Below are 56,872 nucleotides of genomic sequence, written 5' to 3'. Positions count from 1 at the left end.
TCTCGTTCAAATCCTAAACCTGCCGTTGTCCAACTGGACGATCATTGCGGCCCATGTTCTGATCTGTATGCCATTTAGCATCGCCATCTTGAACGGTGCGTTCTCAAACCTCGACAACAGCCTAGAAGAAGCGGCATTGGATTTGGGTGAAAGCCGGTTTGCGGCCTTCCGACTGGTGACGTTGCCACTGGTGATGCCGGGCATCATTTCATCACTTCTGATCTCCTTCACGATCAGCTTGGACGAATTCATCATCGCGTTTTTCTTGTCAGGGTCCGAGCCGACAATGCCAGTCTACATTTGGGGCCTTTTGCGGTTCCCACAGCGGCTACCGGCGGTGATGGCCTTAGGCACTATTCTGGTCATTCTTTCGATCGTTTTGCTGGTGATCGCTGAATATTTCCGCCGGCGCGGGCTGAAACGCGCTGGCCTCAAAGATACGGGTGGCTTTCTATGACCGCGCTGATTTCCCTGACGGGCATCAATAAATACTATGGCGACTATCACGCCCTGCGCGATGTCGATCTCGAGATTGCCGAGGGTGAATTTTTCTCGCTGTTGGGTCCGTCAGGATGTGGCAAGACGACCTTGCTTCGTACGATTGCAGGGTTCGAGGATGTGACAGACGGTGTCGTCTTGATCGACGGCGCTGACATGGCTGGGGTCGCTGCAAACCTACGCCCCACAAACATGGTGTTCCAATCCTATGCGATCTTTCCACATTTGACCGTGGCGCAGAACGTCGGCTTTGGCCTGCGCAAATCAGGCATGTCACGTTCGGACAAAGCACAAGCCGTCCAAGACGCGCTAGAGATGGTAGGCCTGGGCGGTTTTGGGGCAAGAGCGGCACATGCACTGTCTGGCGGGCAACGCCAGCGGGTCGCGTTGGCGCGCGCTTTGATCCTTAAGCCTAAGGTGTTGTTATTAGACGAACCCTTGTCGGCGTTGGACAAAAAGCTGCGCGAGCAGATGCAAACTGAACTGCGCCGCCTGCAGCGACAAGTCGGGATTACCTTTATTCTCGTAACTCATGATCAAGAAGAAGCGTTGATCATGTCAGATCGCGTCGCAGTCATGTTTGAAGGTAGGATCGCACAACTTGCCGACCCACAAACATTGTACCGCCGACCACTAACACGACAGGTTGGCGACTTCATCGGTGTAATGAACTTTCTTCCCGCTCAGTTCAAACCCGTTGGTGATCTAATAACTGCAGACATTGCGGGGCTCGGGCAGGCCGAGCTTGCGTCCGAGCAATGCCCTGCCGGACCAGTTACAGGGGGCGGTGCGGTTGGCATTCGGCCCGAAATCCTGTCGATCCTTTTTCAGGGCGAAACGACATCACAACGTGAAACGGTCGGTCAGGTGATTGAGCGCGCGTATTATGGCGACATGACCTATTATGACGTTCGGTTGGACGACGTGGATGCCCCCGTCACAATTTCGATGAAAAACCTCATCGATCGTCCGGTTCTGGAACGGGATGATCGTGCGCGTGTCTCGTGGGATCCAAGGGCGTTGGTTGGGTTTTCCGACTAGTTCGTGTCACTGGGGATCAACCCCAGACCGCGTAAATACACGCCGATCCCTGTCTCTAACAGGTCTTCGGGTGGAAACGGGCTCTTGGTTCCGGGACTGCCACGCGCGAAAAGCTCTACAACACCGTGGCTCATGGCCCAAATATGAGCTGAGAACATCTGTGGGGGCGGGCGGCGGTCTTCTGGAATGTGCTGGCTCAGCTCTGTCGCAGCTTTCTCCAACACGCCCATTGCGCGCGTGGCAACGGCGTTCAGTTCCGGTGTGCGTTGGATCGAGATCCCGCTTTCGAACATAGCCACGTAGTGTCCGGGATATTTGCGGGCAAAGGCCAAATAGGCGCGTCCTGTGGCCTCGAACGCGGCCATCGCCGAAGGCTGCCCCTTGCCGTAAGCATAGTCCATCAGATCTGCAAAAATCTCATACCCCTGACGGGCGGCCTCGGCGATCAGGTCTTCGCGTCCCTGAAAGTGACGGTATACAGCCGCTGGCGTCACACCCGCACGTTTCGCAGCCTCAGAAAGAGTAAAACCTGTTGGACCCTTTTCCTCGATCAACACCAGTGCGGAATCGACCAAAGCCGTCCGCAAATTGCCATGGTGATAGCCGCGTTTAGGCACCTGATGCGTCCGCCCACAGATCAGGACCACCAACGACCTTTGGATCTGGCGCGCTGACGATCTTGCCCTTTCTGGCATAGTCGATCTGGCTCAAGACAGCTTGGATCGCGCCGACACGTGCACGCCGTTTGTCATCCGAGCGCACAACGGTCCATGGGGCGGCGTCGGTGTGACTGCGTGCCAACGTCTCACCGATTGCTTGACTGTATGGATCCCAACGAGAAAGCCCTTTGACGTCGATGCCGCTGAGCTTCCACTGTTTCAATGGATCTTTTTCGCGGTCCCTAAAGCGGCGTAGCTGCTCAGCCCGACCAACGTTCAGCCAAATCTTGAACAGTTGCACGCCGTCTTCGACTAGCATCTGCTCGAACGGGTTTACTTGTTTGAAAAACAGCTCGCGTTCTTGCGGCTCACAAAAGCCGAACACATGTTCAACAACGCCGCGGTTGTACCAGCTTCGATCAAAGAATGTGATTTCACCCTCGGCAGGCAGTTCTTTGATGTAGCGTTGAAAATACCATTCACCCCGTTCACGATCTGTCGGTTTGGACAGGGCCACGACGCGTGCTGAGCGCGCGCTTAGGTTTTCGCGAAAGCGTTTGATCGTGCCACCTTTGCCAGCGGCGTCACGCCCTTCAAACACAATAGCAATGCGCGCACCGCTCTCTTTGACCCATGCTTGTAGCCGAACCAACTCGATCTGTAGCGCGGCCAAGGTGTCTTCGTATTCGCCTTTGTACCAACGGCTGTCATACGGATAATCAGGATTTAGAATGCGATTTTTCTTCGCGCTTTTGATCTGATCACGGACCCATTCTGGGGCTTCGTTGTCGTAGAACGCGCTGATGGCACCATCAAAAGGCAGGTCCATATGATCCAATCCTTGTTATATTTTGAAGCAGTATGGGGGTTTGATACCGCCCACGCAATCACCGGCGTGCAAACGCGCGATCAATAGCCGCGATCGTCGTTTGTGGATCCGCATGATGTGGCATGTGACCGACACCTTGCATAACAGTGAGATTGGCCGACGGGATGATTTTGACCAACCGTTCACTGTGGATGTCGATCGGCACAGTTGTGTCATCGGTGCCGTGCAAAATTTCGATCGGTAACGTCAATTCGGGATACCGTTTGGACAGCTCAACCACGTGAGGCCGCAAATAGGCAACCTGCCTCGTATTCGCTCGAAACGTATCTGGCCGCAGTGTCAGCCGTGCGCCGATATGTTCGGTGTAGCCCTCTGGTACGGGCTGCGGTTTAAACGTCGCAGTAATGCGGTCGGTCACAACACTCTCTGGTACAAATGCAGATAGAAACGGGACGGTAACAGCGCCACCAAAGGCGCTAGCGTTGACGGTATAATAGGCGCCCAATCCCCCCGGCCAAGGCAGGGCAACACCGGCAAGCGATACCACTGCACTGGCGGATGAGGGTGACGGGTCATCCATGTCCAACACGGCCCACGCATATCCCACGATACCACCAAAACTGTGACCTACAACAATTGGCGCTTCCAGCCCGAGAGCGGCCGACGCACTGCGCAACAGCTGTGCTTGTTGCAAGGGTGTTTCGGCAACTGTTGCGGTTGGGTGGGTGTCAATTCCTGGCGCACGACCGGTGTAGCCCAAACCAGGGCGATCAAAAGCGGTCACACGGTATCTACCTGTCAGCCGGTCCATCAGGTCGAATGTGAATTCTCGTAGATTGCCACCAGCGCCGTGGATCAAGACGAGATCGGGACCCGTCCCTTTGGTCAGGTAGTGGACCTGAGTGCCATCAACATCGACAAATTCGCCAATCGGGGGATAGTCATCTTCGGCACGATCTGTGCGAAACCTCGCACACCCAGACGTCAACAATGCCGCTGCTCCAAGAGCTGCGCTGCCGTATCCCAAAAATCTAAGCACCGATCTGCGTGATGTCATAAGGCGTCGTCTGATAAATCTCGTTTAACCAGTTACCATATAGGAGGTGCGCGTGGCTTCTCCACCGGTTCTGGGGTTTTAACGTTGGGTCATCATTCGGATAATAGTTGCTGGGAACATTGATGGACGTCCCAGCGTCGACATCGCGATCATACTCTTCTTTGAGTGTGCTGCTGTCATATTCAAAGTGGTTAAAGATATAGAGCGCACGGTGATCTGGATCTTCGACCAGAGCAGGGCCCGCCAATGGCGAGTTGATGAGCGTCTTCAAACCCTGTGCTGCTTCAATCTCGTTTTGGCGCATTTCTGTCCATCGGCTGACTGGGATGACGCAATCGTCAGAAAACCCGCGCAAAAATGGCGAAGCCGGAGCGAGATTATCATGCCGGAAACAGCCGAATACTTTGGCGTCTAGGATGTGTTTCTTCACGTCGTGAAAATAGTTGATCATGGCCATGCCACCCCAACAAACGCCAAACGTCGAATGCACATTCGTTTGAGTCCACTCAAAGACTTCGCACAACTCTTCCCAATAAGTCACTTCTTGGAATGGCAGATGTTCGATCGGGGCGCCCGTGATGATCAGACCATCAAACTTTTGGTCCTTCACCTCGGCAAAGCTCTTGTAGAACGCATCCATATGTTCGGCCGACGTATTTTTCGTCTGATGTTCCGACATGCGGACCAAGGTCAGCTCGATTTGCAGAGGCGTGGCACCGATCAGACGCGCAAACTGGGTCTCTGTTTGGATCTTTTTAGGCATCAGGTTCAAGAGTGCGATCCGCAAAGGCCGGATATCCTGACGGGATGCTTCGCGATCAGCCATAACCATGACACCCTCACGGTCAAGGATATCAAAAGCAGGCAATGAGGATGGTAATTTAATCGGCATAGATCAGCGTCCTTGGACTTGAGACAGGGTAGATAGAGGTCTCAGCCTCGCATCTCAAGAGTCGAGGCTATCAGCGCCTCAAAGGCACCTGCCGATTTAACTTGCGCTATATCGTGCGCCTGAACCGCCACGCCCCATTGCGCGATCTCACGATAGAGCGGTGCGCGATGCGCGAGCGCACGGCTATAGGTCCAACGAACAAAATCATCAGGATTAACGTCGCCTTCGGACACCTTGTTATTGTTGAGATATTCAGCCCACGCAGCTTCGAGGAATTCAGGCTGATAATACATCGGCTTGGGCGCCAGATCAAAACGTCTGGCAAGCTCGGCTGCATGTGCATCGGACCCTTCGATCCACACGATCAAAAGATCGTTGGAAAGCGTGTTCAAGACCTCGTCGTTCTTGTTCGACGGGTCAACGACTTCGCAAATGGATCCACCTGTATCGCAAACGAAATGATCATACCCGTAGATCGCCTGAGCACGGTCCATGAAATGAGGGGTGTCTAACAGCGCGCTGATTTCTGCGGCCCGATGTTGGTCCTGACGGCGTCTATATTCGTCGATCGACAGACCGCCCAATTCAGGATCACCCGGTTTGCCCAAGTACGCCGAAAGCGGTGCCAGATTTTCAAATGTGATGTTCGACGCGATGTAGATGCTATCACTCATTAGCATTTCGCGCAGGAACGGAACCTTCATCGCTTCGTGCTTGGCGTTGTCAGCGATCAGTTCGCCCATGTACCGCGTGCCAATCCGGTAGTCGACGCTGTAGTGGAACCAGTCCCCTTGGGCGCGCAGCATGTTGGACACATGTGTCTTTCCAAGGCCGGACATCCCCAACAAGAGGACACGTTTGTGGCGGCTTTTACGCCAATCATCTGCGGATTTATAGCTCATAGTCTGTTGCTAACGGGCAAAACGGTTCCGTTCTAGAGGAATCTTTTGATCAACCGTCCATCAAGGATAATCAAACCCATTCCGATCAACGCAAAACCGCCATACGCGCGCAGCGGAAGCTCTTCGCCAAGCACAACAGTGCCAAGAACAATCGCCACTGGCGCGATCAACAATGTGCAGAGCATAAGGTTTGCAGCACCGGCCATGTCTAGGACGCGGTAGAACAGCAAATAAGCACCAGCAGTGGCCACGACGGCATAAAAGGCGATTGCGGCCCATGTGGTCGGGCTTAGCGCGAGGGTCAGTGGCCCTTCGACGGTCCACGCAAGAGGTAGGGCAATCACGCTTGAGGCTGTGAGCATACCGCAAGCGGCCATAACAGGTGGAACACCTGCCAACATCTTGCGCGCCCAGACGCCTGCGAATGCATAGGAAATTGTCGAGGCGATCACTGCGAGCTGCCCCATCGAGCGCAAGTCAAACGACGCCAAAGCGCCAAACCCGATTGCCGTAATGACACCCGCAAACCCAAAGGCGACGCCGATTGCCTTGCGGCGGGTCAACCGTTCGTCAGCTAGGAAAATAGCAGCGACCAGAACACCAAACACCGCCGTACCAGCGTTCAAAATCGAGGTCAGGCCGCTTTCGATATAGAGCTGCCCCCAAGCCTGTAGTGAAAACGGGATGACATTGTTCAAGAGCCCCATTCCAACAAAGCCGATCCAAACCTTTGGCGACTGCGGTATCTGCACACGACCAACCAAGACGACAACCCAAAGCAAAAGGGCGGCCCAAGCCACGCGGTTAGCAACTGCCGTCAGCGGCCCAATCTCATCAAGAGCAATTCGGACTGACAGAAATATCCCGCCCCAAATCAAAGAGAGTAGGAGCAGTTCAGCCCATGCTTGGGTCGACATCTGTTTTTGAGTGTTCATGAAGGACGCTTAGCGCGGTTCCCCAGCAGTAGCGACCCGAAACCTGCGCAACATAAAACCCCGCCACAAAGGACGGGGTTTTCAGGCCTATTTATAATGGTTTAGAAGTTGTAGCCAACCTTGAAACCAACACCAACGACCGAGTTGTCTGCAAACTCAAAGCCGGCTCTCGTTGTCGCATCACCAACTCTTACAAAACGCACACCGCCCGAAAGCTCGACGCCGGTGTCCATTGTGTAGGCTGCGCCAATGGACAGGCTTGTGAAACCATCGGTCGGACCGAGGTTGCCAGTCAGCTCCCCAGTTGATTTCTCGTGACCAATGGACGCGGAAACCGCCAACTGCTCGGACAAGCGACGACCAACATCAATGTTATAAGTGATCACGTCGTCTGTGTAGGCAACCAGATCACCTTCATCACTATCGGTCAATGTTACGCCGTCCCAAGCAACATAACGGATGGAACCGAACAAGAGTGTGTCCGCCGCGATACCCGTTTGAAAATCAAGATTGATGCTTTCTGGCAAGTTTGCACTGAAATCGCCATTGCTCCCATCCAATTCGAAATCCATTGCGCTTGAATAGGTTACGGCAACCCACAGAGCGATGTCTGGAATTTCATACGCCGCACCCAAAACGTAGCCCGCGGCAGAACCGCTTGAGTAAACGGATTCGTAAGCGCCACCGGCCGTAGAGTATTCACCATTCGCACTAACAACGCGGGCACCACCGTGGATGCTGAAGTTATCGTTCAGTTTGTAGCGGGCAAGGGCAGTAATACCAGTCGATTCAACCAACCGTCGCGCCAGCTCCAGCAGCTGGAAATTCTGTGTATTCGACATTTGCGCCGTATGGTTGATCAATGATCAGGCCAAGCGGGAGCTGATCGTTAATGTCAGTTTTTACCGCGAAGCCGAGGCTGGTGTAATCTGGCGCGATATTGCCAAGATCAAACAAACCAACTTCACCGGACACCTCAGGCATAACCATGCCAAAGCTGAACTCAGCGTAGTCGCCGTCTTCGAAGATCGCTGTGATGCTCTGACCCGAGCGGTCGATGCCACCAGCATGAGCAATTGATGTGGTGAGCAAAAGCGCTGCACCTGTTGTCAAAAAGCGTGTCATTCCATATCCCTGTCACGTGAGTGGTCAATTCTTGTGCACTCAGCCGATGAAGAGTATAAGTTTTCAGGCAATTAATGACGCGACGTCAGAAAAATCTTGGACAGTCCAGCGTCACAGAATTGTCACGCACGTTTTGCGGCCGACCAGACGTTCAGATAGTTGGCCAGAAAGATCAAAATAGCACCTAACATCACTGCCCATTCTAGAGGCTCTGAATAGACCAGCAGCCCGATGATCGCGATAACGGGCAGCCGTGCAAAGTCGATCGGCATGACAACAGTTGCAGGCGCGAGCCCCAATGCCTTGGTAAGGCAAAAGTGGGCCGTCAGACCTGCACAGCCAATCAACAGGATCCACGGCAATGTGGCGGCGGTGGGTAGAGCGATGTCCCCATCATAGCCTGCACAGATCAGGCCAAAGACAGCTTGCATCACTGTAAGCCACAGCATGATGCATGTTATGCTCTGATCCCGGGTCAGCTTTCTGGTCAGGACAGCCGTCAGAGCAAAGAACACCGCGGCAAGGGCTGCAGCCCCAATGCCCCAGCTCAGTGTATCTGGATTGGGGCGGGTCACGACCAAAATACCAACAAAGCCAATGGCACCCGCCAGAATGTTTTGCCATGTAAGTCGTTCGGACAACAGCAATGGCGTAAAGACCATCACCCACAGCGGTCCAGTGAACTCGAGGGCAAAGACTTGGGCCAACGGGACGACAATGATTGCAAAGAACCACAGGTTTTGACCGATGAAATGCGCAAGGTTGCGAATAAAGTGCATCTGCAACCGGTCCTGTCGGACTTGTTTCAGAGTGCCTGCATAGGCGCCAATACATAGGACGATCACGATACCGGTCAGGCTGCGAAACAGCATGATCTCGAATGTATCAAGCTCGAAGCTCACGGCCCGACCAGCAACAGCCATCGATGTAAAGGCAAGGATCGCACCCAACATCCATAGAGCCGCTGCAAAGACCGGGTTCATTCAGCCAGAGTACAGCAACCGGTCAGAACCAGAGGTGTCTCGCCGCGTTGTGTCAAAAGGGTGATTTCAAATGGGTAGGATGTCACAAAGTGGCTCGAACAGAGGCGTTGGGTGACCAAGGAGATTGCCGTCTGTCTATTGCCCACGAGTGTTTGCACGATAGGCCATGGGCTATTCTCTGGGCGTGTTTCTTGTGCGACTTGCAACTCGAACACGTCTCCCAGAGTTAGCTGAGCCGCGGGGCCCACTATGGTCAACGTCCAGTTTCCCTCGCGCCCTTCACAGGCCAAGGGCGGCAAATCTTGCGCGGCAGCAGCTTGGACACCGCAGGCGAAGACGAGGGCGGATAGAAATTTCATAAGCATGGTTTACGAAAGAAATGAACGTATTGCCATGCCAACAGGCAAAGAGATTAGACCGAGAAAAAAATTAGGCCCGCCATAAAAGCGAACCAGACAAGAAAAAGAAGCGTCGCAGGATTTTGGTGCAAGAGCTTTGGTTGATAGCGATTGTTGCACCGCGTTCCCAAAAAACGCATCCGGTGCCCGCAAGCCGAACACTTAAATAGGCGCAATGTCATATTTAATGCCGAGGCTAGAAATGAATATCGGAAATCAATGAACAATCGTTAACAGGCAGTTCTATGCAAGCGCTCTCTGTTTCAGTCAATGTTTCGGAGGTATTTTCAACCCAGGCAGGAATTACTCCCACTCAATCGTCCCTGGAGGTTTAGAGGTGATGTCATAGGTCACTCTGTTAATGCCAGGGACTTCGTTGATGATTCTGGTTGCTGTTTCACCCAGAAATTCATGGCTGAACGGGTAGTAGTCCGCTGTCATGCCGTCCACCGACGTCACCGCGCGCAACGCACAGGCAAAATCGTATGTGCGGCCATCGCCCATCACGCCCACGGTCCTAACAGGCAAGATCGCAACAAAGGCCTGCCAGATTTCATCATAGAGACCATGTTTACGGATTTGGTCGATGTAGACCGCATCAGCTTCTCGCAGAATATCCAGCTTTTGGCGCGTAATCTCGCCCGGACAACGGATCGCAAGACCCGGACCAGGGAAGGGGTGCCGTCCAATAAAGGAGGCAGGCAGGCCCAGCTCTCGGCCCAACGCGCGCACCTCGTCTTTGAACAACTCACGCAGCGGCTCGACCAGCTTCAGACCCATCTTTTCAGGCAGGCCACCCACATTGTGGTGCGATTTGATCGTGGCGGACGGGCCACCGCTGAACGAGACACTCTCAATCACGTCTGGATACAACGTGCCTTGGGCCAGAAATTCAGCACCGTCAATTTCGTTGGCGTATTTTTGAAAAACATCAATGAAGAGCTTGCCGATGATTTTACGTTTGGTTTCTGGATCTGATTGTCCGTCCAACTCACCAAGGAACAAATCCTGCTCGTCAGCGTGGATGAGCTTCATGTTATAGTTGTCGCGGAACATTGTAACGACTTCGTCCGCTTCACCCTTGCGCAGCAAACCGTGATCCACGAAGACACAGGTCAACTGATCGCCAATCGCCTCGTGCAGCAGAACTGCGGCGACAGAACTGTCCACACCACCAGACAAACCACAAATAACTTGTTTGTTGCCAACCTGTTCGCGGATCGCATCAATGGCCTGTTCACGGTAGGCACCCATCGTCCAATCGCCAGTCAGACCGGCCAATTTGATAAAATTCTCGTAGAGTGCCGCACCGTTAGGGGTGTGGTGTACTTCGGGGTGGAACTGTACCGCATAGAAATTGCGCGACGTATCAGCTGTGATAGCAAAAGGCGCATTGGGCGATGTTCCGTAGACCTCGAACCCCGGCGCGATCGCAGCCACGTGATCGCCGTGGCTCATCCAGACTTGTTCTTTGTCCTCGAGGAACCACCCTTTGAGTAGGTCGACCTGATCATCCGTCGGCGTCACAAAGGCGCGACCAAATTCAGCTGTTCCATGCCCACGCTCAACCTTACCGCCCAAACATTCCATCATAACCTGTTGGCCATAACAGATGCCAAGGATCGGAACGCCTAAATCAAAGACAGATTCTGGCGGGCGAGGCGAACCTTCGTCGATCACAGAGGCGGGGCCACCCGAAAAAATAACCGCTTTGGGTGCGAAATCAGCCAGAAAGGCATCGGTCACATTTTGAAACGGGTGAATTTCGCAATAGACGTTCAATTCGCGCAAACGACGCGCAATGAGCTGCGTCACTTGGCTGCCAAAATCAATGATGAGAAGGCGTTCGAGAGAGGGCATATCCATGCGTCATCCTCCTAGTGGCAATAGATAGGGCTCGCAAGGGGGGTCCGAATAGGCATGACGGAAAATACGCTCTACAAGGGGCTTTTCGCGCTTCTTTGCGGCATATGTCGCATTTGCGTCCAGAATGGCGCAAACCACGCGCGGTGGTTTCGTGGCTTCGGTATGAAAATGAAACAGACTTTCATTCTTGGGGACTTGGGATATGGCCGAAGCAGGAACACGTCGCAGAGTACGCGGAGGCGGCGGTGCCGCACGTCGCGCAGAACGCACAGCCGTTAGCGTAGACACAGCCAAGTATATTGAACGCAATATCCCGCTGACCGAATATCTGTCGGACGAAGCGTTGGACATTATCGAGGCCAACGCCGACATCGTCCTAGAAGAAATCGGCGTGAACTTTATCGATTGCCCCGAAGCGCTAGAGCGCTGGCGTGCGGCTGGTGCGACGATTGACGGCGAACGGGTTCGCATCCCCAAGGGTCTGGCGCGCAAATTGTGCGAGACTGCACCTCGCAAATTTGTCCAGCATGCCCGTAATCCAGAGCGTAACGTCGAGATCGGTGGCAACACAATGGTTGCGGCACCTGTCTACGGCCCTCCGTTTGTTCGGGATGTCGAAGGTGGCCGTCGCTACGCCACGATGGCTGATTTTGAAAAATTCGTGAAACTTGGGTACATGTCCAAGTGGTTGCACCATTCCGGCGGAACAGTGTGCGAGCCGACAGATGTACCCGTGAACAAGCGTCACCTCGACATGTTGCTGGCGCATATGACGCTTTCTGACAAACCGTTCATGGGGTCAGTGACAGAACCAAGCCGCGCCCAAGACAGCGTCGAGATGTGCGAAATTCTTTTTGGCAAAGAGTTTGTCCAAGAGAACACTGTTATGACCTCGCTCATCAACATCAATTCGCCTCTGACGTTTGACAGCATTATGATGGGTGCTCTCGAGGTTTACGCCAAAAACAACCAAGCCTGTATCGTGTCGCCGTTTATAGTAGGCGGGGCAATGGCGCCGGTCTCTGTCATCGGAACACTGACCCAAGTTCTGGCAGAAGTTCTGGCAGGGATCGCTTATAGTCAGCTGATCCGCCCAGGTGCGCCGGTCATTATGGGCACGTTCGTGTCCTCCATCGACATGAACTCGGGCGCGCCGACATTCGGTACGCCCGAAGCGACACAGATCCTCTACGGGGCAGGACAACTCGCCCGCCGCTTGGGTCTTCCGTTCCGTTCTGGTGGGGGCCTGTGCGGCTCGAAACTGCCTGATGCGCAGGCGGCATACGAGTCCGCAAATACATTGAATGCGGCCCTCATGGGCGGTGTGAACTTTATGCTGCACTCTTGCGGTTGGCTCGAAGGTGGACTGGTCGCGTCATTCGAGAAATTTGTTCTCGATGCTGACCAACTGGGCACATTGCACTCTATCGCCAAAGGCGTCGAACACGACGTGAATGGTCAGGCCATGGACGCCATCCGCGAGGTCGGCCCGTCGGGCCACTATCTTGGATGCGACCACACCCAACGCAACTTTAAGGATGCATTCTGGCGGTCCGACGTCTTTGACTACAAACCGTTCGAGACGTGGGACGAAGAGGGCGCGCTTGACAGTCAGTCGCTCGCCTCGGCGCGGGTCAAATTCCAATTGGACAACTACCGTCAACCGACGCTCGACCCTGCAATCGAACAGGCGCTGCGTGACTATGTCGAGGCAAAGAAAGCATCGATGCCCGACGCCTTTATCTAGATGCTATAGGGTTTCAGGCAGGCGCGGTCGCTAGACGCTGGTTACAGCGCGCAGTAATCGCGCCTCACCCATGATTGCGATCAGAATATCGACATGGCGTGCGGTGGAATAGCCCGCTTCATTGGCCTTTCGCAGATCATTTAGCCGTTCTTCAAGATCCATGAGGCGCATCAAAGCGTCGCCAGACACCGGCAAATGGTGTACCCGCAGGATGCGGACCAAATGACGTTCGCGGTCATAATCATCGACGCCAAAACGGGCTGCACGGATCAGCAGCTTGGGGCGTTTGAGCTGTCGAATTACGCTCAGAATATCTTGCATTTCATTTATCCCAGATTGTCAAAACCTTGGATCAAAGTGCCATAGCTGTATGCCCGTTGCGCGGTGGCAGAACCCTGAGAACGGCCCCTCTCAACAACGTTTACGAATTTGAAACAAACTTTCCGGTCCCTCGTACCGCTAACTAATAGGTAACAATTCCAATTTTAAGTTGTGTGCATGATTCTGTGGATAACTATGCCGTGGGGACAGCAGTTCACGGAACCAGAAGGGACAAAGGCAATGACACACGCGACGGGTTCGCGCGGTATCTATGGGCTACCCGATTGGGTGCCCATGGCCGAACAACATTATCTGTTCCATACAGAGACAGGTTTCTCGATACGTGCACCAGCACGCATCGCAAACTGTCACGCTTCCACAATCTTGCGTCAGGTCCGCCGCTATGAGCAGCGCCGTGATGATCCGTTGATTGACGATGCCCTGCGCAAGCTGGACGCGGAGCATTTAGATCGTACGCGTATCGAAACACGAAGGGATGGAACACCGATGACAATCGAATTTAAGGCTGCCGAGTTAAAGACTGGACACAACAAATCACAGAAACCTTGCCCCGATATTATTGATAGACGAACGCTTGGACCACGACATGCTGCGTGTCCTCAAAAGGCTTTTGGAGACGGGCGCTGTTTTGGCCGTCGCCAGAGAAATGGACAAAGCTGTGGTGGTTCGGGATGGCCGATCGGGCCAGAGCACCCGAACCGCAATTGTCGATCGTGTGGTCGCCGAGACGCTCGCCCTGAAGGACTGGATCACCTGTCGGACGTTGGATGATCCAAACGCGCGCATATCGCGAGATAATATCACGTCTCAGGGGCGTGCAGCACTGAAAAAATTGATCAATAAAGACCGTGAAACAAACGGAATGGCCGAAGCGCCAGCAGTTTTTGACGGAAAGCCGGTTGGTCTGGTGTCATCACCTACGACAAAATCTGAGACCCGCCGGATGCGCTATAATCTTGGGGAGAGCCCACTGACTGGATTGTCTCGTCGTCGTGAAAAAGACGGCAGACCGTTCTTGCGCGACGAATTGGTGACAGCGGGCGAAAGGCTGCGCGAGGACTTTGAGCTTGCCCAAATGGGTAAGAATCAACCCGGCGACTGGGATCAATATCTGGTCGCGAGTGACGCGGACCGGATTGAGCCCGAACTAGGGGCTGCAGGCGCCCGCAATCGCGTTCGATTGGCGCTGGCGGACTTGGGGCCGGGGTTAGGCGACGTAATCCTACGCTGCTGTTGTTTTCTAGAATGGTTAGAAACCGCCGAACGCGAACTGGGATGGTCAGCTCGGTCTGGAAAAATTGTCCTTCGTATCGCTTTGGAACGTCTTAGACGCCATTTCGAGGAACGTTACGGCAAGCACGGACCACTAATCGGATGATATGATGCTGATGCATGGCGGGCATTTCTAGACTTTTGGGGAAGGGCGGCTTACCTATAGCCAAACACCCAAGAGGAGCCCGTCCATGGCGACCCGTGATCTGAAAATTCCAAGCCAGCGTCACCCCGAAAAGGCCAAGCGTCCGGATACTGTCCAGCCACGCAAGCCTGATTGGATTCGTGTAAAGGCACCGACTTCGGATGGGTACAAGCAGACCCGCGACATCATGCGCGAGAACAAGCTTGTCACCGTATGCGAAGAAGCCGGTTGTCCGAACGTCGGCGAATGCTGGTCGCAGGGTCACGCAACCATGATGATCATGGGCGAAGTCTGTACCCGTGCCTGTACGTTCTGCAACATCGCAACAGGTAAGCCGCCAGAATCATTGGATGTGTTCGAGCCAGGTCGTGTGGCCGATGCGGTCAAAAAGCTGGGACTGAACCACGTTGTGATTACGTCCGTTGACCGAGACGACGTCGAGGATGGCGGTGCGGAACACTTTGCCCAGACAATCCGCGCAGTGCGGCGCCAATCACCGACCACGACGATCGAAATTCTCACACCAGACTTTATCAAGTGCGCACCAGAAGCGCTCGAGGTGGTGGTGGCCGCCAAACCCGATGTCTTTAACCACAATCTTGAAACGGTGCCTGGCCTTTATCCAGAAGTGCGCCCTGGTGCGAGATACTTCCATTCATTGCGGCTGTTGCAACGTGTCAAAGAGCTTGATTCATCGATGTTCACCAAATCCGGCATCATGGTTGGCTTGGGCGAAGATCGTCAAGCTGTGATCCAAGTCATGGACGACATGCGCGCGGCGGATATCGATTTCCTAACAATCGGTCAGTACCTTCAACCAACACCAAAACACCACGTGCTCGACCGTTTTGTGACGCCTGACGAATTTGCCGCCTATGAAAAGGCGGCGTTCGGCAAAGGGTTCTTGATGGTTTCGGCAACACCACTGACCCGCTCGTCATACCATGCTGGAGACGATTTCGCCCGTTTGCGCGAGGCCCGTTTGAAAAAACTTGGTCAGGCTTAAAAGGTTTTGATCCGAGGGCCGCGTGGCTCGACCGACAGCGCGTCGGGCCAACCGATATAGCGTTCGATCACAAAGATGATCGCGCAAGCAATGATGATACCGACAATAAGTTTCAGCCGCCACATCGCCGGTGGATGTCGGGCCCATTTTGATATGCGCAGGAGATGGATGGGGTTAAACACCGCAATCAGCCATCTTCGTCGGTAAACCGGACTTTTCCGATATAGGGCAAGTTGCGATTGCGTTGGGCAAAATCGATGCCGTAGCCAACCACGAATTCGTCAGGAATTTCAAAACCAGTCCATGACGCACGATAATCAACTTCGCGGCGTGCCGGTTTGTCGAGCAACGCGATAGATTTCAAACACGCGGGGTGTTTCGTTTCCAAGTAGTCGTGGACATGTGCCAACGTGTGACCAGTGTCGATGATATCTTCGACCACCAGAACATCACGACCTTCAATGGCGCCGCGTAAGTCTTTGAAAATGCGGACTTCTCTACTGCTCTCCATGCCATCACCATAGGATGAAGCCTCTAGGAAATCGACCTCAACGGGTAAATCCAATTCGCGCACAAGATCTGCGATGAATACAAAGCTTCCTCGTAAGAGCCCAACAACGACGAGCTTGTCAGTGCCTTGAAACTCTTGTTCGATCTCGCGGGCGAGGTTTTCAATCTTCGCGGCAATGGACTTGGCCGAGATCATTTGGTCGATGATATAGGGACGGTGCGGCATGAGAACTCACTTGATTTTGCGGCCCCACTCTACGACATCTACACCGACTGTCACGACCAAAGGCACCGCTATGCCCAGCCATTCTGAAAAACGTGTCCTCCCTTACACGGCGGACCAAATGTATGACCTTGTGGCTGATGTCGCGAATTACCCCAAGTTCTTGCCTTGGACAGCGGCTGCGCGAATCAGGTCCACGACCGATGAGGGCGACAAGACGGTCATGCTGGCTGATCTGGTGATTTCCTTCAAAGTCTTTCGCGAGAAATTCGGAAGCCGCGTTGCCCTTTGGCCAGAAACAAAGCAGATCGATACCGAATATATCGACGGCCCTTTCTCCTATCTCGAGAGCCAGTGGAATTTTGCTGACGTCGACGGTGGGTGCGAAGTTCAATTTTCGGTCGATTTTGAATTCAAGAACAAGCTTCTTCAGGGCGCGGCCGGCATGTTCTTCAACGAGGCGATGCAGAGGGTCGTGCGTGCATTTGAACGGCGCGCGGCGGACCTCTATGGCGCGGTGGCATGACGATCACGCGAACTCTCGCGGAATTTGCACATGCGCCAGTTGTCGGCGCCTGTACTGCGCGCGAATTTTGTGAACTGTCTCTGTTTGATTGGGCAATTTGTGGTGTGGCCGGATGGCAGCATAGCGGTTTTCAAAATTGGGCTGCAGTGCAGTCAGGGCCGGGCGATCAGCCCACGTTTTCCGGTCAAGCACATGATCCTGCCACAGCTGCGCTGATCAATGGGACAATCGCACATGCGCTAGATTTTGACGACACGCATTTTGGTCACATCGGTCACCCTTCGGTCGCGGTCTGGTCTGCTGTCCACGCTGTCGCCAAAACACAAACATGGAGCGAGCGCGTCGATGCCGCCTTGGTTGGGATGGAGGCATCGGTTCGGGTCGGACTATGGTTCGGGCGCGAGCACTATGAAATCGGATACCACCAGACGGCCACTGCGGGTGCGTTCGGGGCAACGTTGGCAGTCGCGCGTCTGCTCGGCTTAACGTTGGATCAAACAATCGCTGCCATTGGTTTATGCGCGACCATGGCATCAGGGCTCAAAAGTCAATTTGGGACCATGGGAAAACCGCTCAACGCAGGTCTCGCCGCACGCACAGGCGTAGAGGCGGCGATGTGGGCAAAGGCAGGCCTGATGTCATGTGATGACGGATTGGCCGGAGCTTTGGGCTTTGGACCAACCCACCACGGGCAAGCAGATACGTCGGCCTTACGAGAGCTTGGATCCAATTGGCGCTTTGAAACAATCAACTACAAATTTCACGCCTGTTGCCACGGGCTGCATGCCATGCTCGAAGCGTTGAGCACCCTAGATGTTGCACAAGATTTTGATCGTCTAGAGATCGAAACTCACCCCAGATGGATGAGCGTCTGCAACATCGAGACACCGCGTACGGGGCTGGAATGCAAATTCAGCTATCGACAAACCGCCGCCATGGCGATCAACGGTGAGGATACTGGTGCAATCTCATCCTATACGGATGAATGTGCCGCCCAGTTTGCTGATATTCGGGGCCGGATCGACGTTACAGAGAACTCTGATCTGACCGAAATGCAGGCCACCGTAAGGGTTACCCGAGGCGGCGACGTGACTACTGCACGACACGACCTGTCCGCGGCCATACCGGCGAGCACAATCAAATCCAAGCTAGACCACAAAGCGACAGCTCTGGTCGGACGCTCGTTTGCCGAAGAATTGCGGGCTGCCTGTGACGCACAAGACATCATACTGTTCGAGACATTGATCGCGACAGAAAAACGGGGCCAGTAGGGCCCGCCAGACCACTGACAAACCCCGTCACATTCTGGCGGGGCTTTGCTTTGGGATCGCCATTTGGCGATGGGTTTTGGGCACGAGTGAGCTTCAGTCCTTAGACGGGACTGATTTTGCGTCTTCTGTCCATGATCGTTGCTATTTTCTTGATGTTCTGGGCAGTTGCGGCAAGCAGGCATTGGCATTTGACACCTGTGTGCCTTCGCACAATGGGCGTATCGAGGCCCGAAGAGTTGCTTGGCATCTGCGAATGAGCATTCAACCGTTTCCTTTCGTCGCGTATACAATCGCTTGCCCCAGTCTGTCTGTCGGTTAGCATCGGTGCGGTCCCGCGCATCGGCCCAGACGAGACGGCTGAGGGTCTTGAACAAAACCTCTGGCGCAATCGGCGGGCGGCCATGGTCGAGGCAGTAAAGCCCCTGATTCAGTTCACGGATGAAGCCAAAATCAATCACAGCATCAACCTTGCGCAGCAGGTGATCATTAGGAACCAGGCTCTCAAGCGTGACCATCTCAACCTCGCTCTGGTGGGGTGTGGGGCGTTTCGACACACCCAATTGAGTCAGCCCGAGCCTATAAAATCACGCAAAACAGCGAAGATGCACAATGGCGGCAAAGCGGACGAAGCTGACCTCGATGACATTCGGGCCGATGACCTTTTGCGGAAAACAGGGTGCCCGCGAGCACTCATTTGGATGTTGTCACAAACGGTCGTTTTTGGAAGGCGTTCAATGACGGCTCTGAGCCCAATCCAACCGATGCTGCGTAGTGCTCCAATGACCGCTTTGAGGGCCCTAAAAAGTGTGGTCGCCATTAAAGCGGCGTTTGCATGCCAATGATTTTTGACTACTCCGTCTGTCTATCAGAACATCACTAGCCTAGTTCAGTTGACAGATTCAAAAAATGTATACACTTTGTATACGATTCTTGGAGCTCCACATGGACCGATATACAAAACTTGCCTGTTTGACCGATTTGCGTCGGCGCATTTTGTCGACTGACCTTAAGCCGGGATATGATCTCGACGAAGCGGGCTTGTCTGAATACTACAGCATGTCGCGCACGCCACTTCGCGAGGTGCTGCAACGCCTTCAAGGCGAAGGTTATGTTGTGATGAGCGAGAACCGTGGCGCGAAGGTCGCGTCGATGGACATTGACGTCTTGCGCACCTTTTTCCAGACGGCCCCGATGGTTTACGCCAATATCGGGCGTCTGGCCTGTGAAAACCACACCGCCACCCAGTTGGATGACCTGAAACAGGCGCAGATGACTTTCTCCAAAGCGGCCAAGTCATCTGATGCGGCCGAGGCCGCGCTCGCCAATCACAAATTCCACGCGATTATCGGTGATATGGCCTCAAACACTTATTTATTGGCCTCGCTTGCGCGACTGCAAATCGATCACACCCGCATGAGCCAAACGTTTTATCGCCCCGCGGCACCCGCCGAGACGATGTTGGTTCTCAAAGCAATCGAACAGCACGACGCGATGATCGCGGCCATTGAGGCTGGCGAAGGCGCGCTCGCGATTGACCTCACACTCCAACATTGGGACCTAAGCCGTGACCGGATGGAGCGTTACGTGCGCCCCGATCCGTTGCCGGTTGATGTCATTTCTCTCAAGGACCACCGCAATGCAATTTGAAGGTATCTACACGCCGCTCGTCACGCCGTATCATGATGACTTTTCGCTGAACGAAGTGGCCTTGGCCGAAACGGTTGAGCATTTGATAACGGCAGGCGTTCACGGCATTGTCGTCGCGGGGTCCACGGGCGAATATTACGCGCAGACGACTGAAGAACGCCTTGAGATGATGACACGCTGCGCGGGTCTGATCAACGGGCGTGTGCCGATGGTGATAGGAACAGGCGCAATTCGGACCGAAGACAGCGTGATGTACGCCAAAGCCGCCAAGGCGGCAGGCGCGGATGCCTTGCTGGTGGCAACGCCGCCCTATGCTTACCCGACGGGGCGCGAAATTGCGTTGCATGCGCTGGCCGTGGACCGCGCCGCGAACTTGCCGGTGATGCTTTATAACTACCCTGGACGGATGTCGGTGGACATGGACGAAGATTGTCTGAACCGCTTGGGCCGCTCGCCCAATTTCTGCGGGATCAAGGAAAGCTCTGGCGACATCAATCGCTTGCACATGCTGGCGCGCGACTATCCACATATCGCATTGTCCTGCGGCATGGATGATCAAGCGCTGGAGTTCTTTGCATGGGGCGCGCGGTCTTGGGTCTGCGCTGGGTCAAACTTTGCACCAAAGGCGCACATCGCGTTGTACGAGGCTTGCGCCGTCGAGGGTGCTTTCACCAAAGGCCGTGCGATCATGTCTGCGATGTTGCCGCTGATGCGCGTCCTCGAACAGGGCGGCAAATTTGTGCAATGCATCAAATATGGGCTGACCTTGCGCGGCATTGACGCGGGCCCACCGCGCAAACCGCTACAACCACTGAACAAAGACGACAAACGCGAACTGGCCGAGGTGATCCGCACAATGGACACAGCCATTTCCAGCATCATGGGGGCGAACACATGACCGATCTGCTGACACACGCCGAATACGCGGCCATCGCTGACGCATTAGACCCACCGCGCAGCCCGTTCATCGACGGCAAGTACCAGCGCGGTAATGGCCCATTGATGGCAACAACCAACCCAGCAACACGGGCCGAGATCGCACAGATTTCCACGGCAGATGCCAAGGATGTCGACCTTGCCGTAACCAAAGCGCGCGAGGCATTTGATCAAGGTCGGTGGTCAAAGATCGACCCTGACGCCCGCAAGGATGTGCTGACCCGTCTGTGCAAATTGATCACGCGAAATCGCCGCGAACTGGCTGTGATGGAAAGTGTGGAATCGGGCAAGCCGATCCTTGATTGCGAAACGATTGACCTGCCCGAGACGATCCACTGCATTAAATGGCACGCTGAAGCTGCTGACAAAATCTACGATCAGACAGCACCGACAGGTGACGGCGCAATGGCGATGATCGTGCGTGAACCTGTGGGTGTTGTCGCAGCAATTCTGCCGTGGAATTTCCCGTTGATGATGTTGGCGTGGAAAATTGGGCCTGCGCTGGCGGCAGGCTGTTCTGTCATCGTGAAACCGGCTGAACAAACGAGCCTGACCGCGCTACGCGTCGCTGAACTGGCGCACGAGGCGGGTATCCCCCGCGGTGTCCTTCAGGTGCTTCCGGGCGACGGCCCATCGGTGGGCGAACCACTTGGACGCCATATGGATGTCGATATGGTCAGCTTTACTGGATCGACGGAAACCGGACGGCGGTTCTTGCGCTATGCGGCTGACAGCAACCTCAAAAAGGTGGTGTTGGAATGCGGCGGCAAGAACCCCGCTGTGGTGTTCGGCGACGCCGAGAACCTCGATCATGTGGCGGAACACGTGGTCAATGCAGCGTTCTGGAATGCGGGGCAAAATTGCTCTGCGACGTCGCGGTTGATCGTGCATGCGTCGGTGAAAGATGTGTTGCTAGAGAAGATTAATGCCCGCGTGCGCGATTGGAAAGTTGGCGATCCGCTTGATCCTACCAACCATATCGGCGCGTTAATTGATGCAGGTCATTGCACCAAAGTGCGCAGCTTTTTGGACGATAAGGGTGATGGCCCCTTCGTGGCCCCAACTATTCTTGAAGTTGAGGCTGATGACCCGCGCGCACGCGACGAAATCTTTGGCCCTGTGTTAAGCGTGATCACCGTGGCCAGCAATGACGAAGCCGTGCAGGTCGCCAATGACACTGACTATGGCCTTGCCGCGTCAGTGTTTTCTGCTGGAAGCCGCAGTGCCATTCGTGCGGCACGCGACATCAATGCAGGCACGGTGACGGTGAATTGTTACGGCGAAGGCAACATCGCCACACCGTTCGGCGGCTACAAACAATCGGGCTTCGGCGGACGCGACAATGGCCTGCACGCCCATGACCAATACACCGAGGTCAAAACAATTTGGATCGACCTCACCGATCCCGCTGATGGGAATAACGTCACATGAGTGTGGACGCAGTAGGCACTGTGCGCCGGGGGCGCGGCGCACGCAAAGCGCTGCGCCAGACCCGTGACATAAAGATGCTGCCTGCGCTCAAGCGCAAGCTGCCCCTGACCGACCCGATGACCCCCGATCAGATCGAAAAGATCGACGCGGCGTCTATGGATATCCTTGAAAATGTTGGCGTGCAATTCCGCGATGATATCGCCTTGGCTGATTGGAAACGTGCTGGCGCGAAGGTCGTCGGAGAGATGGTCTACCTTGATCGGCACCTCGTGCGCGAGCTGATCGCCAGTATTCCAGAAACATTCACCTACCACGCACGCAATGCGGCCAACTCTCTGCCCTTCGGCGGCGATCATGGCATGTTCATCCCAATGACGGGCGCGCCATTTCTGCGCGATCTCGATGACGTGCGGCGCAACCCAACGCTGGATGACTTGGCGAATTTCCACAAGCTCAGCCACATGTTACCGGCGATCCACTCGTCAGCGCACCATATCGTCGAACCCTATGATCATCCGATTAGCCAGCGGCATCTGCGTATCACCTATTCGTCGATGAAACACTCTGACAAGACGTTCATGGGTATGACCACCAGCCCCAAAAACGCCGAAGACGTGATGGACATGTGCGTGATCCTGTTTGGCGATGATTACATTGACACCCACCCGGTCGTGACGGGCAATTGCAACGGAAACTCGCCTTTGGTCTGGGACGAGACGATGCTGGGCGCACTGCGGGCATTCTGTAAACGCAATCAGCCGATCCTGTGTTCGCCCTTCGTTTTGGGCGGCGCAAATACCCCCGCAAGCGTGCCCGCAACCGTGGCGCAATTGAACGCCGAAGCGCTCAGCGCGCTGGCCTACACGCAGGTCGTGCGCAAAGGCTGCCCTGCGATCTATGGCCACTACCTCTCAACCGTCAGCATGAAATCGGGCGCGCCGATGGCTGGCACACCAGAGATCAGCCTGATGAACTTTATGATCGGTCAGATGGCGCGGTTCTACGGTGTGCCTTGGCGCACGTCGAACACGCTTGGTGGGGCCAAGACGTTCGATGCGCAGGCCGGTTATGAAAGTGCGATGACGATGAACGCGGTCTTGATGGCGGGCGCAAATTACATGTGGCACAGCGCGGGTTGGAATGAAGCGGGGATGCATTGTTCCACGGCGAAATTCATCGTCGATGCCGAGATGTGCGAAATGGGCTACCGCATGGCGCAAGGCGTGAATTGGGATGACTTTGATGCAGCTCTAGCAGCCGTGCCAGATGTTGGCCCCGGTGGTCACTATCTTGGCCATCCGCATACGTTGGAGCATTTTCAAAAGGCATTCTTCATGCCCGAGATGTTCGACAACAATTCAATCGAGCAATGGCAAGCCGAAGGCGGGATCGAGATCAACGAACGCGCCCTTAACAAAGCCCGCTCCATGTTGAACGAGTACGAAGAACCCAAGCTCGACGAGGGCGTGAACGAAGCGCTGCTGGATTACATCGCTAGGCGCGAACGCGAAATTCCGGCCGTCGACGCGCTTAATCAGGATTACTAACGTGGCTGTGACCCGTCTGCCCCGCGATCCCGGCCCAACCGGTTGGAATAAGTTGCTGGCAAACCCTCAACCAGCGACACCTTTGGCTGGCAAGATCACCGCCGATTGGTTGGTAATTGGCGCAGGTTTTGCAGGGTTGGCGGCGGCCCACCGCCTGTCCAAAAAGGCAAAAGGCGACAAGATCGTCGTGTTGGATGCTGTGCGCATTGGCGACGGACCGGCGGGGCGCAACTCGGGCTTTATGATCGATCTTCCGCACGATCTGACGTCGGCGGACTACGGCGGTGCGCTTGATGCTGACGTGGCGCAAACACAGGACAACCGGCTGGGAATTACCCATGCTCGTGAAATGTCAAATGAATATGGCCTTTCTGCGGAAGCATTTGTGATGTCAGGCAAGATCAATGGGGCGGCAACCACTAAGGGTCATGCGCACAACACCAGCTTTGCCAAACATTTGACCGCAATGGGTGAACCGCATGAGGTCTATGACGCAGCAGAGATGCGTGAAATTACGGGTTCGGATTATTATCAAAGTGGCCTGTTCACGCCGAGTACGGCCATGATTCAACCTGCAATGTACATCCGCGGCATCGCTGAAGGACTACGCAAAGACGGTGTTAAGATCCATGAAGACAGCCCCGTCACGGACCTGAAGCGTGAGGATGATTGGATCGCAACGACCCCAAACGGGCGAGTTACCGCGCCGCGCGTCATCCTCGCAGTAAACGGTCACCTGAACAGTTTCGGATACGCCAAATCGCGTTTGATGCATGTGTTCACCTACGCCTCGATGACACGGGCATTGTCACCGCAAGAGGTGGCCAAGCTGGGTGGTCACGCGATCTGGGGGCTAACGCCGGCAGATCCTGTTGGAACGACTGTGCGCCGCATCTGTGGTACGGGCGGCGATCGGTTGATCATTCGGAACAGGTTTACATTTGACCCCACGATGGAGGTAAGCGCGAAACGCATCGCAAAAGTAGGCAAAGATCACGACCGTTCTTTTATGCGCCGCTTTCCAAATCTGGGCGATGTCGCAATGGAATTCAGGTGGGGTGGGCGGCTTTGCCTCAGCCGCAATAACGTGCAGGTAATTAGCAAATTAGAACCCGGATTGTTTTCAGCCTGCTGTCAAAATGGCTTAGGCACTGCCAAAGGGACATTGGCGGGCGGTCTCGCGGCCGATCTCGCACTCGGTCAATCATCGCCGACGCTGTCACGCGCCTTAGCTGCTGACGCTCCAATGCGCTTGCCGCCAGAGCCGATCTCAAGGCTTGGTGCTAACTTATACCTACGCTGGCAGGAGGGTCGCGCATTCGGCGAACTTTAGCCCGAGGCGTTTTGCGAGACAGCGCGCCCCATCAATTCTGGCGCGCGACACAACATTGCTAAAGATGGAGAAGCAGCCGTTTATTCGCCAGATAGCAATGCCCGCTTTGTCCCGCACAACCGCCATTCATATGTGTTCCAAAAACGCTCGTTTTCGACATGGTCGCCAACCACCGGGATTTCTGCTGTAAAAAAACCTTTTCCCAACCCTACCAGTTGTTGAAGGTTTTTGGGAAGCTATTAATAGCAGCCATTCGTGCAAAATGCAGCATCAGTCACTTTTGGGCTCATTGCAACCATCCGACAAAATTTTTCGGATGATTTGATAAGCCGTGACAACCTTAACTTTGTCAGCAGCCTAACGGGTCCCGTAGGGCCCGCTAGCGCATTCGTCTTGATCGTATTTACGACGTCATGTCGTATGCACGTTCACCATGGACCGCGAGGTCCAGACCGTTGACTTCGGTCTCGTGATCTACGCGCAATGGTGTCACCGCACGACAGACAAAGATCAGCACGACTGTGACCACTGCGGTGAACACACCGACGATCGCGAGGCTGCCCAACTGAGTGGCCCAGCTTCCCAATCCGAAGACTGCGATCATGATCGTACCAAAGATGCCACCAACACCGTGGACCGCAAACACATCAAGCGTGTCGTCGATCTTAAAGACGTTGCGCACAAGAGTGACCGCTTCTTGGCACAAGACACCAGCGACGGCACCAATGATCAAGGCCTGCATCGGGTCGATGAAACCAGACGCCGGAGTGACCGAGGCGAGACCTGCGATTGTACCTGTGACCAAACCAACGAGGCTGGCTTTACCGAACTTGATCCGCTCCCACAGCGCCCATGTCAGGGATGCAGTGGCCGCCGAGATATGTGTCACGGTCAGTGCCATAGCCGCGCCACCGTCGGCCGCAAGTTGAGAGCCGCCGTTAAAGCCGAACCAACCGAGCCAAAGCATAGCAGCACCTATCATCACCATGCCAGGATTGTGTGGCGGTTTATTCTGATCACGACGTGGCCCAAGAAAGATCGCGAGGATCAAAGCCGCAAGACCGGCAGTTTCGTGAACAACAATGCCACCTGCAAAGTCCATCACGGCGACTTCAAAGATTGTGCCGTTTGCCAGAATGCCGCCACCCCAGACCCAATGGACGACCGGTGCGTAACACAACAGCATCCAAAGCGATGAGAACAACAGCACAAAGCCAAAGCCGACACGTTCGACATAGGCACCAACGATCAAAGCCGGTGTGATGATCGCAAAGGTCATCTGGAAGGCAAAGAACAAGACTTCGGGCAGGGTGCCAGCGAGCGTCTCGCTATTAATGCCACCAAGGAACATTTTGTCCAAGCCGCCCCAGTAGCCGGATGTCCCGCCACCAAATGCAATCGAGTACCCGATCACGAGCCAAAGGACGCTCATCACGCACGCAATTGCATAGCAGTGCATAAACACACTGAGCACGTTGCGTGCGCGTACAAGACCTCCGTAAAACAGGGCAAGCCCTGGCAAAGTCATAAACAAGACCAAGGCTGTCGCCACGATCATCCAGGCTGTATCCGCTCCGTTCATTGTCCCCTCCGACATTTATAAAACTGAGGTGGGTGGACAATATCGGGATCGGCGCGGAAAGAGGCGATTGTCGTTTCGGGTGGTTAAACGATAGGCAAATCACAAACCGGCGCAGGTTTATGCGCAATTTTTGGTATTTGACTAATTTTTACGCGCTTATGAATCGAGCGCTCCGAGCAGCAGATCCAAGGTATAGTCACATGCGGCCATTCGGACATTGGCACGACCCAATGATCCGAATTCGACCGTAGACGTTTGAATCTGGTCGCGTTGCGCGATCCCGAAACACACCCGACCTTCGGGTTTGTGATCCGATCCTCCGGGGCCAGCAATGCCGGTAATCGCAACTGCAAGGCTGGCGTCCGAGTGCGCAATCGCACCTTTCGCCATCTCGGCCGCGGTTTCTTCCGAAACGGCACCATAGGCAGCCAATGTTTCTGGAGAAACGCCCAGCATTTTGGTCTTGGCCCGATTGGTGTAGGTGACAAAGCCACGGTCAAAAATCGACGAGCTCCCCGCGATGTCGGTGATTGCGGCACTGACCATCCCGCCAGTGCAGCTTTCGGCTGTGGCGATCATGACTTCGGCAGCCAGCGCACGGGTCAATAGAGCCACTGCACGAGGGTTGTCGGTACTCATAGTAAATGAGCGAGCGCTGCGAGGATCATCACGCCGATGGCGGCAAAAACGCCCGCGATGACATCATCGAGCATCACACCCAAGGCGTCGCCGCGTCGGTCCGCCCAACCCACAAGCCAAGGCTTGGATATGTCGAACAAACGGAACAGCAGGAATGCCGCAAGCCAGCCTGGCCAAAGGTCCGTCAGGGCTGCGCCAACTTTGTGGGCGCCAAACACGACCGGGAACAGCGCGATCCACTGCCCTGCGACCTCGTCGATGACGATTTCGGACGGATCGTGATCGTCCTGTCCGGCCGTCTCAATTTGCGTCGCCCACCAGCCGGTTAAGAACACGACGATTGTTGCGAGACAAAAGCCGATTGGCCCAAGGACAGTCGCCACCAAATATGCAGCAGGCAGGGCGGCCAGTGATCCCCATGTTCCCGGAGCGGGTTTTAGCAATCCCGAATAGAAAAACGTCGCCCAAAGCTTGCTCATGATGCCACCAATGTTGCCGTTGCGATCGACGCGATGCCTTCACCGCGCCCTGTAAACCCAAGCCTTTCCGAAGTTGTCGCTTTGACACTGATCCGGTCGGCATCCAGCCCCATGATCTTGCTCATTTTTTCACGCATTGCTTGGGCGTGTGGGCCAATCTTGGGAAACTCGCAAACCAGAGTGCAATCAACGTTACTGATCGTAAATCCCATCTCGGAAGCAAGCGCTACTGCATGACGCAAAAAGATGTCGCTGGCAGCCCCTTTCCATTGCGGATCGCTGGGCGGGAAATGCTGGCCAATATCACCACGGGCAAGTGCGCCATAGATCGCATCAGTTACTGCATGCATCCCGACATCGGCGTCCGAATGACCGACCAAACCGTGATCATGTGCAATCTCTAAACCGCACAAAGTGACATGCGTACCTGGTCCAAATTTATGAACATCGTAGCCGTTGCCCAGTCTTATATCCACGTATGTCGTTCCTTGTTTCATCATATGCTCAACCCGCGCCAAATCGGTTGGGTTGGTGATCTTCATTGCGCGAGGATCACCCGCAACGATCGCGACGTCCAGCCCCGCAGCGCGAGCAACCTCGACATCATCCGCTGCGGCACCGGTATAGGCCGCATGTGCGGCTAGGATCGCTGAATATTGAAAACCCTGTGGGGTCTGCGCACGAAACAAACCACTCCGATCCGCCGCGCCGGTCACGACACCGTCTTTGCCAGTCCACAATGCGTCAACAACAGGTAGTGCTGGAGCCGCGCCATCATGGGTCTCCAACGCCACAATAACATCAGTGATCATTTGCTCGGTGACAGCAGGGCGTGCAGCATCGTGGATCAGGACACGCTTTGCGTCAGGACATGCCCGCAGGCAATTTTGAACGGTCTCGGCTCGGCTGCCGCCGCCTGTGACAATCTCAACGCCGTCAGGAATTGATATGCCTTCAGGAACACCGTCGGCTGGGGCTGCGAGCATGATCCGGTCGACGAGCGGATGCGCCTGAAACATCTGAATTGACCACAAGACAACTGCACGACCGTTCAGGGTCTGCCATTGCTTTGGTTTTGGGCCACCAGCACGGCGACCCGATCCAGCAGCAACGATCAAAGCAATTGTTGTCATTCAAAAAGGCCCTAACATCCGTTTTGACCTGTGTATGACCCAGAGGTCAGTCTTGCAAATGCGCAAGTTTTCGAGGCGTATTTGCTTAATTTTTAAGCATCAGCTACAAAATTGACCAAATGGTACTGCCGCTTTGTTGTATGGGGCCGCAGCGCCGCATAGACCAGTGTCATCGCACAAGGATTAGGCGCTCTTCGTGAAAGTTGGCTCGCTCACTTTGGACCCACCCGTCTTTCTAGCCCCATTGGCTGGAATCACAGACCTGCCGTTTCGACAGCTTGTCGGAGGGTTTGGTGCCGGATTAGTCGTGAGCGAAATGGTCGCCAGCCAAGAAATGGTGCAATCCAAACCGGGCGCGCGTGAAAAGGCAGAGCTGGGGCTTGGTCTGGCTGACACGTCCGTACAATTGGCCGGTCGCGATGCAGAATGGATGGCGCGGGCCGCACGGATTGTCGAAGACAGCGGCGCACGTCTGATTGATATCAACATGGGTTGCCCAGCAAAAAAGGTGACGAACGGATATTCCGGTTCGGCTCTGATGCGCGACCTGGATCATGCGCTCACGCTAATCGATGCCGTCGTCAATGAGGTTGATATCCCCGTCACATTGAAAACGCGGCTCGGGTGGGACGACGCAATGTTGAACGCGCCAACGCTTGCCAAACGCGCCGAAAATGCAGGTGTCTCAATGATCACCATCCACGGTCGGACGAGGTGCCAGTTCTATAAAGGGCATGCTGATTGGACAGCCATTTCAGCAGTAAAAGACGCGGTCACGATACCCGTCATTGCAAACGGGGACATTGTGGACAGTGAATCAGCCCGTCGTGCGCTGACTTCTTCGGGGGCCGATGGCGTGATGATAGGGCGCGGCGCGCAGGGGCTGCCATGGCTGTTGGCCCAAGTAGCCGCAGACCTGCACGGCACGCCAATGCCTGACGTCCCAAAAGGAACGGCATTGGTTCGGATGGTGTCTGACCACTACGAGGCGATGATGTCGTTCTACGGGATCGAACTGGGCAACCGCGTCGCTCGCAAACACTTGGGTTGGTATATGGACAACGCACAAACCCCAACCGCGCTACGCAAGGCCGTTCTGGTGGAAAAGGACCCAGCGGCGGTTCTGTTGTTGCTCCCAGATGCTGTGGGACCCGACCACGAGTTGGCGGCATGAACGTTGACGATCTCTGGACCTCGTTACCCGTGCCGGCGTTGCTGTTGGATGTGGGCAACCGGATCATCGCCGCCAATTCCACCGCAGAAGATTTCATGAATGTCTCGGCAAAGTCGCTGTTGGGCACACCGATCTGGGATCAGGTGATGATCGATGCCCCGATCGAGCTGGCCTTTGCGCGGGCCTGCAGCAATCGAACCTCTTTGCACATCAATGACGTGGACATCGGGACAGGGGCGCGTGCGCCCGTGCTGTGCAATATGCGGATCGCGCCACTCAATGGCTCAGACGATCAGATGCTGGTCCTGTTTGCGCCACGCGAGATCACGTCATCCATGTCGCGCAATGCGTCGTCGGTCAAAGCCGCACGCTCCGCGATTGGTATGGCAGAAATGCTGGCACATGAAATCAAGAACCCTCTCGCGGGGATCACGGGCGCAGCTCAGTTACTTGCCATGAACCTGTCGAACAGCGACCTCGAAATGACCGATCTCATCGTCGAGGAATGTCGCCGCATTGTGTCATTGCTGGATCAGGTGGATCAGTTCGGCAATCTCGCGCCCCCTCAAATGGATCCCGTCAATGTGCACGATGTTCTAGATCGTGCTCGCCGTTCCGCGGCGGTTGGTTTTGGCGCACATATGACGTTGATCGAAGACTACGATCCGTCTCTTCCACCTACGATGGGAGACACCGATCAATTGCTGCAGGTCTTTCAAAACCTCTTAAAAAACGCCTCGGAGGCCAGCAAAGGGGCTGCTGGCAAAATCAGGCTCCACACGTATTACGACCAATCACTGCGTGTAAGACGCCACGACGGCACCCAAGCGAAACTGCCGCTACAGATCGAGATCATCGACGACGGTCCGGGCCTGCCGCCCGAGATCGAAAGTGATGTCTTTGAACCCTTCATCTCAGGTCGAGAAAACGGCACAGGCCTAGGCCTCGCGCTCGTATCCAAAATTATTGCTGACCACGACGGGTGGATCACAGTCGATTCCGTACCCGGGCGGACTGTGTTTCGCGTCTCGTTGCCGTTGGTGACAACAATTCCCCAAGGAGAAAAGTAATGGACGGAACTATTCTGGTTGCAGACGACGACCGCACAATTCGCACCGTTCTAACCCAAGCTCTGACCCGTGCAGGCTGCAAGGTGCATGCCACATCAAGCCTTGTGACGTTGATGCGGTGGGTCGAAGAGGGCAAAGGGGATTTGGTCATCTCTGACGTTGTAATGCCAGATGGTAATGGCCTAGAGGCGTTACCCAAAATTGGCGAGGCACGTCCCGGTTTGCCGGTAATCGTGATATCTGCGCAAAACACGATCATGACAGCGATCCAAGCGGCCGAAGCAGACGCATACGACTATTTGCCGAAACCTTTTGATTTGCCGGATTTGATGAAACGCGCCGCTCGCGCGCTCGAAGTGAAACGACGTGCACCGATCGCGCGTGATGCGTCCGAGGATCAGGGCGATGATCTGCCGCTGGTTGGCCGCACACCTGCAATGCAAACGCTGTATCGCTTAGTCGCACGTGTGATGAATACTGACTTGTCGGTCTTGATCACCGGTGAAAGCGGGACGGGGAAATCTCTGATCGCGCGTGCTATCCACGACCTGTCTGACCGTCGCACATTGCCATTTGTTGTGGTCAGTGCCGAAGATTTGGCTGGCGTCGACGGGCCATCGGCCTTGCTCGCGCGTGTCAAAGGCGGCTCGTTGTTGTTCGACGAAGTTGGTGACCTTGGCGATGAAGACCAAGCCAAGATTGTGCGCATGTTGGATGCGCTCCCGGATACTGCACCGCGGATCATGGCGACGAGCCAGATTGACCTGATGCATCGGACCGAAGCAGGTGAATTCAGACAAGACCTGTTTTACCGGCTTGGCGGTGTCAGCCTGACAGTTCCTGCATTGCGCGAGCGTGTCGATGATATCCCGCTGTTGGCGGACCACTTTCTGGCACGCGCCGAACGGGAAGGGGCCGCATTGCGCCGGCTCTCCACGGGAGCTGCCGAGCTGGTTCGCAGCTACAGCTGGCCTGGAAACGTTCGACAACTGGAAAACGCAGTACGTCGGTTGGTGGTCACAGCGACCGAAGATGAAATTTCGCGCGCCGAAACCGAATTGGTGCTAGGCAATCAGCCTGCGATGGAACCACTCAGAGGTGGCGCAGATGGTGAAAAGCTGTCGGCGTCTGTGGCCGCGCATTTGCGGCGCTATTTCGATCTGCACGGTGGAGTTTTGCCAGCACCCGGTCTGTACCAACGGATACTCAAGGAAGTCGAAAGCCCGCTGATCGAAATCGCGCTGGATGCAACCAGCGGAAATCAGGCAAAATGCGCCGATCTTCTGGGCATCAACCGCAATACCTTGCGCAAGAAGATCACTGACCTCGATATCCACGTGACAAGGCGCCGCAAACTGATGTAAAACCGTCACACAAGCGTGGCCGCGCGGCATCTGTGTCGCGCGAGAACCACATAAATGGCGGTAATGGCACAGGTGTTTTGCATACCTGCGCCCAGAATCAGGAAAGCAGGGACGCCCGTGCAGCGCTCTCTCTTGGGGTTTAATTTAGCGAGGCTGAGCCGTTTGCGGCGCCTAAGACGCGTGCAAAACGTGGCGACACTCGGACTTGTGATTTTGGGGCCGATCCTCACGGTCGCAACATTTGTAGCCCTTGGTCCATTAAACCAAGGCGCCACCGCGCCCAGCTTGCGCCTGATCCTACTGGCCGACTTGATCTACATTCTCGTGGTTGCGGCTCTCGTTATGCAGCGTGTGGCTCGAATGATTGCTGCACGGCGCGCAAAATCGGCCGGCTCACGGCTTCACCTTCGTCTGACCGGTGTGTTTGCGCTGCTTGCGCTGATTCCAACCGTTCTGGTCGCTGTCTTTTCAATGCTGACGATAAACGTAGGCCTTGAGGGTTGGTTTTCTGATCGGGTGCGTCAGGTGGTCGGCAACTCATTGGCCGCCGCGGAATCCTACGAAGGCGAACACCGCAGCGAACTCAACCGCGATGGTCAGGCGCTCGCCAACTATCTCGACAACGAACGGCGCGGCACATTTTTCATGACCCAGCTTGAGGTCAGAACCGCACTGGCCCAAGTCGAAGCGCAAATCAGGCGTGGCCTGACCGAGGTCTATCTAATCGATGGCGCTGGAGAAATTCAGACCCGTGGCCCCAGCAGCTATCTCTTTGGGTTTGAACAACCGACGGCGGAACAACTGGCGGCGGCGCGTAATGGGCTGGTCATCATCGAGGATTGGGACAACAACGAATTCCGCGCTCTGATCCCATTGACCGAATTCGTCGACAGGTTCCTCTACGTTACCCGTGAGGTGGATGGAGAGGTTCTAGGGTTGCTGGATGAGACCCAAGAAACAGTCAATCTCTACGAACAACTCGAAAGCGAACGTGGTCGGCTGCTGTTTGAATTCGGCCTCCTTTATTTAGGTTTTGCTGTGATCTTGATCCTCGCTGCGATTTGGCTGGGCCTTTGGTTCGCCGAACGGTTGGCACGTCCTGTGGGACGGCTCGCGGGCGCGGCACAGCGTGTCGGAGCAGGAGACCTGACTGTTCGTGTGCTCGAAGAAGAGGGTGACGACGAAATCGCGATGTTGGGGCGGTATTTCAACCAAATGACCACCCAATTGAACGGCCAGCGCCAGACTTTGATAGAAAGCAACGAACAGGTAGAGCGTCGCCGCCGGCTGTTCGATAGCGTCCTAAGCTCGGTGACATCCGGCGTTGTGGGCCTAGACGCCCAAGGACGCGTCACCTTCGCTAACCCATCAGCACGACGCCTGCTAGAAGTAGGTGAAGAACAAGAGGCGATGGCTCTTGCCGTTGCTGTGCCTGAATTCGCCCCGCTGTTTGACCGCCTCCAAGTCCGAGGCAGTCACGCCGAACAAGAACAGGTCAACTTGATCCGTGGTGGGGCCCAAGAGAGCCTGTTGGTGCGTATGGCCCCCCGTCGGTCTGAAGATGGCAAGCTCGAAGGCTATGTTGTCGCATTTGACGACGTCACCGATCTGGTCAGCGCCCAACGGATGGCCGCATGGGGTGATGTTGCGCGACGGATTGCCCATGAGATTAAAAACCCGCTCACGCCAATTCAGCTCAGCGCCGAGCGGATCAAACGCAAATTTGGACCCGTGGTCGATGATCAGGCCAAGCTGGACCAGATGACCGACGTCATTGTTCGCCAAACCAATGACTTGCGCCGGATTGTGGATGAATTCTCGAAATTCGCGCGTATGCCCGAACCGGAAAAGCGGAACGAGGATCTGGCGACTTTGGTTCGTGACGCTGTGACACTGCAGGAAGCCGGGCAACCCGATGTGGCGATCGTGTCAGATATCAGCGCAGAGGTTGTCACCGCTGACATCGACGGCACCATGATCTCACAGGCACTCACAAACCTAATTAAGAATGCCGGCGAAGCAACTGAAACTTATATCGAAAAGAATGGTACTGGCGACTTTTCACCCGAGGTCCGAGTAGCTCTTGAGGTCCAAGGTGATACCGCAGTGATCACGATCCAAGACAACGGTATCGGCCTGCCACAAGACCGGGCCCGTCTGTTCGAACCCTATGTCACGACACGCGACAAAGGGACCGGACTAGGTCTGCCAATTGTCAAAAAGATCATCGAAGAGCATGGCGGACAGCTGGTGCTGTCAGATGCCGAAACTTTTGCAGGAGCAAGCCACGTAGGCGCCTGCGCAACGATAATATTACCGGTTCTGATCGCATCAGAGGCGGCGAGTACAATAGCATGAGGTCACTATGGGCGATATCCTAATCACAGATGACGAGCGCGACATTCGCGAGCTGATCGGGGACATTCTAGAAGACGAAGGCTTTTCGACACGGCTGGCTGGATCGTCGAACGAATGTATGGCCGAGATAGAAAAAGAAGCGCCTGCGCTGATGATCCTAGATATATGGCTTAAAGACAGCGCGATGGACGGCATCGACATCCTGAAAGCGGTCAAGCGAGACCACCCAGACATCCCGATCGTGATCATTTCGGGCCACGGGAACGTGGAAATTGCTGTCGCTGCTATCAAACAGGGTGCCTACGACTTTATCGAAAAACCCTTTAATATCGACCAGTTAATGGTAGTGATCCGGCGTGCGATGGAAACCTCTCGGCTGCGCCGCGAGAACATCGACCTCAAACGCGGGGATGCGGCCCCAAGTGAGATGTTGGGCGAAAGCGCTGCATTCAAGACCCTCAAGAGCCAGCTCGACAAAGTCACCAAATCCAACGGTCGCGTGATGCTGACTGGCCCTGCGGGTGCGGGCAAGGAAATCGCGGCACGCTATATCCACACCAATTCAAACCGCGCGTCGGCCCCTTTTGTGACTGTCAATTCTGCTGGCATCGAGCCGGACCAGATGGAGGCCAAACTGTTTGGCCGCGAGAGCCCCGAAAAGGGTATCGAAAAAGGCCTGCTGGAAGAGGCGAGCGGCGGGGTCATCTACTTTGATGAGGTGGCCGAGATGCCATCAGGGACACAGGCCAAAATTCTGCGCGTTCTTGTGGACCAACAGTTCCAACGTGTCGGCGGCAGCGACAAGGTCAAGGTTGATCTTCGTGTTATATCAACCACAAACAAAGACTTGGCCGCTGAAATCGATGCGGGTAACTTCCGTCAAGAACTATACCATCGCCTGAACGTTGTACCGATCCATGTCCCAAGCCTAGAAGAACGTCGCGAAGACATTCCAATGCTGGCCGAATACTTCATCGACGGTTTCAACAAATTGCAGGGCCTGCCGCTGCGCACCCTTGCTGAGGACGCGCGGGCATTGCTTCAGACGATGCTCTGGCCGGGAAATGTGCGTCAGCTCAAGAACGTGATTGAGCGGGTTTTGATCCTAGGCGAAGCCTCTGGAGACATCTCGGCCAAGGAATTGCCTGTCTCAGACGAGGCCGCCGGAGAAGAAGGGCGCGTGGTGCTGGCTGGATCGCTGGCGACGCTTCCATTGCGAGAAGCCCGCGAGTTGTTTGAACGCGAATATCTATTGACCCAAATCAATCGTTTTGGCGGCAATATCAGCCGGACGGCCAGTTTTGTGGGAATGGAACGCTCGGCGCTTCACCGCAAGCTCAAATCCTTGGGGGTTGTCACCTCGAACAAAGCTGGGGCCCGTGTTGCCCATGTCGAAGGCGACGCCGAGTAAATCCACAAACAATTGACCCCAAAGCCCCTCTCTGGCAGGTGTGGGGGCCACGCAAACGCGAGGCTGGAACATGAAGGTCATCATATGTGGCGCAGGGCAGGTTGGCTGGCAGATTGCCCGCCATTTGTCGGGTGAGAACAACGATGTGACGGTCGTCGATAACAACGCCGATCTGGTGCACCGCGCAACCGATACTTTGGACGTCCAAGGTATTGCAGGATTTGCGAGCTATCCGGATATTTTGGAACGGGCAGGCGCGCGCGATGCGGATATGATTATCGCAGCGACCCATTCTGACGAGGTCAACATGGTGACCTGTCAGGTCGCGCACTCCGTGTTTGCGGTTCCACGTAAAATCGCGCGACTGCGTTCGCAATCTTATCTTACCGCTATCTATTCTGATTTGTACCGCCGCGACCACTTGCCGATTGATGTGGTGATCAGCCCCGAGAAAGAAGTGGCAGAGGCGGCCCTGCAACGGCTTGCATCACCAGCGGCCTTTGACACAGAACGGTTTCTAGAGGGCAAAGCCACACTGCTGGGGATCACGATCGAAGACGATTGTCCCGTCATCAACACACCGCTTCGTCAGTTGACCGATCTGTTTTCGACGCTGCGCGCTATTGTCGTCGGTATTCGCCGCGATGGGCGGCTCTTTGCGCCAGAGGCGGGTGACCAAATTTACCCCGGCGACGAAGTTTATATCTTTTCCGAAACCGGCGACCTGACGCGGACGCTCGAGATTTTTGGCAAGACGCACCGCAAACAAGAGCGCATCGTGATCATCGGTGGCGGCAATGTCGGTCTAGGCGTCGCACAAGCCTTAGAGGCACGGACAGAACGTGTGCGTGCGCGCGTCATTGAACGGGATCGCAGCTGCGCCGAACAGGCGGCTGACGCACTGGAACGAACAATTGTATTACACGGTGACGGGTTGGATAGCTCGCTGTTAGATGAGGCGAGCATTGATCGGGCCGACGCCGTTTTGGCAGTGACCGACGACGACAAAACCAACCTACTAGCCGCCGTGCGCGCCAAAGAGCTCGGCTGTCCCATGAGCATCTGTTTGGTCAACGATCCAACATTGGTGCCGTTGATGGCCCCACTGGGGATCGACGCCTATATCAATCCCCGCGCTACGACCGTTTCATCGATCTTGCGCCACATCCGCCATGGACGGGTCAGAGCCGTCTATTCAATTGGTGACGCCGAGGCCGAGGTGATCGAGGCCGAAGTGTTGTCAACGTCACCGATTGCGGGTCAGCGGCTGCGCGATGTCGCATTTCCAGAAGGTGTTCTCGTCGGCAGCGTCATGAAAGACGGCGTCTTGCACAAGCCGACCGGTGGTCTTCGGGTCGAAGAAAACGATGTGATCGCCATCTTTGCGTTGACCAATGATGTGCCCGAGGTCGAGCGGCTTCTTCAAGTTTCGATCGACTATTTCTAGCCCGCGATGTTGGAACGTCTCCGCAGCCTTCCTCTCTTTGTCCTGCTCATGGGCGCTGGGGCTATGGGCATGTTTTTACCCGCAGTGCAGGCCATTTTGGTAGACGACCATCATGTTGCCCGCGCGTTCTTTTATTCCGCAATTCTGTTTTTGATCCTTGCGGCTTTGATTGCGATCGCCACGTCGAATGTAAAACCCTCAAGCCTTGCGCGCAGCCAGCTCTTGGCTCTTTTGGCGGGGTTTGTCGTCTTGCCAATCATGCTGGCCTATCCTTTTTACGAGGCACTGCGAACGACAACGTTTAGCAAGGCGTGGTTCGAAATGGTGTCATCGCTGACCACAACGGGTGCGACAGTCTATGAACCTGAACGACTCACGGATGCGATGCATTTGTGGCGCGGGATGGTCGGATGGTTCGGCGGGTTTCTTGTTTGGGTGATGGCCGTTGCGATCTTTGCCCCCATGAACCTCGGCGGGTTCGAAGTGAGATCGGAATCGACGATTGGTGCTGGAACACGGCGTTTCGCACAGATTGAAAAGACCGTGGGTCCCTCCGAGCGGTTGATCCGTCTGGCTACGAAATTGGCGCCTATCTATGTGGGCTTAACCGCAGTGCTCTGGCTTAGCCTGATCATGGTTGGCGAACGATCGCTCTATGCTGCGATCCATGCAATGTCGACGCTGGCCACGTCCGGCATTTCCCCCGTTGGAAATCTGAGCGAAACAGGTGCGGGCACCCCGGGTGAATTGTTGATATTCGCGTTCTTGTTCTTTGCGCTATCCCGTCTGACATTCAGCAGGGGCCTCTTGGGCGAGGATCGTGACGGTTTCCAAAAAGACCCCGAGTTTCGGATAGGTCTAGCACTGGTTGCGGCGGTTTCCGCGGTCTTCTTTTTACGCCAATGGATTGGCTCGTTTGAAGTTGGCGCCAACGAAGATCTCGGTGCAGCCGCCTCGGCACTATGGGGCAGCTTGTTTACAGTGATGTCGTTTCTGACCACGACCGGATTTGAATCTGCCCATTGGGATACGCTGAGAAATTGGTCAGGCCTGCAAACACCTGGATTGGCCCTGCTGGGGCTGGCGCTGATCGGTGGGGGCATCGCGACAACGGCTGGCGGCGTCAAACTACTACGCGTCTACGCGTTGTACACCCATGGACGCCGCGAAGTGGAACGACTGATTAGCCCGTCATCTGTGGGTGGCGCCGGTCGGGACGCGCGCCGCATCCGCAAAGAAGGTGCTTATATCGCATGGATCTTTTTCATGTTGTTCGCGATCTCTATTGCAGGCGTCATGCTGGCATTGGCGCTGACAGGTGTGCAGTTTGAAACCGCGATGGTGCTTTCGATTGCCACTTTATCGACCACAGGACCGCTGGCAGAAATCGCAGCAGAGGTGCCGATCGCCTATGCCGGTTTGCCAGACACCGCCCGCACCATTTTAGCATTTGCAATGGTATTGGGTCGTCTCGAAGCTTTGGCGATCATTGCGTTGCTGAACCCCGACGTTTGGCGGGCCTAAAGGGCGGACAAATAGCCGCGCTTGGCAGTCTCATTTTTGGGCTGGAAACTCCCGAACACTCGCGACATAATTGCATTACAATATCCGAGGGTTGGTCCACAGCCCAACGTACCAAAAAGGACGCCAATCAATGGCCAACGATAAGCAAAACCTGCAAGAGACTTTTTTGAACCACGTCCGCAAGACTAAGGTTCCTGTCACAGTTTTCTTGATCAACGGGGTGAAACTTCAGGGTGTTATTACCTGGTTTGACAACTTTTGTGTGCTGCTGCGCCGTGACGGCCAGTCGCAACTGGTATTCAAAGGTGCCATCAGCACCATTATGCCATCCCAGCCGATCAGCCTGTATGAAGGTGATGAATAACCCTTATGGGTGAAGATCCCAACGCAACAGCAGATCCAGATACATGGGCGTGGGTAATACGCCCCGACATCAAATCGGATCACGACCGCCGCGACCCTGCGACCAGCTTGGCCGAGGCCGTGTCGCTTGCGCGTGCCTTGCCTAATCTTGTTGTGCAGGGTGACGAAGTCGTGCGCCTGCCCAAGGCGCATCCTGGAATGTTGTTTGGTTCCGGCAAAATCGCCGAGGTTAAAGAACGTCTGCATGACGCCGAAGTCGACTTGGTGCTGATTGACGGCCCAGTCACGCCGGTCCAGCAGCGAAATCTGGAAAAGGAATGGGGCGTTAAACTGCTCGACCGGACTGGGTTGATCCTCGAGATCTTTAGCGACCGCGCGCGCACCCGAGAGGGTGTCTTGCAGGTCGAGATGGCCGCATTAAGTTATCAGCGGACACGTCTGGTACGGGCTTGGACCCACCTTGAACGCCAGCGTGGCGGACTGGGGTTTGTCGGCGGTCCGGGTGAGACACAGATCGAGGCCGACCGCCGTGCTATCGATGACCAGCTTGTCCGGCTGCGCAAACAGTTAGGCAAGGTTGAGAAGACGCGCGCGTTGCACCGTTCGGCGAGGGCCAAGGTGCCGTTCCCGATTGTCGCATTGGTTGGTTATACAAACGCTGGTAAATCGACGCTGTTCAACCGGCTGACCGGTGCTGAGGTCTTTGCCAAAGACATGCTCTTTGCGACTTTGGACCCGACCATGCGCAAGGTAGATTTGCCAACAGGTGACGAGATCATCTTGTCCGACACCGTTGGATTTATCTCAGACCTACCAACCGAATTGGTCGCATCTTTCCGTGCGACACTCGAAGAAGTGCTGGACGCCGATTTGATCCTGCACGTTCGCGATATTTCGTCGGCTGACACCCACGAGCAATCCCGCGACGTGATGGAAATCCTGACCAAGCTCGGCGTAGGACAGGATGCCCCGTTGCTGGAGGTCTGGAACAAAATCGATCAGGTCGAGCTAGACGTGCGCAAAGGCTTGAACACAGCATCTGATCGGGATGATGCAATCTTTGTCACCTCTTCGGTCACAGGCGAGGGCATGGACCCGCTCTTGGCAGCGATCTCGGACATCTTGAATGCGGCCATGAAAATCGAAACCCTGACACTCGGGTTTGCAGATGGTCGTGCGCGGGCTTGGCTACACAATACAGGTGTGGTCGAGGACGAAACACAAACCGAGACCGGTTTCGAAATCACCGTAAAATGGAACGAGACTGATCGCTCGCGGTTCTCCAGCGCGGAACCGCAGGTTTTGCCGACCGTTGTCGTTGATGAAGAAAAAGACGAGGCTCCTCGCGGCGAATGGTTGCCGTGACGGCGATTGATCCCGATCTGTTGAAACGTATTCAGCTGGTCGCAGGGTCGCCCAAACACTTGGTCCGAATTTCGCATCCACACACAGTGACTGCACCAGTGGTGTTGCCCGAACAGGATGAGTTTTACTTCGTTGGTGGCACAACCACACCGGCGGGTGGACGGTCTTTGAACACCGTCTTTGTTGTCGACACAGACAGCGCGGCCGAGCTTTGCGGTTACTATTGGGAAATTGATAGCCAATGGCACGACGGTGCGGACATGACAGGGGTTTTGACAGCGCTGGCGTTGGAGGACGCAGACGTCTTTCCGGTTGACTACGTACTAAATGTTCCAGCCATTGCCCCAAAACCCTTCCAGACATGGACCGGTCGGTTCTTTACTCGGGCATAAGGGTCGTAACACCGACAGACGCGGCCCGCGCCAAATCAGGATCCAGTGACATAGGCGTATATTCACCTCGACGCCAAAGTTCGCCCAAATCATCGTAGTGCCGCGACAATGGGTGTCCCGACTGACCTGTTGAAATCACAAAGACCGAACTGTCGGGGTCTGCAAAATCATAGACGGTACGAATGCCAGCCCCATGAACATTGGCAAACGGCATGTCACCCTGACCACCACGGGTGCGGCCACGTTGCAAGGTATTGTCACCGCCAGATGTACTCTGACGGATATTGACGAACCACTTCAGAACAGGTGCTTTGCCCAGCACAGGGTGGTCGTGGGTCGCTTGGTGTGCATCGCCCCACCGCAAACTTTCAAGCGCATCACCGTGGTGTTCGTTGACCCACAACAACGCGTCATCCAATGCAAGGGATGCAATATCCGCGCAGGTTTCAACGGGTGCAGACTGCAACACATCACACCAAGCAGACGCACCGTTCACATCGCGAAAGACCCGTTCAATGAACAATGGTTCGACGTGGGTAAACTCGCGGGCAAGAGGGCCCATATCATCGCGGATCAGACGATCCTGAACAGCACGCAGCCATGCCGCGTATAATAACGGCTCTGGCAGATGCTCGTTCATTTCACCGTTCCATTCGGACAACAGTTCGAGCGCGCGTTGGCGTTGACGTTCAAGCGTGCCGTCCTGCGCAGCAGCGCCAGTGAACCAGAGATCAGCACCCAAAAGCGGCAGCAAAGAACGCGCCGTATAGCTGACGGTATCAAGCTGCGCTTCGATGAAGCTTTCGCGGGTGTGTACTTCTCGTGTTTGCATCAGACGGCGCCACCGATTGACCCGCTGTGTATCGCCCCAGCGATACGAGACGTGGTTGGGAAAGGGTCGTTCGATGGTTTTGTTATTGGTGTTGCCGAGGATGCCACCAGACGGCTCTACAAACTCTGGATTCATGGAATAGGGCAAGTTCCCCGACCAACGGTTGGCTGCAATCCGACCCTGCGTCGGCAATCGGCCTTTGGATTGATGGTCGACGTTCCGGCGCGGCATGGCCCCGATCGTTTTCATCGCAATCGTATTGCGATCAGCAAGCGTCAGGTTTTGGGATGGCGCAATATAGGTTTCAGCGGCCAGAAGACCTTCTTGGACAGACCTTGCGCGCATCAACGCCATAGCCGAGGACATCGACGTATCTGCCCCGGTCAAAACGGTCCACGCGACGCTGGCCACGTGCCCAGGCGGTGTGATCGTCGCAAGGTCATAGTGCTCGCCCGGCAGGACCGGACCATTTTCTGTCCATTGCAGTTTTAGCGTGACGGCGGGCGCGTCTTTGACCAACACGATCGTGTCACGACTGCGGAAGGGCTGAAAACCATTGGGGGTCAGGTATTCATTCGGGTTTTCAGGGTTCAATTGTTCGACGTAGACGTCTTGGTCGTCAACATAGGAGGACGTCAGACCCCAGCCCAAATCCGCACTCCGTCCTGTGAGAATAACAGGCATGCCAGGGATCGTTCCACCAATCACCCCACCAGACGAAAGCTCGAGGCGCGCAAGGTACCAAATGGCAGGGGCGGTCAGACCAAGGTGCGGGTCATTGGCCAGCAGCGTAGATCCAGCCGCAGACCGCGACGGGCCTGCAGCCCAAGCATTTGACGCACCGGCAAGGTCACGCCGTTTGAACGGAGATAAAGGGTCAGCAGCCGTTTCAAAAGATGCAAAGTACTGCGGCAATTCAGGGATCAGGGCCGCATATTCGGGCAGTGCCGCCAGTCCAGTTCCAGGCGCATCAGGCAAAATGTCAACCAATCGATCTGACGATAGAGCAAGCGAGCTGCGAGCACGGAGCACTTCGGCATCCAAGTGCGACGACAATTGCAGTGCCATCAACTTGGTAATCGCGAGACTATCTGCGGGTTGCCACGGGGCAACGGCATGATTGAACAGGAACATTTCTGGCGCGCCGCGCCCCAGTGCACCTTTGTTGATTTCGGCCAACCACGCATTGACGCCCGCTGAATAGGCCACAAGCGCCTCTTTGGTGCGGTCATCCTGTACGTCGACGGATTGCAAGGCGAGATTGTAAATGTCCAACCGGCGGATCACACTGTCGATGCTGAGGGTACGCTCACCAAACAATTCGCTCAGACGTCCCTGAGCGGTGCGTCGCAGCATCGTCATTTGCCACAGTCTGTCTTGGGCGTGTGCATACCCGAGACCAAAGAACACATCGTCGTCCATCCGCCCGAACACATGTGGGACGTTGGCATTGTCACGAATAATCTCGACCGGCGCGTTTAATCCCGCAACCGAAACCTCGGCGTTGTAGTCAGGCAGCGACCGCGACGCAAAGAAGTAGGCCAACCCTAATGCCCCGACGATCAAAAAGATCATCAGCGATGCTACGCGTAGCAGCCAACGGAAAACGAGGTTCATAACTTTGCTCCAGAGCGGTCGTGCGCGTCTCTTGTAACGTCAGTCAGGGCGGCGGGGCAATCGCCTAGCGACGCCTTGCAATAACAGGAGAAATGCGGGTGTCTACAGCTCTTGATGAGTACCGCAGGTTCCGATGCCCGAGGCATCAATTTCCAGCGCGTTCGTCGATGACGCTTCAAAGAAAAACTCAAACGTCAGCGCGTCTTTGAGCGTGACGGTATAGACGCCCATCTCGTCAGAATAGCGGTACGTCGACAGATCCCCGACACGGCTGTGTTTCACTGGGACTGTCTTTTCTAACACCTTGAGCTGCGTATAAATGCCCGACCCGTCTGACATCATTTTGAAACCGTCAGTATTGCTGACAGAACAATCGTCCCCCGCACAAAAACCATCAAACGAACAGTTAAGAGATGTATTTGTGATGACCGCAGTTGGTCCCATTGCAAAGGCAAACAGGGTCACGCCCACAACTGCCAAGAGGACGAACACAATGCTTCGCGTCTTGGACATTACGAGCCCTTCACTTCACAAGAACCCAGATAATAGAGCGCGAGGCCAGAGGCTGGCATATGCACTGAATAGCGTCCGACACCGTCAGCTAACGTCAAGACACGCGTATCGCCGCTGGGCTGGGTCGCCCAAAATCCAACGACGTCACCGGCTTCGCTTTGGAATGGGCGCGCGGCAAAGGTTTCGATGATGTCGGACACCGTGCCAGAGTTGTCCATCACATCCATCAGATCATCAGGGTACGAATACGTCAGGTCATAAGAGGTGTCGGAACAGCCTTCAGTTTCGCAACATTCCGTGACGAAGGTACATTCGAGTGTGGCCGCAGATAACGGACCAGACACCAAGGCGAAAAAGGCGGCGCATCGTAACATTATGAACTATCCCTACATTGACCCTCGAATGTTTGCAGCATTTCGCCGTCCTCGACAACATACCGTGCTGTGCGATTGGTCGAATTCATTATGACGGTCATCAAAATCACGTAAGAACCGTTCGTTTTAGAAAACCCAACAATGGCACCGTCCGCGATCCAAACAGGTTCCGCGCGAAATGTCTCATCGCCAGTCATGACGTCAATCAAGGCGCGGGCAGGCGGGTCATTCGGATCTTGGACAACAGGTAGAACATCAGTGCCATAGTTGAACTGCAGCTCGATCTGCGCCGCGTCACTGCATCCGAAATCACAGATTTCGATCAGTTCGCAAGAAAGCGTTCCAATATCCGCAGATGCCAGTGATGCCGTAAGTGAGAAAACACAGGTCAGACGGCATCTCGCGTGCATCTGATCAGATCGAAAGACGGTTCGCTTGGGCGCCGCGCTCGCGGTAAGGTGTGGTTTGATAGTGCGACCGGTAGCATTTGGAAAAATGCGAAGGTGAGGCGAACCCACACGCGAGCGCCACGTTGATCACGCTCATGTCGGTTTGCATCAACAGGTTACGCGCCTTTTGCAGACGGAGCTCCATGTAATACCGTTTTGGACTACGCTTCAGATAACGGCGGAACAAACGCTCAAGCTGGCGGGTCGACATTCCAACGTCTTTGGCCAGGATCGATGGGCTAATTGGCTCTTCGATGTTGTTTTCCATCATCTGAATGACTTGGCTCAGCTTTGGGTGCCGCACACCAATCCGCGTCGGAATTGAGAGCCGCTGCGTATCTTGGTCCGTACGGATCGACGAATAAATCAGCTGGTCCGCCACGGCATTGGCCAATTCTTCACCATGCTCGTCTGCCACCAATTTCAGCATCAGATCGATCGAGGCTGTACCGCCAGCCGTTGTGTAGCGATTGCCGTCCACAACAAACACGGATTTTGTCAGTTCAACTTCGTCAAATTCCTCGGCAAAACTGTCTTGGTTTTCCCAATGGATCGTGGCCTTTTTCCCATCAAGCAAACCAGCCTTGGCCAATGTATGCCCAGCCGTACACAGACCCGCGATTGTGACCCCGCGACGGGCCTCTCGGCGCAGCCAGTTCAGAACCCGTTTGGTTGTCGCGGCTTGTACGTTGATACCGCCACACACCATCACCGTGTCGTCACGACCCAATTCGTTCAGATCAAAATCGACTTTGAAGCCGATCCCGCCCGATGACGTCACCAAATCACCACCATCGCCCATGAGCGTCCAGTCATAGAGCGTTTGGCCCGCCATACGGTTCGCAATACGCAGGCTTTCGACCGCGCTGGCAAAGCACAGCAGCGTAAAGTTGTCCAATAGCACAAAGACAAAACGTTGGGTTTTCTTTCCCGACATGTCGATGTCTACAACGGTTTCCTGATCGGTCATGATGTGAGTCTTTTGATGCTTCTAAATTGACCCTGACCCGTTTTTCATTGCCTCCGCAAGAGTGTCGCGTAGCGATTTGTTGATTTCAGGGGGGGAATTGAACGCTTTTGCATTGGAAATTATCTAGCTCAGGCTTATAGAAAATGTCTGATACCGCTAACCGCGGCCAACCTAGGAGCAAGACAATGACGAAGTGGCAAAAATCTGACTGGCGCAATAAGCCCCGGATCCAGATGCCAGAGTATCTGGATATGGAGAAACTGAACGCTGTTGAGGCGCGTCTTTCTAGCTATCCACCTTTGGTTTTTGCTGGTGAGTCACGCAGACTACGCGAGCAATTGGCAGCCGCATCTCGTGGCGAGGCGTTCCTGCTGCAGGGCGGTGATTGCGCAGAGAGCTTTGACGAGTTCAGCGCAGACGGTATTCGCGACACGTTCAAAGTGATGCTTCAAATGGCCATGGTTCTGACCTATGGCGCCAAAGTGCCTGTGATCAAAGTCGGCCGCATGGCTGGTCAGTTCGCAAAGCCGCGCTCGGCTCCGACCGAAGTGAAAGATGGCGTCGAATTGCCAAGCTACCGTGGTGACATCATCAACGAGCTTGATTTCACGCCAGAGTCACGGTTCCCTGATCCCGAAAAAATGCTGCGCGCCTACACTCAGGCGGCAGCATCCTTGAACCTCGTACGGGCCTTTTCGACAGGTGGTTACGCGGACGTGCACCAGGTGCATGCGTGGACACTGGGCTTTACCGAAGGGTCAGGCGCGGAGAAATACCGTGATCTGGCGGACCGGATTTCTGACACACTCGATTTCATGCGCGCGGCCGGTGTGAACCAAGACACAGCGCACACGCTGCAGTCGGTTGATTTCTACACCAGCCACGAGGCTCTGTTGTTGGAATACGAAGAGGCGCTGACCCGCGTCGATTCAACATCCGGCAACTGGATCGCAGGGTCCGGCCACATGATCTGGATTGGTGACCGTACACGTCAGCCTGATGGTGCTCATGTTGAATTCTGTTCGGGCGTCCAGAACCCGATCGGTCTTAAATGTGGTCCGACAACAACGGCAGACGATCTCAAGGTTTTGATGAACAAACTGAACCCCAAGAACGAAGAAGGTCGCCTAACATTGATCGCGCGCTTTGGTGCCGGTAGCGTGGGTGATCACCTGCCGCGTCTTATCAAAGCCGTGAAGGAAGAGGGCGCAAATGTTGTCTGGTCGTGCGATGCGATGCACGGCAACACGATCAAATCGGCTTCGGGCTACAAGACACGTCCATTCGACAGTGTGCTGCGTGAAGTTCAAGAATTCTTTGCAATCCACAATGCTGAATCGACCATCCCAGGTGGCGTTCACTTTGAGATGACAGGCAAGGACGTCACCGAATGTACCGGTGGTGTGCGTGCGGTCAGCGACGAAGATCTCGCGTCTCGCTATCATACCGCTTGTGACCCACGCTTGAATGCTAGCCAGTCTCTCGAGCTTGCCTTCCTGGTGGCCGAAGAGCTGTCTGCACGCCGAACCGAAATCAAGGTCGCGGCTAACAGCTAATCAGTCGGCACTATAAACGAGACGAAGGGCTGGGCGCGCAACGCCCGGCCCTTTTTCTTTGGCGGCGCCCAAAGTGCTAGGTGCTGCGGCAGGGCTTTGGGGTTGACCAAACGGTTGACCATGGACAACTGGCGCATCGGCTCGGACGAGCCGCTGAGGCGCGCCACCAGTTGATCCATCTGAAACCATCGCACCCAAAATACGGTCAACCCGACCGGATTCCCCCATCAAAGGCAGCAAAACCATTTTGACAGGGCGATTGGGCACAAACACTTTTCGTGTCGTTTCAAGTGGGACATCAATTCTGCATCTTTGGCGAGTGCAGGTTTCCAAGATCTGGGCCATTTCATCCCGAGCAGACGGTTGAAAGAGGCTGCTGAACGGCATTCCACGAACATCCATACCCATAATTTCACACAGATGTTGGCCAGCAATTCGAAACCGCGCCAGACCACCTGCAATCATTTCGAGCATGAAAGAGTATTCAAGCACGCCCGTCACGCCACGTGGATCAATATCACGCCGATTGGGCAACTCTGTACCCACAGCGCAGCTGCTCCAATAGGTGGCAATCATATCCAACGCTTCGGCGCGTTCGACATTTTGCGGAATCGTTTCCTGACGCGGAACGAGCGGCACGATTATTACATTCGCGTTCGGGCGGTTTGTCATTTGATCTTGCATCGTCAGTCCCCGTCTCAATTTCTGGTCTGGATGAACTAGGGTTAATAATATCGTCATACTAGTTACTGAGGTGTTAATACCTAAAATACGCTTCGAATGCGCGAACAATCCTTGCTAAGGGTTAACGTAAGGCCGCAGGAGCGTACGGTGGGGTTGCCCACAGCCGCCCGTTCCCGTTAGGTGGAGGCGGAACACAAACTCAAAGGATGCTAGCGCGTGACCCATTCGATGACAGGCTTTGCCACACAGAGCGGCAGTGACGCTTTTGCCGAATGGCAGTGGGATTTGCGCGGTGTGAATGCCAAAGGTCTAGACATCCGCCTACGGCTACCAGACGGGATCGAAGGTCTAGAACAAAAGACCCGCTCGGCTCTTGCAGCGGCTATGGGGCGTGGCAGCATCAATGCGTCTCTCAAACTTACCCGACTGGCTGGCGCTGATGTTTTAAGCGTGAACCAGGAGCATCTCAGCCGCGTACTGATGGCATTGGACGAAATTGAAAACAAAGCGGTCTCTATGGGCCTTACTTTGGGCCAGCCAACGGCGGCAGATGTATTGAGCCAGCGCGGCATCTTAGAGAATGCAGCGGTCGAGCCCTATGAAGGCGCAACCATCGCGGCTGTACTGGCGACGTTGGCCGACGTGATCGAGAGTTTCCTTGCCATGCGGCGGGATGAAGGTGGCGCATTGAACGATGTACTGTCTGCCCAAGTGGATACCATTGAGACGCTGACCGAACAGGCCACAAAAGCCGCCGAAGCCCGAACAGCAGACGCAAAAGACGCTCTGGTCAAGGCCATGGCGCGCATCATCGACAACACAGACGGCATTGATGCCGACCGTTTGCACCAAGAGCTGGCTTTGTTGGCTGTAAAGGCAGACATCACAGAAGAGATCGACCGCCTAAAGGCACATGTAAATGCAACGCGCGCTTTGCTTGATGCGCAGGGGCCAGTGGGCCGCAAGCTTGATTTCTTAATGCAAGAATTCAACCGCGAAGCGAACACACTGTGTTCCAAAGCAGGCTCAACCGCGCTGACGGCTATCGGGCTCGACCTCAAAGCGGTGATCGACCAGATGCGTGAACAAGTTCAAAACGTGGAGTAAGTCATGGCACGACGTGGGCTATTGATCATTTTGTCATCGCCATCAGGCGCAGGTAAATCCACCTTGGCCAAACGGCTGATGAAATGGGACGACAGCCTGTCGTTCTCGGTCTCTGCGACAACCCGGGCACCCCGTGACGGCGAAGTGGACAGCATCGACTATCACTTCGCAGAAGAGGCCGATTTCAAGCGGCAAGTCGCAGATGGCGAAATGCTAGAGCACGCCCACGTCTTTGGTAATTTTTACGGCTCTCCGATGGGACCCGTCCAGGCGGCCATTGATAACGGGCGTGACGTGCTTTTTGACATTGATTGGCAAGGCGCACAGCAGATCAAGAACTCGGCCCTTGGGGCCCACGTGATGTCCGTCTTCATCTTACCGCCCTCCATCACCGAACTCCGTCGCAGGCTCGTCGGTCGCGGCCAAGATGATGACGACACGATTGCAAAGCGGATGCGCAAGAGCTGGGACGAAATCAGTCGCTGGTCCGAATATGATTTTGTGTTGGTGAACGACTCTCTCGACGAAACAGAAGCTCACCTCAAAACGATTGTATCTGCCGCACGCATGGCCCGCGCTCAGCAACCTGACTTGCAAGACCACGCCCGCAAACTGCAGCAAGAGTTCGAGGATCAGGCATGACGCTCTATGCTATGGGCGAGAAATCTCCACGGGTCGCTTCAGACAGCTGGATCGCACCCGATGCAAACGTAATCGGGGACATTGTCGTCGAAGATGGCGCATCGGTTTGGTTCGGGGCGACGCTGCGCGGGGACAACGAACAGATCACCGTGGGCGCAGGCAGCAACATCCAAGAAAACGCTGTGCTGCACACTGACATGGGATTCCCGCTTACCATCGGGGCGGGATGCACGATTGGTCACAAGGCGATGCTGCATGGCTGCACTATTGGTGAGAACAGCCTCATCGGTATGGGGGCCACGGTTTTGAACGGGGCCGTCATCGGCGACAATTGCCTGATCGGGGCAGGGGCCCTAATCACCGAGGGTAAACACATTCCCGGCGGCAGCTTGGTGATGGGTGTCCCAGCCAAAGTCGTGCGCGAAATGGATGAAGCTGGGATCGCTGGTTTGCGGGCCTCGGCGACAGGGTATCAAAACAACATGCGACGGTTCCGCGAAACACTGCGGCCGCTCTGAACCACGGATCTACTATGACTGATAAATCTCACTCTTCGATCGTGCGCCGCACGTCTATTCCAAATTCCGCGTCAGAGCCTTTGGTTACACCGTTGATGCCGTCTGTCGTCTACACGACCCAAACACCGGATGCATTGGACGACCAATACGAAGGTCGCACAACTGGCTACACCTATGCCCGCGAAGGGCACCCGAACGCCGATGTTCTTGCTCGCAAGATCGATCAACTCGAGGGCGCAGAGGGTGGTTTGATCCTAGGTTCCGGCATGGCGGCTGTCACGGCAACGATGATGGGCCTTCTCAAAGCAGGTGATCACGTCTTGGGTGGGGATCAGCTTTATGGTCGTTCGCTGCGTATGATGGCCGAAGAGCTGCCACGCTTTGGTGTTGAGACCACTCTTGCTGATCCAACTGATATTGATGCGATGCGCGCGGCGATCCAGCCGAACACACGGATCATTTTGGTCGAAGTTGTCTCTAACCCCACACTGCGTGTGGCTGATATGGACGGCATTGCACAGCTGGCCAAGGACTGTGGCGCGCTGCTGGTTGTCGACAACACGTTCACCACGCCGCGTGGGTACAAACCGTTCGAGCATGGGGCCGACATTGTCATCCATTCCGTGACAAAACTGCTGGCTGGCCATTCCGACGTCACGCTGGGCTATGTCGCCGCGCGTGATCCTGCGTTGATGCAACAGATTGTCGTGACAGCAACGACTTTTGGTCTCACGCCCAGCCCGTTTGATTGCTGGTTGGCAGAGCGAGGGTTGCACAGCTTTGATCTGCGGTTTGACCGCGCATCTGCAAACGCTGCCATTCTCGCCGATGCGCTAGCAGAATGCCCGGGCGTAAAACGTGTCCTCTATCCAGGACGCGCCGATCACCCTGACCACAATCGAACCGTATCTGTGTTGCAGGGCGAAGGCGGCAATATGGTAAGCTTTGAATTGCACGGGGGACGCCCTGCGGCAAACGCCATGACAACAGCCGCCGAACACATCGCCTTTGGTCCAACCTTGGGTGATGTGGCCACGGTCCTAAGCCATTCCGCCAGTTCATCCCACCGCGCATTGACGCCCGAAGGTCGCGCCGCATTGGGCATCAGCGAAGGGTTTTTTCGTGTGTCCGTTGGTATCGAAGATCCAGAGCTGTTGGTTCGCGAATTCACCGCAGCCATCGCCGAGGCGCAACACAATCTCTAGGGGCCTCTCGTGACTGATCCGACCTCATCCTTGATCGCAGCGATGGCAATTCCTGCCTTGGTGATCGACGCCGATGAACGTGTCACGGCCAGCAATCAGTTTGCGGATGATCTGGTGTCGCTGCCTTTGACGGGTCGCCTGTTTCACAACGTATTGCGACAGCCCTCGATCATTGAGGCGATTGAGACTGGCCTTTCGACCGGCGAGCCGCAAGAAACCCGCTTTTTCAATACGGTCGCACGGCAGAAAATGACATGGACCGTGACCGTCAATCCGGTTCAGGCCGCAGGCGGGCAGGGCGTATTGGTCTGTTTTCAGGATATCACTGCTTCTCGAGAAGCCGAACAAATGCGCCGCGATTTCGTCGCCAACGTCAGTCACGAATTACGAACACCGTTAACGGCTTTGCTGGGCTTTATCGAAACCCTATCTGGTGCGGCTCGCGATGACGCCGCAGCGCGGGATCGTTTCCTGTCGATCATGGGAACCGAAGCAGGACGCATGTCCCGTCTGGTCGAGGACCTACTGTCGCTCTGTCGCGTGGAAGAGGATCAGCGTGTTCGCCCGACAGACACGGTCGAGTTGATGGGACTGATCCAAAGCGCCGCGGACACCCTGAAGACAAGCAGGCCTTACATGTCCCGCAACTGCGATATCCTTGGGCCCGAGAGTTGCGAGATAACGGGGGACGCCGATCAGCTTCGCCAAGTCATGCTAAACCTGATCGAAAACGCGCTGAAATATGGTTATGCCAATTCTGCGGTGATTGTCCGAGTTGCAACAACGTCTCATGACAGGGCATTGGGGCAAGCCGCCGTCAAAATTGATGTGACGGACACTGGCGACGGAATCGAACCCCATGCCATTGGGCGTTTGACCGAGCGATTCTTTCGTGTGGATTCGCATCGGTCCCGAGAGATGGGCGGCACCGGATTGGGGCTGGCAATCGTCAAACATATTGTCGACCGACATCGCGGAAAACTGCGGATTTCCAGTGAAAAAGGCGTTGGCAGCACGTTTTCGGTGCTCTTGCCCCTAGGCTAGTCACCTCGTGTCATAAAACTTTTACACAACTGACACAAAAGGTTCGAAGGCCACACCTAACTGCTTGTGTGATGGATCAATCTGCTTTGGTCCCGCACGACATAACAGGAGAGATTTTATGTCCATGTCGAAATTGACAGTATCTACACTCGCGATCTGTGCGCTTGCTGGCGCTGCTTCTGCCCGTGACAACGTCCAGATTGCAGGCTCGTCCACTGTGCTGCCATATGCAGCTATCGTCGCCGAAGCGTTCGGCGAAAATTTTGACTTTCCAACACCGGTTGTAGAATCTGGCGGCTCGTCCTCGGGTCTCAAGCGGTTCTGCGAAGGTGTCGGCGACACGACAATCGACATCGCGAACGCATCGCGCGCGATCAAGTCCTCTGAGATCGAAGCATGTGCAGCAAACGGCGTCACAGACATCATCGAAGTGCGCATCGGCTATGACGGTATCGTCTTTGCGTCCGACGTGAACAGCAACGACTTTGCATTCTCGCCAACAGACTGGTTTCTGGCATTGTCCAACACGATCCTGGTCGACGGAGCAATGGTTGAGAACCCCAACACAACATGGGAGAAAGTCAACGCATCGTTCCCGGATCAACCGATCCAAGCGTTTGTCCCCGGCACCAAGCACGGCACACGTGAAGTGTTCGAAGACAAAGTGATCCTAGAAGGCTGCGAGGCCACTGGCGCATTCGAGGCTATCATGGCGGCAAATGGCGGCGACAAGAAAGCCGCTGAGGGCGCGTGCATCGAGCTGCGCACTGACGGTCGGTCTGTCGACATCGACGGCGACTATACCGAGACACTTGCACGGATTGAATCTGACGCCAACAGTATCGGCGTATTTGGTTTGTCGTTCTACGAAAACAACACTGACAAGCTGCGTGTCGCAACCATGAACGATGTGGTTCCATCGACCGAAAGCATCGCGACCGGCGAATACCCAGTATCGCGTCCTTTGTATTTCTACATCAAAGCTGCGCATATCGGCGTCATCCCCGGTGTCAAAGAGTATGCAGAGTTCTTTGTTGCTGACGAAATTGCAGGTCCAGATGGACCCCTCGCTGAATACGGCCTCGTCTCGGATCCTGAATTGGCCGAGACCCAAGGTATCGTTTCAGACGAAGCACCGATGTAGTCGTAGACCTGAAAACCTGTAGGGGGCGGTTTAATCGCCGCTTACATCCGAAACGTTGGAATTGCTGCCGTCATGACCCTAATCACTTCGCCTCTTGCTTTGACGTTACTACTGGCCGTCGCCGCGTATTGGTTGGCCAAACGTCGCGCGATCAGTGCCGCCAAAGGCGATGTGCGCAGTTTGGCGGCTCTACCCACCGCATACGGCACCAATGCAGCGTTGAGCGTGGTTATTCCGGCCTTTGTAGGGTTCATCCTGATCAGCCTCTACAGCGGGCTTGCACCGCGGGCGGAGGACGTGGCGCCACTGTCCAAAACATGGTTCATCCTTGTTCCCGCCGTGCTCGGTTTTGTTGGCGCAATTGCGCTATCGACCAAGGATTTCCGCGCTCGCACAGCGTCTGAACGCTGGATCCTTGCGTTGCTGATGGGCGCGTCCGGCGTCGCTATTTTGACCACGATTGGCATCGTTTTTTCAATGCTGTTTGAAACGTTCAACTTCTTTTCGCAGTACAGCTGGACCGACTTTTTCTTTTCAACCAAATGGTCGCCAAACTTTCGGGGCGACAGTGATTTGGGGATTTTGCCTCTTTTGTGGGGCACGCTCTACATCAGTTTTATCGCGCTGCTCGTGGCTGTCCCAATCGGGTTGTTCTCTGCGGTTTATCTCAGTGAATATGCCGGCCCTCGGATGCGCGCGTTTGCCAAACCAGCGATCGAAGTGCTCGCTGGTATTCCTACGATTGTTTACGGGCTCTTTGCCTTGGTGACAGTCGGGCCGCTGTTGCGCGACTACTTTGCTCAACCAATAGGATTGGGGGACAGCGCATCATCCGTGTTGACCGCCGGTCTCGTGATGGGCGTCATGCTGATCCCGTTTGTCTCGTCCCTCAGCGACGATATTATCAATGCGGTCCCCCAAGCGATGCGTGACGGCAGCCTCGGTCTAGGCGCTACAAAGAGCGAAACAATACGCCAAGTCGTTGTGCCAGCTGCGCTGCCCGGCATTGTCGGCGCCATTCTGCTGGCCGCATCACGCGCGATTGGCGAGACAATGATCGTCGTACTTGGGGCAGGAGCCGCAGCCCGCCTGTCACTCAACCCTCTAGAAGCCATGACAACGGTCACAGTCAAGATCGTGAGCCAGCTGACCGGTGATACAGATTTTTCCGCACCCGAGACGCTTGTCGCCTTTGCTTTGGGCCTAACCCTCTTTGTCCTGACCTTGGGGCTGAATGTCCTCGCACTGATCATTGTGCGTCGCTACCGGGAGCAATACGAATGAGCTATCAATCCCGACACGGGTCGCTCTTGACCGAGGATGCCCGCACCCGAAAACGCAACCGTGCAGAGAGCCGGTTCAAAGCCTACGGTCTGACTGCGGTCATCGCGTCCGTGCTGGCGCTGTTCATGTTGTTGGCCTCGATCCTGTCCAACGGACTAGGTGCGTTTCAACAAACGTTTGTCACGATCAATATTGCGCTGCCTGAGGACAAGTTGGACAAATCCGGCGTCCGAGATCCCGAAGTGATGGCAAAGGTCAGCACCTTTGGGTATACGCCTTTGATTCGCGATGGCCTCGTCCAGACACTTGCCAACGCAGGGATTGAAACGGATCAATCTGCCAAGGCTTTGCTGGGTCTAATTTCCAAAGAGGCGCCAGCTGCACTGCGTTATCGCGTGCTCGCCAATCCTGATTTAGTCGGTCAGACCGTCTCGATGGAATTGCTGGCCAATGGTCGCATCGACGGATTTTTCAAAGGTCGCGTCACGATGGAAAGTGCGGCGTTGGACAAAAACACCTCGCCAGAAATTCTCCAAGTGGCGCAGCAACTAGCAGATGACGGTCTGATGACCACACGGTTCAACTGGGGCTTTTTGACCAAACCTGATGCCTCGGACCAGCGTCCTGAATCTGCGGGCCTTGGGGTCGCGATTTTGGGGTCTCTCTATATGATGATCGTCGTGTTGGCGTTGGCGTTGCCATTGGGGGTCGCCGCGTCGATCTACCTAGAAGAGTTCGCGCCCAACAACTGGATCACTGATTTGATCGAAGTGAACATCTCGAACCTCGCGGCTGTCCCATCAATCGTCTACGGTATCTTGGGCCTTGCGATCTTTATTAACTTTGCTGGCCTGCCACAGTCCGCACCATTGGTGGGTGGTCTTGTGCTGACTTTGATGACGCTACCAACGATCATCATCTCGACCCGCGCCGCGCTAAAGTCAGTCCCGCCCAGCATCCGCGATGCAGCCTTGGGGGTAGGGGCGTCGAAAATGCAGTCTGTGTTTCACCATGTTCTACCGCTCGCCGCACCCGGCATTCTGACGGGAACAATCATCGGTCTGGCCCAAGCGCTTGGCGAGACGGCACCCTTGTTGCTGATCGGCATGGTCGCATTTGTAAAAGAATACCCCGAGATCGGTATCGAAGGATTCACTGATCCCGCAACGGCATTGCCTGTCCAAATCTTTAACTGGACGCAACGCGCCGATCCCGCTTTTGTTGAACGCGCCTTTGGGGCGATCATCACGCTCCTCGTGTTCCTCTTGTTTATGAACTTGCTCGCAATCTTCCTGCGCCGCAAATTCGAACGTCGTTGGTAGGGACCAACGCTATGAAAGACCAAGCTGAAATGGATAATTCAATGCCAACCCCGTCAAAGATCAGCGCGTCTGGTGTCCAAGTCTACTATGGCGACAACCACGCGATCAAAGATGTGAATGTCGAGATCGCAGACAAAACGGTGACTGCTTTCATCGGCCCGTCAGGATGTGGGAAATCGACTTTCTTAC

General features: G+C 55.2%; 56 protein-coding genes and 2 pseudogenes (2 of these 58 only partly in view). 32 read left to right on the top strand and 26 right to left on the bottom strand.

Annotated features, from left to right (window positions below):
- Positions 1-457 carry the 3' portion of an ABC transporter permease gene (locus tag TR2A62_RS03450; protein WP_009159283.1) on the top strand. It extends 344 nt beyond the left edge of the window, so 457 of the gene's 801 nt are visible here — the last part of the coding sequence; the start codon falls outside the window, past its left edge; it ends in the stop codon at positions 455-457.
- Positions 454-1,539, top strand: coding sequence for an ABC transporter ATP-binding protein (locus TR2A62_RS03445; RefSeq protein ID WP_009158248.1), 1,086 nt, complete (start codon positions 454-456; stop codon positions 1,537-1,539). Before TR2A62_RS03450 ends, TR2A62_RS03445 begins: the two co-directional genes overlap by 4 nt.
- Here TR2A62_RS03445 and TR2A62_RS03440 read toward each other — a convergent pair.
- The 11 genes from TR2A62_RS03440 to guaA form a co-directional block, all read right to left on the bottom strand.
- Positions 1,536-2,156: a TetR/AcrR family transcriptional regulator gene (locus tag TR2A62_RS03440; protein WP_040821079.1), complete on the bottom strand. Its 621-nt coding sequence runs from the start codon at positions 2,154-2,156 to the stop codon at positions 1,536-1,538. The genes TR2A62_RS03445 and TR2A62_RS03440 overlap by 4 nt on opposite strands.
- Positions 2,149-3,027 carry a polyphosphate kinase 2 gene (gene ppk2, locus TR2A62_RS03435; RefSeq protein WP_009158341.1) on the bottom strand — a complete coding sequence of 293 codons (879 nt, stop codon included), beginning with the start codon at positions 3,025-3,027 and terminating at the stop codon, positions 2,149-2,151. The genes TR2A62_RS03440 and ppk2 overlap by 8 nt, the downstream gene beginning before the upstream one ends.
- Positions 3,028-3,085: 58 nt before the next feature.
- The gene (locus tag TR2A62_RS03430; RefSeq protein WP_040820133.1) at positions 3,086-4,084 is read right to left on the bottom strand and encodes an alpha/beta fold hydrolase; all 999 of its coding nucleotides are present in this window, start codon (positions 4,082-4,084) and stop codon (positions 3,086-3,088) included.
- Positions 4,059-4,976: a homoserine O-succinyltransferase gene (gene metA, locus TR2A62_RS03425; protein WP_009157806.1), complete on the bottom strand. Its 918-nt coding sequence runs from the start codon at positions 4,974-4,976 to the stop codon at positions 4,059-4,061. Before metA ends, TR2A62_RS03430 begins: the two co-directional genes overlap by 26 nt.
- A 41-nt stretch (positions 4,977-5,017) precedes the next feature.
- The gene (locus TR2A62_RS03420; protein ID WP_009159533.1) at positions 5,018-5,878 is read right to left on the bottom strand and encodes a hypothetical protein; all 861 of its coding nucleotides are present in this window, start codon (positions 5,876-5,878) and stop codon (positions 5,018-5,020) included.
- Between the two features lie 32 nt (positions 5,879-5,910).
- Complete coding sequence (locus tag TR2A62_RS03415) at positions 5,911-6,813, bottom strand: DMT family transporter (RefSeq protein ID WP_009160370.1); 903 nt, start codon at positions 6,811-6,813, stop codon at positions 5,911-5,913.
- Between the two features lie 101 nt (positions 6,814-6,914).
- Positions 6,915-7,655, bottom strand: a complete 741-nt coding sequence (locus TR2A62_RS03410) for a transporter (protein WP_223296064.1) — start codon at positions 7,653-7,655, stop codon at positions 6,915-6,917.
- On the bottom strand, positions 7,603-7,938 hold the full coding sequence (locus TR2A62_RS18975; protein ID WP_009158215.1) for a membrane protein involved in aromatic hydrocarbon degradation: 336 nt from the start codon (positions 7,936-7,938) through the stop codon (positions 7,603-7,605). The genes TR2A62_RS03410 and TR2A62_RS18975 overlap by 53 nt, the downstream gene beginning before the upstream one ends.
- 122 nt (positions 7,939-8,060) lie before the next feature.
- Positions 8,061-8,921 (bottom strand): DMT family transporter, encoded by an 861-nt coding sequence (locus TR2A62_RS03405; RefSeq protein ID WP_009160763.1) that lies wholly within the window; start codon positions 8,919-8,921, stop codon positions 8,061-8,063.
- Complete coding sequence (locus tag TR2A62_RS03400; RefSeq protein WP_040820131.1) at positions 8,918-9,280, bottom strand: hypothetical protein; 363 nt, start codon at positions 9,278-9,280, stop codon at positions 8,918-8,920. The genes TR2A62_RS03405 and TR2A62_RS03400 overlap by 4 nt, the downstream gene beginning before the upstream one ends.
- 342 nt (positions 9,281-9,622) lie before the next feature.
- The gene (gene guaA / locus TR2A62_RS03395) at positions 9,623-11,185 is read right to left on the bottom strand and encodes a glutamine-hydrolyzing GMP synthase (RefSeq protein WP_009160676.1); all 1,563 of its coding nucleotides are present in this window, start codon (positions 11,183-11,185) and stop codon (positions 9,623-9,625) included.
- A gap of 202 nt (positions 11,186-11,387) precedes the next feature.
- On the opposite strand from guaA, the gene TR2A62_RS03390 reads away from it, so the two are divergent.
- A complete protein-coding gene (locus TR2A62_RS03390) occupies positions 11,388-12,932 on the top strand; it encodes a trimethylamine methyltransferase family protein (RefSeq protein ID WP_009160185.1) in 1,545 nt (514 codons plus the stop codon).
- A 30-nt stretch (positions 12,933-12,962) separates the two neighbouring features.
- On the opposite strand, the gene TR2A62_RS03385 is transcribed toward TR2A62_RS03390, so the two are convergent.
- Positions 12,963-13,253 (bottom strand): DUF6477 family protein, encoded by a 291-nt coding sequence (locus TR2A62_RS03385; protein ID WP_009157559.1) that lies wholly within the window; start codon positions 13,251-13,253, stop codon positions 12,963-12,965.
- Positions 13,254-13,860: 607 nt separating this feature from the next.
- Here TR2A62_RS03385 and TR2A62_RS03380 point away from each other — a divergent pair.
- Positions 13,861-14,652 carry a DUF6456 domain-containing protein gene (locus TR2A62_RS03380; RefSeq protein WP_009160648.1) on the top strand — a complete coding sequence of 264 codons (792 nt, stop codon included), beginning with the start codon at positions 13,861-13,863 and terminating at the stop codon, positions 14,650-14,652.
- Between the two features lie 85 nt (positions 14,653-14,737).
- A complete protein-coding gene (gene lipA / locus TR2A62_RS03375; protein ID WP_009157808.1) occupies positions 14,738-15,697 on the top strand; it encodes a lipoyl synthase in 960 nt (319 codons plus the stop codon).
- Here the strand turns inward: lipA and TR2A62_RS19325 are convergent.
- Together TR2A62_RS19325 and hpt are read right to left on the bottom strand one after the other, a co-directional pair.
- On the bottom strand, positions 15,694-15,822 hold the full coding sequence (locus TR2A62_RS19325; protein WP_009158072.1) for a hypothetical protein: 129 nt from the start codon (positions 15,820-15,822) through the stop codon (positions 15,694-15,696). The two genes, lipA and TR2A62_RS19325, sit on opposite strands and share 4 nt — an antisense overlap.
- A 62-nt stretch (positions 15,823-15,884) precedes the next feature.
- Positions 15,885-16,433, bottom strand: coding sequence for a hypoxanthine phosphoribosyltransferase (gene hpt, locus TR2A62_RS03365; protein ID WP_009158831.1), 549 nt, complete (start codon positions 16,431-16,433; stop codon positions 15,885-15,887).
- A 70-nt stretch (positions 16,434-16,503) separates the two neighbouring features.
- On the opposite strand from hpt, the gene TR2A62_RS03360 reads away from it, so the two are divergent.
- Together TR2A62_RS03360 and TR2A62_RS03355 are read left to right on the top strand one after the other, a co-directional pair.
- Positions 16,504-16,956 carry a type II toxin-antitoxin system RatA family toxin gene (locus TR2A62_RS03360; RefSeq protein ID WP_009159382.1) on the top strand — a complete coding sequence of 151 codons (453 nt, stop codon included), beginning with the start codon at positions 16,504-16,506 and terminating at the stop codon, positions 16,954-16,956.
- Positions 16,953-18,227, top strand: a complete 1,275-nt coding sequence (locus TR2A62_RS03355; protein ID WP_009160436.1) for an MmgE/PrpD family protein — start codon at positions 16,953-16,955, stop codon at positions 18,225-18,227. The genes TR2A62_RS03360 and TR2A62_RS03355 overlap by 4 nt, the downstream gene beginning before the upstream one ends.
- 100 nt (positions 18,228-18,327) lie before the next feature.
- On the opposite strand, the pseudogene TR2A62_RS17970 reads toward TR2A62_RS03355, so the two are convergent.
- A pseudogene (locus tag TR2A62_RS17970) lies at positions 18,328-18,595 on the bottom strand (transposase); the annotation flags it as partial.
- Positions 18,587-18,742: pseudogene (locus TR2A62_RS18970) on the bottom strand (IS5/IS1182 family transposase); the annotation flags it as partial. The pseudogenes TR2A62_RS18970 and TR2A62_RS17970, both read right to left, overlap by 9 nt.
- 427 nt (positions 18,743-19,169) lie before the next feature.
- Between TR2A62_RS18970 and TR2A62_RS03345 the strand changes: the two are divergent.
- The 5 genes from TR2A62_RS03345 to TR2A62_RS03325 are packed head-to-tail and all read left to right on the top strand — an operon-like array spanning position 19,170 to position 25,121.
- Positions 19,170-19,874 (top strand): GntR family transcriptional regulator, encoded by a 705-nt coding sequence (locus TR2A62_RS03345; protein WP_009158598.1) that lies wholly within the window; start codon positions 19,170-19,172, stop codon positions 19,872-19,874.
- Positions 19,864-20,772, top strand: a complete 909-nt coding sequence (locus TR2A62_RS03340) for a dihydrodipicolinate synthase family protein (protein WP_009157421.1) — start codon at positions 19,864-19,866, stop codon at positions 20,770-20,772. The genes TR2A62_RS03345 and TR2A62_RS03340 overlap by 11 nt, the downstream gene beginning before the upstream one ends.
- Positions 20,769-22,241: an aldehyde dehydrogenase gene (locus TR2A62_RS03335; protein WP_009159415.1), complete on the top strand. Its 1,473-nt coding sequence runs from the start codon at positions 20,769-20,771 to the stop codon at positions 22,239-22,241. Before TR2A62_RS03340 ends, TR2A62_RS03335 begins: the two co-directional genes overlap by 4 nt.
- Positions 22,238-23,788, top strand: a complete 1,551-nt coding sequence (locus TR2A62_RS03330; RefSeq protein WP_009160418.1) for a trimethylamine methyltransferase family protein — start codon at positions 22,238-22,240, stop codon at positions 23,786-23,788. Before TR2A62_RS03335 ends, TR2A62_RS03330 begins: the two co-directional genes overlap by 4 nt.
- A 1-nt stretch (position 23,789) precedes the next feature.
- Positions 23,790-25,121: an FAD-binding oxidoreductase gene (locus TR2A62_RS03325; protein WP_009158687.1), complete on the top strand. Its 1,332-nt coding sequence runs from the start codon at positions 23,790-23,792 to the stop codon at positions 25,119-25,121.
- Positions 25,122-25,524: 403 nt separating this feature from the next.
- Here TR2A62_RS03325 and TR2A62_RS03320 read toward each other — a convergent pair whose 3' ends face one another.
- From TR2A62_RS03320 to TR2A62_RS03305, 4 genes are all read right to left on the bottom strand, one after another.
- Positions 25,525-26,703, bottom strand: a complete 1,179-nt coding sequence (locus TR2A62_RS03320) for an ammonium transporter (protein ID WP_040820122.1) — start codon at positions 26,701-26,703, stop codon at positions 25,525-25,527.
- 156 nt (positions 26,704-26,859) lie between these two features.
- Positions 26,860-27,342 carry a CinA family protein gene (locus tag TR2A62_RS03315; RefSeq protein ID WP_040820121.1) on the bottom strand — a complete coding sequence of 161 codons (483 nt, stop codon included), beginning with the start codon at positions 27,340-27,342 and terminating at the stop codon, positions 26,860-26,862.
- Positions 27,339-27,821, bottom strand: coding sequence for a phosphatidylglycerophosphatase A (locus tag TR2A62_RS03310; RefSeq protein WP_009158324.1), 483 nt, complete (start codon positions 27,819-27,821; stop codon positions 27,339-27,341). The genes TR2A62_RS03315 and TR2A62_RS03310 overlap by 4 nt, the downstream gene beginning before the upstream one ends.
- Positions 27,818-28,954 carry a bifunctional 2-C-methyl-D-erythritol 4-phosphate cytidylyltransferase/2-C-methyl-D-erythritol 2,4-cyclodiphosphate synthase gene (locus TR2A62_RS03305; protein WP_009159587.1) on the bottom strand — a complete coding sequence of 379 codons (1,137 nt, stop codon included), beginning with the start codon at positions 28,952-28,954 and terminating at the stop codon, positions 27,818-27,820. The genes TR2A62_RS03310 and TR2A62_RS03305 overlap by 4 nt, the downstream gene beginning before the upstream one ends.
- Positions 28,955-29,150: 196 nt before the next feature.
- On the opposite strand from TR2A62_RS03305, the gene dusB reads away from it, so the two are divergent.
- The 10 genes from dusB (at position 29,151) to TR2A62_RS03255 (ending at position 41,422) form a co-directional block, all read left to right on the top strand.
- Complete coding sequence (gene dusB / locus TR2A62_RS03300) at positions 29,151-30,128, top strand: tRNA dihydrouridine synthase DusB (protein WP_009158618.1); 978 nt, start codon at positions 29,151-29,153, stop codon at positions 30,126-30,128.
- Positions 30,125-31,198, top strand: a complete 1,074-nt coding sequence (locus TR2A62_RS03295) for a nitrogen regulation protein NR(II) (RefSeq protein ID WP_009159224.1) — start codon at positions 30,125-30,127, stop codon at positions 31,196-31,198. Before dusB ends, TR2A62_RS03295 begins: the two co-directional genes overlap by 4 nt.
- Positions 31,198-32,562, top strand: coding sequence for a response regulator (locus TR2A62_RS03290; protein ID WP_009160803.1), 1,365 nt, complete (start codon positions 31,198-31,200; stop codon positions 32,560-32,562). The genes TR2A62_RS03295 and TR2A62_RS03290 overlap by 1 nt, the downstream gene beginning before the upstream one ends.
- 180 nt (positions 32,563-32,742) lie before the next feature.
- Positions 32,743-34,920: a PAS domain-containing sensor histidine kinase gene (locus TR2A62_RS03285; RefSeq protein ID WP_009159995.1), complete on the top strand. Its 2,178-nt coding sequence runs from the start codon at positions 32,743-32,745 to the stop codon at positions 34,918-34,920.
- A gap of 7 nt (positions 34,921-34,927) precedes the next feature.
- Entirely contained in the window at positions 34,928-36,331 is a 1,404-nt protein-coding gene (locus tag TR2A62_RS03280) for a sigma-54 dependent transcriptional regulator (protein WP_009160635.1), read from the top strand.
- A 70-nt stretch (positions 36,332-36,401) separates the two neighbouring features.
- Positions 36,402-37,778 (top strand): Trk system potassium transporter TrkA, encoded by a 1,377-nt coding sequence (gene trkA / locus TR2A62_RS03275; protein ID WP_009157905.1) that lies wholly within the window; start codon positions 36,402-36,404, stop codon positions 37,776-37,778.
- A gap of 6 nt (positions 37,779-37,784) precedes the next feature.
- Positions 37,785-39,302, top strand: coding sequence for a TrkH family potassium uptake protein (locus TR2A62_RS03270; RefSeq protein WP_009157659.1), 1,518 nt, complete (start codon positions 37,785-37,787; stop codon positions 39,300-39,302).
- Between the two features lie 130 nt (positions 39,303-39,432).
- Complete coding sequence (hfq, locus tag TR2A62_RS03265) at positions 39,433-39,666, top strand: RNA chaperone Hfq (protein ID WP_009160471.1); 234 nt, start codon at positions 39,433-39,435, stop codon at positions 39,664-39,666.
- Positions 39,667-39,671: 5 nt separating this feature from the next.
- Positions 39,672-41,030 (top strand): GTPase HflX, encoded by a 1,359-nt coding sequence (gene hflX, locus TR2A62_RS03260; RefSeq protein ID WP_009159248.1) that lies wholly within the window; start codon positions 39,672-39,674, stop codon positions 41,028-41,030.
- Entirely contained in the window at positions 41,018-41,422 is a 405-nt protein-coding gene (locus TR2A62_RS03255) for a hypothetical protein (protein ID WP_009158190.1), read from the top strand. The genes hflX and TR2A62_RS03255 overlap by 13 nt, the downstream gene beginning before the upstream one ends.
- On the opposite strand, the gene TR2A62_RS03250 is transcribed toward TR2A62_RS03255, so the two are convergent.
- The 5 genes from TR2A62_RS03250 to TR2A62_RS03230 all read right to left on the bottom strand — a co-directional run bounded on the left by TR2A62_RS03250 (position 41,409) and on the right by TR2A62_RS03230 (position 46,177).
- Complete coding sequence (locus tag TR2A62_RS03250) at positions 41,409-43,871, bottom strand: penicillin acylase family protein (RefSeq protein WP_009158940.1); 2,463 nt, start codon at positions 43,869-43,871, stop codon at positions 41,409-41,411. The genes TR2A62_RS03255 and TR2A62_RS03250 overlap by 14 nt on opposite strands.
- Before the next feature lie 102 nt (positions 43,872-43,973).
- Positions 43,974-44,384, bottom strand: a complete 411-nt coding sequence (locus tag TR2A62_RS03245; RefSeq protein ID WP_009160575.1) for a hypothetical protein — start codon at positions 44,382-44,384, stop codon at positions 43,974-43,976.
- Positions 44,384-44,758, bottom strand: coding sequence for a hypothetical protein (locus TR2A62_RS03240; RefSeq protein ID WP_009159593.1), 375 nt, complete (start codon positions 44,756-44,758; stop codon positions 44,384-44,386). Before TR2A62_RS03240 ends, TR2A62_RS03245 begins: the two co-directional genes overlap by 1 nt.
- Positions 44,758-45,168, bottom strand: a complete 411-nt coding sequence (locus TR2A62_RS03235; RefSeq protein ID WP_009160650.1) for a hypothetical protein — start codon at positions 45,166-45,168, stop codon at positions 44,758-44,760. The genes TR2A62_RS03240 and TR2A62_RS03235 overlap by 1 nt, the downstream gene beginning before the upstream one ends.
- A 4-nt stretch (positions 45,169-45,172) precedes the next feature.
- Complete coding sequence (locus tag TR2A62_RS03230) at positions 45,173-46,177, bottom strand: GlxA family transcriptional regulator (RefSeq protein WP_009158156.1); 1,005 nt, start codon at positions 46,175-46,177, stop codon at positions 45,173-45,175.
- A gap of 185 nt (positions 46,178-46,362) precedes the next feature.
- Between TR2A62_RS03230 and TR2A62_RS03225 the strand changes: the two genes are divergently transcribed.
- Entirely contained in the window at positions 46,363-47,733 is a 1,371-nt protein-coding gene (locus TR2A62_RS03225; RefSeq protein ID WP_009158266.1) for a class II 3-deoxy-7-phosphoheptulonate synthase, read from the top strand.
- Here the strand turns inward: TR2A62_RS03225 and TR2A62_RS17490 are convergent, their stop codons facing one another.
- On the bottom strand, positions 47,734-48,417 hold the full coding sequence (locus tag TR2A62_RS17490; protein WP_009160452.1) for a PAS domain-containing protein: 684 nt from the start codon (positions 48,415-48,417) through the stop codon (positions 47,734-47,736). It lies immediately after the preceding gene.
- 216 nt (positions 48,418-48,633) lie between these two features.
- Here TR2A62_RS17490 and TR2A62_RS03215 point away from each other — a divergent pair, with 216 nt between their 5' ends.
- The 9 genes from TR2A62_RS03215 to pstB all read left to right on the top strand — a co-directional run.
- Positions 48,634-49,524 (top strand): YicC/YloC family endoribonuclease, encoded by an 891-nt coding sequence (locus tag TR2A62_RS03215; RefSeq protein WP_009157554.1) that lies wholly within the window; start codon positions 48,634-48,636, stop codon positions 49,522-49,524.
- A 3-nt stretch (positions 49,525-49,527) separates the two neighbouring features.
- Complete coding sequence (gene gmk / locus TR2A62_RS03210; protein WP_009159822.1) at positions 49,528-50,166, top strand: guanylate kinase; 639 nt, start codon at positions 49,528-49,530, stop codon at positions 50,164-50,166.
- On the top strand, positions 50,163-50,684 hold the full coding sequence (locus TR2A62_RS03205) for a gamma carbonic anhydrase family protein (RefSeq protein WP_009160627.1): 522 nt from the start codon (positions 50,163-50,165) through the stop codon (positions 50,682-50,684). The genes gmk and TR2A62_RS03205 overlap by 4 nt, the downstream gene beginning before the upstream one ends.
- Before the next feature lie 14 nt (positions 50,685-50,698).
- Positions 50,699-51,889, top strand: coding sequence for a PLP-dependent aspartate aminotransferase family protein (locus TR2A62_RS03200; RefSeq protein ID WP_009160740.1), 1,191 nt, complete (start codon positions 50,699-50,701; stop codon positions 51,887-51,889).
- 9 nt (positions 51,890-51,898) lie between these two features.
- Positions 51,899-52,933 carry an ATP-binding protein gene (locus TR2A62_RS03195; protein ID WP_009158049.1) on the top strand — a complete coding sequence of 345 codons (1,035 nt, stop codon included), beginning with the start codon at positions 51,899-51,901 and terminating at the stop codon, positions 52,931-52,933.
- A gap of 118 nt (positions 52,934-53,051) precedes the next feature.
- On the top strand, positions 53,052-54,077 hold the full coding sequence (locus TR2A62_RS03190) for a substrate-binding domain-containing protein (RefSeq protein ID WP_009157908.1): 1,026 nt from the start codon (positions 53,052-53,054) through the stop codon (positions 54,075-54,077).
- A 72-nt stretch (positions 54,078-54,149) separates the two neighbouring features.
- On the top strand, positions 54,150-55,361 hold the full coding sequence (pstC, locus tag TR2A62_RS03185; RefSeq protein ID WP_009158756.1) for a phosphate ABC transporter permease subunit PstC: 1,212 nt from the start codon (positions 54,150-54,152) through the stop codon (positions 55,359-55,361).
- Entirely contained in the window at positions 55,358-56,683 is a 1,326-nt protein-coding gene (gene pstA / locus TR2A62_RS03180) for a phosphate ABC transporter permease PstA (RefSeq protein WP_009160029.1), read from the top strand. Before pstC ends, pstA begins: the two co-directional genes overlap by 4 nt.
- Before the next feature lie 11 nt (positions 56,684-56,694).
- Positions 56,695-56,872, top strand: the start of a protein-coding gene (gene pstB / locus TR2A62_RS03175) for a phosphate ABC transporter ATP-binding protein PstB (protein WP_009159346.1). The gene runs 617 nt beyond the window's last position; 178 of the gene's 795 nt are visible here — the first part of the coding sequence; it begins with the start codon at positions 56,695-56,697; its stop codon lies off the right edge, out of view.

The organism is Thalassobium sp. R2A62, from assembly GCF_000161835.1.
Classification (GTDB): domain Bacteria; phylum Pseudomonadota; class Alphaproteobacteria; order Rhodobacterales; family Rhodobacteraceae; genus Thalassobium.
This window is presented reverse-complemented; position numbering and strand designations above follow the sequence as displayed.

Excerpts from the sequence above, each read along its gene's own strand:
- TR2A62_RS03445 (WP_009158248.1), top strand. The coding sequence starts at position 454 with ATGACCGCGCTGATTTCCCTGACGGGCATCAATAAATACTATGGCGAC.
- ppk2 (WP_009158341.1), bottom strand. The coding sequence starts at position 3,027 with ATGGACCTGCCTTTTGATGGTGCCATCAGCGCGTTCTACGACAACGAA.
- TR2A62_RS03430 (WP_040820133.1), bottom strand. The coding sequence starts at position 4,084 with ATGACATCACGCAGATCGGTGCTTAGATTTTTGGGATACGGCAGCGCA.
- metA (WP_009157806.1), bottom strand. The coding sequence starts at position 4,976 with ATGCCGATTAAATTACCATCCTCATTGCCTGCTTTTGATATCCTTGAC.
- TR2A62_RS03420 (WP_009159533.1), bottom strand. The coding sequence starts at position 5,878 with ATGAGCTATAAATCCGCAGATGATTGGCGTAAAAGCCGCCACAAACGT.
- TR2A62_RS03415 (WP_009160370.1), bottom strand. The coding sequence starts at position 6,813 with ATGAACACTCAAAAACAGATGTCGACCCAAGCATGGGCTGAACTGCTC.
- TR2A62_RS03410 (WP_223296064.1), bottom strand. The coding sequence starts at position 7,655 with ATGTCGAATACACAGAATTTCCAGCTGCTGGAGCTGGCGCGACGGTTG.
- TR2A62_RS18975 (WP_009158215.1), bottom strand. The coding sequence starts at position 7,938 with ATGACACGCTTTTTGACAACAGGTGCAGCGCTTTTGCTCACCACATCA.
- TR2A62_RS03405 (WP_009160763.1), bottom strand. The coding sequence starts at position 8,921 with ATGAACCCGGTCTTTGCAGCGGCTCTATGGATGTTGGGTGCGATCCTT.
- TR2A62_RS03400 (WP_040820131.1), bottom strand. The coding sequence starts at position 9,280 with ATGAAATTTCTATCCGCCCTCGTCTTCGCCTGCGGTGTCCAAGCTGCT.
- guaA (WP_009160676.1), bottom strand. The coding sequence starts at position 11,185 with ATGGATATGCCCTCTCTCGAACGCCTTCTCATCATTGATTTTGGCAGC.
- TR2A62_RS03390 (WP_009160185.1), top strand. The coding sequence starts at position 11,388 with ATGGCCGAAGCAGGAACACGTCGCAGAGTACGCGGAGGCGGCGGTGCC.
- TR2A62_RS03385 (WP_009157559.1), bottom strand. The coding sequence starts at position 13,253 with ATGCAAGATATTCTGAGCGTAATTCGACAGCTCAAACGCCCCAAGCTG.
- TR2A62_RS03380 (WP_009160648.1), top strand. The coding sequence starts at position 13,861 with ATGCTGCGTGTCCTCAAAAGGCTTTTGGAGACGGGCGCTGTTTTGGCC.
- lipA (WP_009157808.1), top strand. The coding sequence starts at position 14,738 with ATGGCGACCCGTGATCTGAAAATTCCAAGCCAGCGTCACCCCGAAAAG.
- TR2A62_RS19325 (WP_009158072.1), bottom strand. The coding sequence starts at position 15,822 with ATGTGGCGGCTGAAACTTATTGTCGGTATCATCATTGCTTGCGCGATC.
- hpt (WP_009158831.1), bottom strand. The coding sequence starts at position 16,433 with ATGCCGCACCGTCCCTATATCATCGACCAAATGATCTCGGCCAAGTCC.
- TR2A62_RS03360 (WP_009159382.1), top strand. The coding sequence starts at position 16,504 with ATGCCCAGCCATTCTGAAAAACGTGTCCTCCCTTACACGGCGGACCAA.
- TR2A62_RS03355 (WP_009160436.1), top strand. The coding sequence starts at position 16,953 with ATGACGATCACGCGAACTCTCGCGGAATTTGCACATGCGCCAGTTGTC.
- TR2A62_RS03345 (WP_009158598.1), top strand. The coding sequence starts at position 19,170 with ATGGACCGATATACAAAACTTGCCTGTTTGACCGATTTGCGTCGGCGC.
- TR2A62_RS03340 (WP_009157421.1), top strand. The coding sequence starts at position 19,864 with ATGCAATTTGAAGGTATCTACACGCCGCTCGTCACGCCGTATCATGAT.
- TR2A62_RS03335 (WP_009159415.1), top strand. The coding sequence starts at position 20,769 with ATGACCGATCTGCTGACACACGCCGAATACGCGGCCATCGCTGACGCA.
- TR2A62_RS03330 (WP_009160418.1), top strand. The coding sequence starts at position 22,238 with ATGAGTGTGGACGCAGTAGGCACTGTGCGCCGGGGGCGCGGCGCACGC.
- TR2A62_RS03320 (WP_040820122.1), bottom strand. The coding sequence starts at position 26,703 with ATGAACGGAGCGGATACAGCCTGGATGATCGTGGCGACAGCCTTGGTC.
- TR2A62_RS03315 (WP_040820121.1), bottom strand. The coding sequence starts at position 27,342 with ATGAGTACCGACAACCCTCGTGCAGTGGCTCTATTGACCCGTGCGCTG.
- TR2A62_RS03310 (WP_009158324.1), bottom strand. The coding sequence starts at position 27,821 with ATGAGCAAGCTTTGGGCGACGTTTTTCTATTCGGGATTGCTAAAACCC.
- TR2A62_RS03305 (WP_009159587.1), bottom strand. The coding sequence starts at position 28,954 with ATGACAACAATTGCTTTGATCGTTGCTGCTGGATCGGGTCGCCGTGCT.
- TR2A62_RS03295 (WP_009159224.1), top strand. The coding sequence starts at position 30,125 with ATGAACGTTGACGATCTCTGGACCTCGTTACCCGTGCCGGCGTTGCTG.
- TR2A62_RS03290 (WP_009160803.1), top strand. The coding sequence starts at position 31,198 with ATGGACGGAACTATTCTGGTTGCAGACGACGACCGCACAATTCGCACC.
- TR2A62_RS03280 (WP_009160635.1), top strand. The coding sequence starts at position 34,928 with ATGGGCGATATCCTAATCACAGATGACGAGCGCGACATTCGCGAGCTG.
- trkA (WP_009157905.1), top strand. The coding sequence starts at position 36,402 with ATGAAGGTCATCATATGTGGCGCAGGGCAGGTTGGCTGGCAGATTGCC.
- TR2A62_RS03270 (WP_009157659.1), top strand. The coding sequence starts at position 37,785 with ATGTTGGAACGTCTCCGCAGCCTTCCTCTCTTTGTCCTGCTCATGGGC.
- hfq (WP_009160471.1), top strand. The coding sequence starts at position 39,433 with ATGGCCAACGATAAGCAAAACCTGCAAGAGACTTTTTTGAACCACGTC.
- hflX (WP_009159248.1), top strand. The coding sequence starts at position 39,672 with ATGGGTGAAGATCCCAACGCAACAGCAGATCCAGATACATGGGCGTGG.
- TR2A62_RS03255 (WP_009158190.1), top strand. The coding sequence starts at position 41,018 with ATGGTTGCCGTGACGGCGATTGATCCCGATCTGTTGAAACGTATTCAG.
- TR2A62_RS03250 (WP_009158940.1), bottom strand. The coding sequence starts at position 43,871 with ATGAACCTCGTTTTCCGTTGGCTGCTACGCGTAGCATCGCTGATGATC.
- TR2A62_RS03245 (WP_009160575.1), bottom strand. The coding sequence starts at position 44,384 with ATGTCCAAGACGCGAAGCATTGTGTTCGTCCTCTTGGCAGTTGTGGGC.
- TR2A62_RS03240 (WP_009159593.1), bottom strand. The coding sequence starts at position 44,758 with ATGTTACGATGCGCCGCCTTTTTCGCCTTGGTGTCTGGTCCGTTATCT.
- TR2A62_RS03235 (WP_009160650.1), bottom strand. The coding sequence starts at position 45,168 with ATGCACGCGAGATGCCGTCTGACCTGTGTTTTCTCACTTACGGCATCA.
- TR2A62_RS03230 (WP_009158156.1), bottom strand. The coding sequence starts at position 46,177 with ATGACCGATCAGGAAACCGTTGTAGACATCGACATGTCGGGAAAGAAA.
- TR2A62_RS03225 (WP_009158266.1), top strand. The coding sequence starts at position 46,363 with ATGACGAAGTGGCAAAAATCTGACTGGCGCAATAAGCCCCGGATCCAG.
- TR2A62_RS17490 (WP_009160452.1), bottom strand. The coding sequence starts at position 48,417 with ATGCAAGATCAAATGACAAACCGCCCGAACGCGAATGTAATAATCGTG.
- gmk (WP_009159822.1), top strand. The coding sequence starts at position 49,528 with ATGGCACGACGTGGGCTATTGATCATTTTGTCATCGCCATCAGGCGCA.
- TR2A62_RS03205 (WP_009160627.1), top strand. The coding sequence starts at position 50,163 with ATGACGCTCTATGCTATGGGCGAGAAATCTCCACGGGTCGCTTCAGAC.
- TR2A62_RS03200 (WP_009160740.1), top strand. The coding sequence starts at position 50,699 with ATGACTGATAAATCTCACTCTTCGATCGTGCGCCGCACGTCTATTCCA.
- TR2A62_RS03190 (WP_009157908.1), top strand. The coding sequence starts at position 53,052 with ATGTCCATGTCGAAATTGACAGTATCTACACTCGCGATCTGTGCGCTT.
- pstC (WP_009158756.1), top strand. The coding sequence starts at position 54,150 with ATGACCCTAATCACTTCGCCTCTTGCTTTGACGTTACTACTGGCCGTC.
- pstA (WP_009160029.1), top strand. The coding sequence starts at position 55,358 with ATGAGCTATCAATCCCGACACGGGTCGCTCTTGACCGAGGATGCCCGC.